Source organism: Labrenzia sp. C1B70, from assembly GCF_000475395.1.
Lineage (GTDB): Bacteria > Pseudomonadota > Alphaproteobacteria > Rhizobiales > Stappiaceae > Roseibium > Roseibium algicola.
In genome coordinates, this window is sequence record NZ_AXCE01000004.1 from 226156 (window position 1) to 281010 (window position 54855).

Below are 54855 nucleotides of genomic sequence, written 5' to 3' on the forward strand. Positions count from 1 at the left end.
TGGGACTGGCCCATGCCGTCACGGATAACCTTGCCGCCACCGAACTTCACCTCGTCGCCATAGGTGGTGAAATCCTTTTCCACCTCGATGATGAGATCGGTATCCGCAAGGCGCAGCCTGTCGCCGGTTGTCGGTCCGAACATGTCCGCATAAGCGGCGCGGGGCATCTTGTAGGCCATATCTAGTCTCCAATCGGCGATCAGAAATCGGTGTGTTTAATTCGCGTAGTCCTCAACCGTCGCATCCAGATCCTCTGTGCGTTTCATGGTGAGGACGATCAGGCAGTTCCGGTACAGTTCGTTGCCGCGTGTGCCGCCCCTGAAGGGGAAGCTGTAGGCGGTGCAATCCTTGTCGGCGTAGGTTTTCCAGGCGGCCTGGGCATCGTCGAGGCTGGCTGGGGCGCCCTTCAGCTCCTCCGGCAATTCCGCATCGATCTCGACCAGCCGTGCACGCAGCCGGTCGAAGGCCTCCTTCATGCGCGTGTCAGCGTCTTCAAGGGCCTTGTCGGCACAAAAGCTGCGTTCGGCTTCGGTCAGCGGATAGCCGCAGTCGATGTTGTCGTTGACCTTCTCTTCCTCAGCAACCGCCGTGCCGGCGGTGGCCAGAAACAGGGCTAAAGCAGGAAGGGTCACACCGCGCACAGGCATCAATTCCCCAGACCTTCGCCGAGCTGTCTCAACTCGTCGATGCGGTTGCGGGTCAGATCTGCGCGGCAGCCGTAGACCAGCATGGGTTCCATGGTTCCGCCGCGGGCCAGAAAGCCGTAGGCGTCGCAGGCCTTGTCACGATAGGGGATCCAGGCACGCTGGGCTTCGCGCAATGTTTCGACCGCCCCCTTCAGCCCTTCCGGCAAATAAGCGTCGGTCTCGGTCATCTTTTCCATTGCGGATCTGTAGACCGCGTTCAGCTCCGCATCCGCCTTCAGCCAGTCGATGTTGGCACACTGGGTCATCTCCGACTGCGTCATGGCATTTTCGCAGTTGGGTGTTTCCTGCGCGGCGACAGGTCCGGCGAGCAGAAGACCGAGCCCGATCAGCGAAAACGAAAGAGATGATGCGGATCTGATCACAATTCGCCCATGACCTTCTGGTTGAAGCCGTAGACCGTGCGGCTGCCGCGATAAGGCACCAGTGTCACGGATCTGGACTGGCCGGGTTCGAAGCGCACGGCTGTGCCTGCGGGAATATCCAGGCGCATGCCGCGGGTCTTTTCCCGGTCGAAAGACAGGCCTTCATTGGTTTCGAAGAAGTGATAGTGGCTGCCGACCTGGATCGGCCGATCACCCGTGTTGGCGACTTCCACCGTCACGGTCTCAAGGCCTGTGTTCAGTTCGATCTCGCCTTCGGCGGGAAACAGTTCTCCGGGGATCATGCTCGTCTCCTTGGAAATTGCGGTCAGCGGATCGGTTCGTGCACGGTCACGAGCTTGGTGCCGTCAGGAAAGGTGGCCTCGACCTGAACATCGTGAATCATCTCGGACACGCCTTCCATCACCTGGTCGCGTGTCAGTACCTTGGCGCCCGCGGACATCAGGTCGGCAACGGTGCGCCCGTCACGGGCCCCCTCGACAACAAAATCGGTGATCAGGGCGACGGCTTCCGGATGGTTCAGCTTCACACCCCGTTCCAGGCGGCGGCGGGCGACCATCGCGGCCATGGAAATGAGCAACTTGTCCTTTTCGCGGGGCGTCAGGTTCATGAAAGAAAGTCCTCCAAATCAGCAATACCAGACGCGCGGCAGCGCCGTCATTCGGTATCCGGTGAGAAACGACATCAGGGCCGTGCGCAAGCCGCGGCCATCATTGGACACAAACCGGGTTATCAGCAAGCCGTTCCAGGCGCTGGCGGCCGCCTGGGCGGTTCCATCCGGCAATGTTTCGATCAGCTCTCTTGCCCTGGCGAGCCGGTCTTCGGCATCGGCGGAGCAATCGACAAAGGTTGCCGCGGCCAGGGCGCCGGCGGCCGTAGCCGGGCCGGTCAGCGCGTCGGCCGGGTCGCCATCCAGCCGGATGTCGTCGGCAAACACCAGCTTCCCGTCCCGGCGGATGCGCCAGCTGTCGCGGTAGAATACGGACTTGACCTGCTCGCCCATCGCCTTTCGGCCAAGGACGAAGGATTCGACCATCATCAGCCTTGCGTCACCTTCCAGGTCCGCCTGCAGCGTGCGGCGAAGGCGCGAGGCGTTGAAAAGGATGGTTTCCTGGGGCAGCCATTCCAGGGTCGCACCGGGTCCGACCGTGAAATGGCCGCTCACCTGGGCGGTGCCGCCCGGGCTGCGGTAGGCACGTTCGGCCGTCTGGCTGGTCACAATTACGTGTACACCGGCGTCAGCCCCGACTTCATAGTCGAGCTGGTCACCTCCGGTGAGACCGCCGGCGGTGTTGATGAGAACGGCTGTGGCAGGGGTATCATAGACCTTCGGCAGGCGAACCTTGGCCGACCCGCTCTGATACAGATCGGTCAGACGGGTTTTGCCGTCCGGCGCCGAAAAACGCACCTTGCCGATGCCTTTCACGCGCTGAAGAACTACGGCTTTCCCGCCCGTTTCTGATGCCAGACCAGCATCATACATTGCTTGACCGCCCCCCCTGCGGGCTCATTCAGTCATTGTTATTTTTCACATCTGTTCAAATTGGTCCAGACCGTCGCCGGGCCGCAATGGGCAATATGCCCTCGGCAATCTTAGCAAGAGCCGGGCCAAGGCCGGCAAGTAGAAAGGCAAGACGACACCGGCGAAAAAAGTCCCTGTTTCCCGCAGCTTATCAATGCCTGCTCGCAAAAGTTGCTCAAAAATAAGGCAATTGCAAGAAAGATTGGCGTGGAGTGGATTTGAGGAAGGGGTTGCTCTCGCGCCGATGTTCCGGTTTTTTAAGAAGACAGCAGCTATTCATACTGCCATTGCCCAATTGCGACGTGTCATCCGCTGGATGACGAGCGAGGGAAACCGTGTTTTTGAGCCCGATTGGCCGCCTGACTTCCGTTTGTCTGACCGTAACCGCTCTTGTGATGAGTCTGGCCATGAGCCAGGCACGGGCGGATATAGGTGCCTATGTCCTGATCGACGCGAGTTCCGGCGCTGTGATCGAGCAGGAAAACGCCACGCGCAAATGGTACCCGGCCTCACTCACCAAGCTCATGACGGCCTATGTCACCTTCAAGGCGATCCGCGAAGGCCGCGCCTCGCTCGACAGCGCGGTCGTGCAATCCAAGAACTCCGCGGCCGAACCACCCAGCAAGATGGGGTTCAAGGTCGGGACGCGGTTCACTGTCGACACGGCGCTGAAAATCATTCTGATCAAGTCGGCCAACGATGTTGCGGTAGCGCTCGGCGAGTCGATCGCGGGATCTGAAGCCGGCTTCATCGCCATGATGAATGCGGAAGCTCAGCGCCTGGGAATGTCCAATACCCGGTTCTACAATCCGCACGGTCTGCCAGACAACCGGCAGGTGACCACGGCGCGGGACCTTGCCATTCTGGCCCTGGCGCTGCGCCGGGACTTTCCGGAATCCCGAAACTACTATGACCACCCGGGGATCCGCTTCGGCAAGAAGACCCTGCGGTCGGCCAATCGGGAATTCTTGCTGCGCGTGCCCGGCGCCAATGGCATGAAGACCGGCTACATCTGCAATTCCGGGTACAATGTTGCCGCCTCCGCGACGCGCGGCAACAAGACCCTGATCGCGATTATCCTTGGCGCGGGTTCCGGTCTGGAGCGCACCGCCTTTGCACGCCAGCTTTTTGACGAAGGGTTCCGCAAGCGCGGCGGCCGTAGCATCACGAGCCTTTCGGGCACCAGCGGCAATCCGCCGGCCGACGGTTACTGCCGGCGCAACAAGAGCCCGGGTCCCAAGGGTTACATGGCCCGGTTCGACATGGAAAAGGAAAAGCAGGGCGGGTTCCTGTTCTTCGCCAAGGCCAACAAATCCGATGAGGACAAGTTAGACGACAGCGGTTTCAAGCTGTCCAACGGCAAACCGGACTGGGCAAAGATCCTTGATCGTACGCTCGGCCCTCGCCGGATTGCCTACCGTCCGCTGGATGTCGGCCTCGGCAACCCGAAAGGGTCGCCTTCCGTCAGCCCGGGCACCGTTCCCGCCGGTGCCGCCAGCGAAGCGGTCGCAGCCATCGCGGGCGAGGATATTGCCGCGGAAGACGTACCGCTGCCGGTCGCCAATCCCGTGCGGCGGGCAGAAAACGAAATCCGGGCGAAGATGCAGCTGACGGCCAATGCCAAAACCGCAGGCGCAATTCCGCAGGGTGGCGATACCGTGTCACGCCCGGGAGCCGCGGTTGAACTTTCGAAATCTTCACCCGGATCGATCTTCCGCAAGGGTCTGGATTTCACCGTTCCGGTTCCTTCCCCAAGTCCTCGCAAGTAATTCGATTTCCAGATCTTTGACGGTGCCGATGATGTAGCGTTGCGGTTAACGGAGTTAACCTTTTATTTACGCTACTCCTTAACACTGCAGTAAGCATTTTTCTGGCAAAGGCGTGCTCCCTGCCGGACCTCGAAATGCCACTGCGGCACAGAATATGCCGGTACAACAGGTCGAGAGATCGCATGATGATTGAACCGAGATCCACCGCCACCATCAAGGCTCTGGCGAGCCTTGCGGAACTTTCCGCCAATCAACTGGAGGAAGGGGTTTCGGTCGACCATGTGATCGCCACCTTGCGAAAGGCGGCGGAGGCTGTCCGGCTCGTGGTTGATGTCGAGGCGGAAGAGGAACTCGACGACTTCGAGTTCGAAGCCGACAGCGACACAGACGTGGAAGCCGAACTGGAAGTGTCTGAAGCGGACATCGTCCAGGATCTGACCCCGATGGATCTGTCCGAGGACGAGGCCGACAGGAAAATTGTCGCCCTCGACAAGAAGGACGCCGAAGCGGCCTCCGAAGAAGAAGACATCATCCTCAACGCGGGGTGATTCGGCGTCAGCCGGACATTTTTCCAACTGAACAAGCCGACGTGGCGGGACCAGCATTTGCGCTGACCCGCCTTTCTGCCTATGTGTCTGCGGAAAGTCCGCCGGGTCCGATCAAGGACCGGCGAATGCATCTGGAGAGATACCATGGCCTCGCCGACACCGGTTGCCGAAGGACAAAAAACCAAGGGTCCGAAGCCCCCCATTCCCCTGTCAGTCCTGACCGGGTTTCTGGGGTCGGGCAAGACGACGCTCCTCAATCGGATCCTGAAGGATCCGTCGATGGCGGACACAGCGGTCATCATCAATGAATTCGGCGAGATCGGGCTCGATCATCTGTTTGTCGATCAGGCCGGCGACGGCATCGTGGAGCTTGCCTCCGGTTGCCTGTGCTGCACCATTCGCGGCGATCTTGTCACGACGCTCGAAAACCTGTTGCGCCGACTGGATAACGGCCGCATGGACAGGCTCAACCGGGTGATCATCGAGACGACGGGTCTGGCGGATCCGGCGCCCATCCTGCACACGGTCATGCTGCATCCCTATCTGGTGATGCGCTACCGGCTCGACAGCGTGATCACGCTTGTGGACGCGGTCAACGGTCTGTCGACCCTCGACAATCACGAAGAAGCGCGCAAGCAGGCCGCTGTTGCCGACCGGCTGGTCTTCACCAAGACCGATCTCGTTCAAGACGAAGAGGCGCGGGCCTCTTTCGACGCCCTCAAGCAGCGTTTGCAACAGCTCAATCCCGGCGCTCGCCGGCTGGACGCCCAGGCGGATGATGCAACTGTGGAAAATCTTTTCAACGCCGGTCTTTATGATCCCAAGAGCAAGATCCCGGACGTGGCTGCCTGGCTGAACGCGGAAGCCTACGAAGACCAGCAGCATGACCACCATCACGGTCACGGTCACGGTCATGGCCACGATCATGCACATGGCCATTCGCACGGGCATCACCACGATCATGCTCATGACGTGAACCGGCATAGCGATGCCATCCGGGCCTTTACCCTGTCGACAGATCGACCGGTGCCGGCGTCTGCGCTGGAAATGTTCCTCGATCTGCTGCGTTCGGCGCACGGACCGAAACTGCTTCGGGTCAAGGGCATCGTGCAACTGGCTGAAGATCCTGAACGGCCCGTGGTGATCCACGGTGTCCAGCACGTCTTCCATCCGCCAGCAACACTGGAAGCCTGGCCGGATCAGGACCGGCGAACCCGCATGGTGTTCATCACCAAGGACCTGCCGGAAGGGTTCGTCAGGCGCATGTTCGAAGCCTTTTCGGGCGCCTTGCTGCCCGATACGCCGGATCACCAGGCCCTGACCGACAATCCGTTGGCGGTGTCGGGCTTTACCAGTCCGGTGAGGTAGGCGGCAGGTCTGCAATACCCCGGCGCTCTCCAATGGGATCCCTCATCCTGAGGAGCCGCGAAGCGGCGTCTCGAAGGATGGGCGGCACCCACAGGAACAAGTGGCCCATCCTTCGAGACGGGCCTTAAGGCCCTCCTCAGGATGAGGCTCTGAGGTTTTGAGTAGCAGCCAGCGGTGACTGCACCATCGTCTCGGAAACTCAATCTTTCTTGCGCAGACGGATCAGTCCTTCCTGGGCGGTCGAGGCGATCAGGACCCCGTCCCTGGTGAACAGAGATCCGCGGTTTATCCCGCGTGAGCCGGAAGATGAGGTGCTGTCGGTGGCGTAAAGCAGCCAGTCGTCGGCGCGGAAAGGACGGTGAAACCACATGGCATGGTCCAGGCTGGCGGCCTGGATCTTCGGGCTGAAGACGGACGTGCCATGGGGAAACAGCGAGGTGTCCAGCAACGTCATGTCGGAAGCATAGGCGAGGACACACTGGTGCATGCGTTCGTCGTCCGGCAGTGGGCCCGTCGCCCGTACCCAGACATACTGCTGCGGTGGCAGGGGCTTCTTGCTGAAATAATGGGTCATGTCGACCGGGCGCATCTCGATCGGTCGCTCGCGCTCCCAGTAGCGGCGGATGTTTTCCGGGGCCATCGACAGGAATTTTTCCTTCAGTTCCTGTTCGCTGGGCAGATCTTCAGGCGTCGGAACGTCCGGCATGTCGATCTGGTGCTCCAGCCCCTCTTCATGCACCTGGAAGGAGGCGGACATGGAAAAGATCGCTTCGCCGTGCTGGATCGCGACAACGCGCCGGGTGGTGAAGCTGCCACCGTCGCGGATGCGGTCAACTTCGTAGATGATGGGGACTGACGGATCGCCGGGCCTCAGGAAGTAGCCATGCAGGGAATGGACGTGACGGTCTTCCACCACGGTGCGCGAGGCGGCAACCAGCGCCTGGCCGATCACCTGCCCGCCAAATACGCGTTGCCAGCCGACCTGCGGGCTGCGACCACGGAACAGGTTGCGTTCCAGTGGTTCCAGGTCGAGAATCTGGAGAAGATTATCAATGGCCGTGTTCATCGGCGCGATCCCTGTTAGATAGACGGCAGGTGATTTGGTTCGAGGCTTGGAGCCCCGGCACCGCACTCTTGGACGGCAGTTGACGTTAAAGTCAAGATGCCTTTAGGGAAACCGAAGGCAAGGAGAAGAAGACGATGGCGAGGAAAAAAAGCGTCCCGGACATGTTCGATGTCGTGATTGCAGGCGGCGGCTATGTCGGCCTGTCTCTGGCGGTGGCGTTGAAGCAGGGCGATGCCGGCCTCACCTGTGCCGTGGTCGATCCCAAGCCGATGGAAGACCTCCACAAGGATCCACGCGCCTCAGCCATCGCGGCAGCTGCCTCACGCATGCTGTCGCAACTCGGCATCTGGCAGAAGATTGCGGGCGAGGCCCAGCCGATCAACGAAATGATCGTCACCGACAGCAAGCTTCGCGATGCGGTTCGCCCGGTCTTCCTGACGTTCGGCGGCGAGGCGACGGAGGGTGAACCCTTCGCCCACATGATGCCGAACGGCGTGATGATGCCGGCGCTCTACAAGGCGGCCAAGGCGCTTGGCGTGAGTTTTTTCGCACCGGGCACCGCGGAAACCTTTCGCACTCATCCAGACCACGTCGAACTGGCGCTGGAAGACGGGGCCCTTCTGAAAAGCCGGCTGCTCGTTGCAGCCGACGGCGTGCGCTCCCGCCTGCGCGACCTTGCCGGTATCCGGACGGTCAACTGGGACTACGGCCAGTCCGGCATCGTCACAACAGTGAAGCATGAACGGCCTCACAACGGCCGGGCGGAAGAACATTTCCTGCCTGCCGGGCCATTTGCCATACTGCCCTTGCCGGGCAACCGGTCGTCGCTGGTCTGGACGGAAAAGACAGCAGACGCCGACCGGCTTGTGCGGTCTGACGACTTTACTTTCGAACTGGAACTGGAACGCCGTTTCGGACATCACCTCGGCACACTGGAGCTGGACGGTCCGCGCCGGGCCTATCCGCTCGGGCTGAAGCTGGCGCGTGATTTCGTCAAGCCGCGCTTCGCCCTGATCGGCGATGCCGCCCATGGCATTCATCCGATTGCGGGCCAGGGGCTCAATCTGGGCTTCAAGGATGTCGCGGCACTGGCCGAAGTGCTGGTGGATGCCCGCCGTCTGGGGCAGGATCTCGGCGGTTTCGACGTTCTGGAACGCTACCAGCGCTGGCGCCGGTTCGACACGTTCCAGATGGGCGTTGTCACCGACGTACTGAACCGCCTGTTTTCCAATGACAATGACGTGTTGCGCGCCATGCGCGATTTCGGACTTGGTATTGTGGACAGGATGCCGGGCCTGAAAACGCAGTTCATCAAGGAAGCTGCCGGTTTTGCGGGGCCGGTGCCGAAATTGCTTTCCGGCGAACCTATCTGATAGGAGTTGGATCGGACCGTCTTCCACTCCGCAGGATTTCCATTTGATGATTGCCAATCCGGAGAGTTTTTCCGCGCACCGGTCGATCCTGATTACGGGCTGTTCCTCCGGCATCGGCCTTTCGGCAGCCCACATCATGCGCGGGCGCAACTGGCGTGTTTTTCCGACTGCGCGGAGCCAGGCGGATGTTGACGGGTTGAGTGATCTTGGTTTCGAAGCCTTTCGCCTGGATTATGAGGATCCGGACAGCATCGAGGCGACGGCAAGCGAAGTTCTGCAGCGGACCGATGGTGCGTTGAGCGCGGTGTTCAACAACGGCGCCTATGCGGTTCCAGGTGCGCTGGAAGACCTGCCGACGGAAGCCCTGCGGTCGCTTTTCGAGGCGAACTTCATCGGCTGGCATGATCTTACCCGCCGGTTGGTGCCTGCAATGCGTGCCAACGGTTCCGGGCGGATCGTGCAGTGTTCGTCCGTACTGGGGTTTGTGGCACTCAAGTACCGCGGAGCCTACACCGCTTCCAAATTTGCGCTTGAAGCCTATTCGGACACCCTTCGCCAGGAACTGAAAGGCACCGGCATTCACGTCAGCCTGATCGAACCCGGTCCTATCGATACCCGGTTCACGCAAAACGCACTGGCGAATTTTCAGCGCTGGATCGGCGAGGATGGTCTGCAGGCGTCGCGGCATCGTAAGACCTACGAAAAGCGCCGCATCCGAATGGAGGCGGGAGAGCCCGGGCCGTTCAAGCTGCCGCCGGAGGCCGTGGTCAAACGGCTGGTGCATGCGGTGGAAGCAAATCGGCCGAAAGCGCGCTATCATGTAACAATTCCGACCACCGTCATGGCGGTGGCCAAACGGGTGCTGCCGACCAGTCTGCTCGACCGGTTCTGCATCTGGGCTGCCGACGGCGAGGAATAGCTGCCTGCCGACAGGTGGCTGCGCCGGACAGTGGTGAAACAAGGAAAACGAAATGGCAGATCTGATCAACTTTCTCATTCCCGTCGGCCTCGCCGCGGTTGCACTCGTGTTGCTGCTCGGTATCTGGAACATGTTCCGTCACGGGCCGGCTAACCGCTCGCAGCTCCTGATGCGCTGGCGTGTCGGCCTTCAGTTTCTGGTGATTGTCCTGGTCATGGGCGGTCTCTACTTTTTCGGAACCGGCCACTAAGACAAGATAACCGGACACTACTGGAGGAACTGGGGGCACAATGGTTGTTCTGAACAAGATCTACACGAAGACGGGTGACGACGGCACGACCGCGCTGGGTTCCGGAGAACGGCGCCGAAAGAGCGACCTCAGGATCGAGGCATACGGGACCGTCGACGAGACCAACTCCGTGGTTGGTCTGATTCGCCTTCAGACCGGGCAGTCTGCGCCGGAGGTCGACCAGTCGCTCGGCAGGATCCAGAACGACCTGTTCGACCTGGGGGCCGATCTTGCAACACCGGAAACGGGTGAGGACCTTGGGTACGAGCCGCTTCGGATCACCGATGCCCAGGTCACGGCGATCGAACAGGCGATTGACGTCCTCAATGCGGAGCTCAAGCCGCTGCGTTCCTTCGTGCTGCCGGGTGGCAGTCCTGCCGCTGCCTACCTGCATCTGGCCCGCACGGTCTCACGCCGGGCAGAACGTCTGATGGTGGAACTGGCAGCCCGCGAGCAGATCAATCCCGCTGCCGTGCGCTACATGAACCGCCTGTCGGACTATTTCTTCGTTGCCTCGCGGTACCTGAATGAAAAGGGTGAGCAGGACGTTCTTTGGGTGCCTGGACAGAACCGTTAGGTCAGTTCCCCTTGCCGGAGGCCTGGCGCTGAATGTTCATTCCCCTTCACGATCACAATCGGCTGGTCCATGTTCCCCGCCCCTTTGTGAACCTTTTCCTGATTGCCGCCAATATCCTGATCTTTCTTCTGTATCAGGGTGCAGGTTCCCAGCAGGCGGTGGCCGCGTCCTCCTATTCCTTCGGCCTTATCCCGGTTGTCCTGTTCGATATCCGGGATCTGTCGCCGGAGCTGCAGATGCTGCCCGACTGGATGTCAGTAGTCACCTATGCCTTCCTTCATGGCGGCTACATGCACCTCATCGGCAACATGCTGTTCCTGTGGGTGTTCGGTGATAATGTCGAGGATGCCATGGGGCACCTGCGATACCTGGTCTTCTATCTGCTGTGTGCGATAGCCGGCGGGTTGGCCTACGCCTCCATCGACGTCAATTCAGATGTGCCGTTGATCGGGGCGTCCGGCGCCGTTTCAGGTGTTGTTGCCGCCTATCTGATGCTGCACCCGCGGGTGAAGGTGTGGGTGCTGGCACTGGGCCGGATACCCTTGCGCCTTTCCGCCGGATGGTTGCTCGGCGGCTGGATCCTTTATCAGATCGTCAATGCCGTGATTGCGTCCGATAGCGATGTCGCCTGGATCGCGCATATCGGTGGCATGGCGGCGGGTGCCGTGTTGATCGTGTTTTTCCGGCGCAGAGGTGTGCCCCTGTTCGACCGAAACATCGCCTAGGCACAGTTTTCAAAAAGAATGCGGACCGGTCAGGAAACTAGGCTGCTTTCCAGACAGCATCGGCAGTGCGGCAGGCGACTCCACGGCGGCTGATCATTCGACCGTCAGCCAGCTTGATCCGTTCGCGGTAGGAGCGGCAGAAGTCGCCGGACGTATTTTTCCAGGTTTTCAGAGGCGTAATTGTGCCGCTCGCCCCACTCGACGGGTTTTTCCAGCTCCGGTCTTTGCCGGAAACAGACTTCTCCAGCGCAGCTTGAAGCGTGCTTTCAGCCCGGTATTTGTCTGATGCTTGCAGCTTTGAAGCCGGTTTGCGGGTTTCCGCCGCGGCGGGTTCCTGCAGGGAGACAAGCGTGTCCTGCACTGACACTACGGAACAGCCTGTGAGGATATTTGCCAAAAAAAACAGAAAAAACGTCCCTTTCGGAACGTGAAACCCACGAAAAATCAAGTCCGATCCCGCCTCTTGGATCTATTGCCAGCCGTTCGAGATAGCCTCCCGTTCTTCCCGCGCGCTGAGGGACCCACCAGAAGGCTCGCTGTCACCATTAAACTGACGCCCGCCAAAGATGCGATCTAAAAAACCGCCTGAACCGGACTTTTGTGTGGCAGAGCTAAAAGAAGTTCGTTCTGACGAACCGCCAGACGACGAACCGCCGGATGACGATCCACCCGACGAAGAGCGGGAGGAGGAAGGAGAAGAGGAGCCTCCGCTGCGACCGGAGTTGCCTTTGCTTTCCGAGCTTCTTCCGGCCGATTTGTTTCCTGCCGAACTGTTACTGGTGGAGCTTTTACCGCTCGAACTGTTACCAGTTGAGTCGCCGCCGCCCGAACGGCTGCCACCTGTGTCGCCGCCACCGGAACTGCTGCCACCGGTGCTGTCACCGCCAGAGCTCTTGCTGCCGCTGTCACCACCGGAACTCTTGCTTCCGCTGTCGCCGCCGCGGTCTCCACGGTCACCGCGTTCGCTGCGACTGCCGCGATCACCATGCGAATCTGCGGCCGCGGCAATGCTGTCCTTCATGTCGAACAAGGGGCTGAAGTAGACAAGAGAGAACATCATTGCCGCAGCTGCAACACCCGGCAGTATGCGAAACATCGCAGAGAGGCGGTCTTGCAATGTAATCTGGCGGGCGCGTTTCATCTGATGCGATTCAATTCGTAATAAGGGGTTTTTGGCAGTCGACGAGAGCGGTTTTACGACCTTCGCACGCATAACACCTGGGCAATCTTTGTTCTTCCCGAAGATAGTCTAAAAAAAGTCGGGATCAAAAGGTCTCCTTACGTGTTGTCTCGCTGAGAGCGGTTTTGCGGAGAACTCCTTGCCTGAAGATACGTTAAAGACGGAGATGATCCGTCTGCTCCCGAAGCTGAGGAGTTTTGCTTTAAGGCTGTGCCGGAATCCGGATCAGGCAGACGATCTGGTGCAGATGACATGCGAACGTGCAATCCGATCGCTCGACCAGTTCGATCCGGCCACCCGGCTCGACAGCTGGATGTTCCGGATTTTGCAGAATCTGTACTTCAATTCGGTTCGCGACACCGCAAACCGGGCTAGGCTTTTCGACCTTGCCATGCTGGATTTCGAGGAAAGCTACGACGGTGCGAAAGCCGCCGCCGACAGCCTGGAACTCCAGAAAGTGCAGGATTTCATTGGCGAGCTGGAAGAAGACAACCGCGAGGTGCTTCTGAAGATCGCCGTTGAGGGCAGAAGCTACAAGGATGTGGCGGATGAACTCGGCGTTCCGATTGGAACGGTAACCAGCCGGCTTGCCCGCGCAAGACTGAAACTGCGCGAGTGGCTGGACACGAACGATGCCCCGCAGGGCGTCAGGCTGCGCAGCATGCCAGGGGGTATGTGATGACATTTGACGAAAAGCGCGAACAGATCCTGCTTGCAAAGGATATCGGCAAGATCCTGGACGAGGAAGGTTCGGAAGAGGAGCGTGCAGCTCTGCTTCGCCGGATCGAGGCGACTGGTGGCGGACATGATCTGCTGGAGCAGATGTCCAAGGACAATACCATTCTGCAAAAAGCGGTTGCCGCGCCGGTGCCTGACGAATCAATGGCACGGTTCGAAGCACTCATCGAAAAGGAATTCGCCAAGCGCGAAGGTCCTGCGCCCCGTCATGCGCATGCGTCCTGGACAGGCGTGCTGATCCAGATCGCCGCCGCACTTGTGATGGTTGCCGGCACATTCGGCTTTACCACCTACTGGATGCAGACGCGGATGGACAGTGCCGTGTCTTCTCTTGCCGCACATATGGAAACTGAGCGGATGCTCCTGGCGCAGACCGTCCAGGAAGCGCTGGAAACGAAAGTCAGCGGCGAGCCCGTGTTCGTTGGGCAGGAAGGCGACTGGCGCGAGATCCTGACGCCGATAAAGACCTACCGCAGCAAGAGCGGGCACTGGTGCCGCGAGTACCTTCGCGAGACCACCTTCAGCAGGCTGGACCTTTCCATCCGTGGCACGGCCTGCCGGGACGAGAACGGCACCTGGGTGACCGTGTTCGCCGAACCGGTGTCCGACAAGTTCTCGCCGCAGACCCCCGGCATCTGACCGGGGACCGGCACCAGGAAAACAGAGAAGTCGCCGCGTGTTGCCGTAACAGGTGCGCGCGGTTTCTTTTTTGCGGTGAGCCCCGGTTTTCCACGCATTGTTGCGTTGCCGAACTATCATCATTGCGACGCATGTTTTTCCAAGCCCGGCAAATTGCCGCCTTAGACCTTTTACCGCAATTGACAGGTGCCGTGTCGGTCAGTACCGTCCCCCGCCATGCGCCACGATTGGCTCAATTCTGCCGTTTGTAACCTTGCGTCATGAGGGCAGAGAGCCGGAGAATGCGGTGCGGTGAAAGCCGGCCCAGCAAGAGGTTGAGACCAAATGAAGATCCTCGTACCCGTAAAACGGGTCATCGACTACAACGTGAAGGTCCGTGTGAAGGCGGATGGTTCTGGCGTCGATCTTGCCAACGTCAAGATGTCCATGAACCCGTTTGACGAAATCTCCGTCGAAGAAGCCCTTCGGCTGAAGGAAGCGGGCAAGGCGAGTGAAGTGATCGTCGTGTCCGTCGGGCCGCAACAGGCCACCGAAACGCTGCGCACCGGCCTTGCCATGGGCGCCGACCGCGGCATTCTGGTGAAGACCGACGACACCACCGAGCCGCTGGCAGTCGCGAAGATCCTGAAAGCGATCGTCGAAGCCGAAGAGCCGGGTCTCGTGATCCTCGGCAAGCAGGCGATTGACGACGACTGCAACCAGACCGGCCAGATGCTGGCAGCCCTCCTCGGTTGGAGCCAGGGTACATTTGCCTCCAAGGTCGATCTGGGCGACGGCACTGTCGATGTCACCCGTGAAGTGGATGGCGGCCTGCAGACCGTGAAGCTGAAGCTGCCGGCCATCGTGACCACGGACCTGCGCCTCAACGAGCCGCGCTATGCGTCCCTGCCGAACATCATGAAAGCGAAGAAGAAGCCGATCGACGAAAAGTCTCCGGCCGATTTTGGTGTCGACACCACGCCGCGCCTCACCGTTGTCACCACCACCGAGCCGGCATCGCGCCAGGCCGGTATCAAGGTCGGTTCCGTTTCCGAGCTGGTCGACAAACTCAAGAACGAAGCCGGCGTCCTTTAAGACCCGTCGCAGGAGGATAAAACATGACAACACTTCTTGTGGCCGAATACGCCGGTGGCGAACTGAGCGATGCCACGGCAAAGGCCCTGACGGCTGCCGTCGCTCTTGGTACCGATGTTCACGTCCTGGTCGCCGGCAAGGGCGTTCAGGGCGTTGCGGATGCCGCGTCCAAGCTTTCCGGCGTCGCCAAGGTTCTGCTTGCTGAAAGCGATGCGCTGGAGCACCAGCTGGCCGAGCCGACCGCCGATCTGATCGTCGGCCTCGCAGGCGATTATGACGCGATCGTTGCCCCGGCAACCGCCAACGGCAAGAACACCCTGCCGCGCGTCGCAGCCCTTCTGGACGTGATGCAGATCTCCGACGTGACGGCTGTTGTCGACGCGGATACTTTCGAGCGTCCGATCTACGCGGGCAACGCGATCCAGACCGTGAAATCCGGCGATCCCAAGAAGGTGATCACCGTGCGGACCTCCACATTCGCGGCAGCGGAAGCAGGCGGTTCTGCCGCTGTTGAAACCGTTGCGGGAACGGACGGTTCGGGTCTTTCGGAATTCGTCGGCGAGGAGCTTTCCAAGTCCGACCGCCCGGAACTGACGTCTGCCAAGATCATCATTTCCGGTGGCCGCGCGCTCGGTTCTTCCGAGAAGTTCCAGGAAGTCATCATGCCGGTGGCCGATGCTCTCGGCGCGGCGGTTGGCGCATCGCGCGCCGCCGTCGATGCGGGCTACGCCCCGAACGACTGGCAGGTCGGCCAGACCGGCAAGGTGGTTGCTCCGGATCTCTACATTGCCTGCGGCATTTCCGGTGCCATCCAGCACCTTGCCGGCATGAAGGATTCCAAGGTGATCGTCGCGATCAACAAGGACGAGGAAGCTCCGATCTTCCAGGTCGCGGACTATGGCCTCGTGGCGGATCTCTTCGACGTGCTGCCGGAATTGAAGGCTGCCGTCGAGTAACACCTGCGGCAAATTGATCACGGACCCCGGGGCGAATAACAGTTTTCGCTCCGGGGTTCTTGCTGTTCGGCGCAAGACTTGCCAAAAATAGCCGCAACCCGTCCAATCGGGATGTTTTCTAAAGATCGGATTTTCAGGATGGCAGTCGAAATCAAGAAAGTCGGCGTAATCGGCGCTGGTCAGATGGGCAGCGGCATTGCGCATGTGTGTGCACTTGCGGGCTTCGACGTGGGATTGAGCGATCTCTCCATGGAACGGATCGAATCCGGCCTGGCTTCGATCAACGGCAACCTGGCGCGCCAGGTGTCCAAGTCCATGATCACCGAGGAAGAGCGCAACGCGGCGCTGGATCGCATCAAGGCAGCCGAAGATCTCGATCTTCTGCGTGATGCAGATCTGGTGATTGAATCCGCCGTCGAGAACGAGCAGGTCAAACGCAAGATCTTTTCGCAGCTTTGCCCGATCCTGAAGCCCGAAGCGATCCTGGCGACCAACACTTCGTCGATCTCGATCACGCGTCTTGCCGCTTCGACCGATCGTCCGGAACGCTTCATCGGCATCCACTTCATGAACCCGGTTCCGGTCATGGAGCTGGTCGAGCTGGTGCGCGGAATAGCCACAGAAGACGAGACTTTCGAAGCCTCGAAAGGGTTCTGCGTCCGTCTCGGCAAGCAGATTGCCGTCGCAGAGGATTTCCCGGCCTTCATGGTCAACCGTATCCTTCTGCCGATGATCAACGAAGCAATCTACACGCTCTATGAAGGCGTCGGTTCTGTTGATTCCATCGACAAGGCCATGCGTCTCGGGGCCAACCATCCGATGGGGCCGCTGCAGCTTGCGGATTTCATCGGTCTCGATACCTGCCTGTCGATCATGCAGGTGCTTTACGAAGGTCTGGCGGACACCAAGTATCGTCCATGCCCGCTGCTCGTGAAATATGTTGAAGCAGGCTGGCTCGGCCGCAAGACCCAACGCGGGTTTTATGATTACCGCGGCGAACACCCGGTTCCGACCCGGTAATCGGTTCGCCAGCCACCGCAGAAGCCCCGGTAACGATGAACCTAGCCCGCTATTGCCTGACCAGCGCCGCCCCGGACCCGGGCAAGACGGCGCTGGAACTGGTCGGGGCCGGTGGCGCCCTTCTGGAAACATGGAGCTATGGCTCGCTGACGCGGGCCGTTCTTTCGGTTGCCGCGGGTTTGCGCGCCACGGATCTTTCGTCCGGTGACCGTATCCTTCTCAGGATCGGTCACTCCAGCGATTTTCCGCTGGCGTTCTTCGGGGCGATTGCGGGTGGTTTCGTGCCGATCCCGACGTCTTCCCAACTTACTGCATCCGAAGCTGACGCGATCCTGGCCGATAGCGGCGCGCGGATGGTGCTGCACGACGGACATACTGTGCTGCCGAACGCGGGCAGTGCGACGTTGCTGGGTCCAGAGGCCTTGGTCGAACTGAAGCAGGCAGAGCCGGGAGACTTTGCGGAGACCCACGCTGACGACCCGGCTTTTCTTGTCTATACGTCCGGTACCAGCGGCACGCCGAAGGGCGTCCTGCATGCGCAGCGCGCCGCCAGTGCGCGCCGGCCCATGTATTCCGGCTGGTATGGCATCGGCGCTTCCGACCGACTGCTTCATGCCGGAGCATTCAACTGGACCTATACGCTGGGTGCCGGCTTGATGGACCCTTGGGCCAATGGTGCGACCAGTGTTGTTTATGACGGGCCTCGAGACCCGGACCTCTGGCCGGACCTGATGACAGACACAAGGGCGACGCTGTTTGCGGCCGTGCCCAGTCTCTACCGGCGTATCCTGAAGTATGGCGCTGTTACGCCCGCCTCCTTTCCCGACCTTCGCCACGGCCTGACGGCCGGAGAAGCGCTTCCGGCAAGTCTTTATCGGGAGTGGAGGGAACGCACCGGCCGCGAACTTTATGAAGCGCTCGGCATGAGCGAGATCTCCACCTATCTCTCCAGCAGCCCCAGCGTTCCGGTAAAGCCGGGTTCTCCGGGCAAACCCCAGGAAGGCCGGAAGGTTTCCATTCTCAGCGAGTTGGATGACACGCCGGTGCCGGTGGCCGGAACGGAGACAGGGCTTCTGGCTGTTCACAGGGATGAACCGGGCCTGATGCTGGGATACTGGAACCGTGCCGAGGAAACGGCGGCCGCATTCAGGGGCGACTGGTTCCTGACCGGCGACAGGGCGCGTACGGATGAAGACGGCTATTTCTGGTACGAAGGCCGTGCTGACGATCTGATGAACGCTTTCGGCTACAGGGTCGCTCCGGAAGAAGTGGAGCGGGTGCTGGCAGCTGACCCGCAGGTGCAGGAAGTGGCCGTGACGGCGGTGCCTGCGCGCGAAGGTGTCAGCCTGATAACGGCCTTCGTGGTGCCGGCCCTCCCCGGACAGCTGGATGCCGACCGTCTTGCCGCTCATGCGGCAGAAAACCTGGCGGAATACAAGCGTCCCAAGGTTTACAAGGTGCTGGAACAGTTGCCACGCACACCGTCCGGCAAGGTCCGGCGCAGTGTCTTGCGGGAAGGGCACTGACATTCGTTAACGCCTGATTAAGGGTAGGGGGTTAGGGTGGCCACAACCTCAGGAGTTAATGATGGACAGCGTTGGCATCGCCACGACATTCGTTGCGCAGACCCAGGCACAGACAGCCCAGACGCTTCAGACAGAGATGATGAAGATGGCCGCCCAGCAGGACGCCAATCTGGTGGCGCTGCTGCAGCAAGGGGCTGACAATCTTCAGGCTCAACAGGCCACACCACCTCCCGGTCTCGGCGGACGGGTAGACGTCAGCGCCTGATCCCGTTCCTTTGCAGTTTTGTTAACGGCCCGTGCGGATTTACCCCGCACGGGCCGTTTTCGTTGCTCCACCGGGTGTCTTTTTTCGGGTGAAGCCTGAAAAGCGCCTCTCGAAAGATGCTTCTGAAAGTTCCTGTCTTTCAGATGCTTATCCATAATTACGTAAAGTTTTAAGAAAAATATTCTGATCAATTCAGTAATTGAGTCAGCAACTCTGAGAGTTTTTTTGGAAATTTACCTTTGAATTCAGGTATTTCATACAAGATGAAGTTTGAAATCGTATCCAAGGATTGGAACGACCATGCCTGAAGCAATAGGATATGGAGCATCCCAGGCGTATCAGCCGAACCAGGCCAACACGCGTGCGGGCCAGGTTGCAGAACAAGCCGAAGCGTTCAAGACCAAACGCTCCGAAGCTGCAGCCGTGATTGCGCAACGCCAGGCGAGTTTCAGCACGAACCGGGCAGAATTCCTGAGCCGGCAAGCTGAGCAACTGGAAAATCGCGCGGAAACGCGTCGGCTGGAAGATGGTGTCGGATTACAGGTCAACATCCTGGCCTGATGTGACGCATCTTCCGGATAAGCCGACTGGAAGCATAAGACGAACGAACAAAAAGCCGAGTTGCCCGATTGCAAGGATGACGGGTGACTAAAGGCTGCGGACAAGCCTCATCACCACGGCGAAGGAGTAACCCATCATGCCGAGTGCTATCGACAGTTCCTCTTCCTCGGCCGCCTACAGCGCTGCAAGTGTTCGCAGCGAACTTGCTGCCAATGCGGTAAAGGACCAGAACCAGCAGGAACGCCAGGTTGCCGAGCGGCTGGAGCAGGCCCAGGCAACCCAGGAAGAAGACCGGCGCGAGTCGCGCCGCATTCCAGGTCTGGGCAACGCGGTCGACATCAGCGTCTGATCCGGCGGAGGGTCACCTCCACCGGCTTCGAAAGGGCTGATGATCTTGATATTTCTGGCGGCAGCCGGACGTCAGGCGTCCGGGGCCGCCATTGCGTTTTTAATAAGCGCCTTGGCCTCGCCGGAGGCCCATTCAGCAGGGCCGTACATGGTGCCGATCTCGCAGCCCTTCGGGCTAACCAGAATGGTTGTCGGCAAACCGGTTGCCCGCGCAACCTTGCGAAGGTCCTTCAGAAGATCGTTCGAACTGTCCTGATAGAAGGCGAGATTGCCGACGCCGATCTCGTTCAAAAAGTCTTTCGGCTTTTCCGGTCCGCCCCGGTCGAGATTGACCGCAACCACCTCGAAATTGTCGTCTCCCATCTCCGCCTGCAGCTCGTCCAGGGCCGGCATTTCCTTGCGACACGGGGCACACCATGTTGCCCAGAGATTGAGGAGCACTGTCTTGCCGCCGAAGTCCGACAACGCCATCTGCTGGTCGTCAGGCCCCTTGAAGGTCAGGTGCTGAAGGTCCAGCGGAGCACTTGCCGGAAGGAAGGCGGCCACTTCTCCAGTGGCAAAAGGCTTGGCCGCCGCCGCAAAATCGAGCGCAGCCGAACAGCTTTGCGCACCGGCGATGTTGCCATTCGGTCCAGCGATCACGTATAGAGCCGCTACGGCGGCCACTGCACCCGCAAGCCCGGCGGCAACAATGCCGCGTCTGTTGGTTTTCGCTGGTTCGGTTGGCTTTGTCATTCGTTCACACCCCGCAAGGGGGCGCCTTCTAAGGGACAGGACATGAGCAATCGCATGTGGGGAGGCCGGTTCGCTGAGGGACCGGACGCCATCATGGAGGAGATCAACGCCTCCATCGACTTCGACCGGAAGCTATATAAGCAGGACATCGACGGCTCGAAAGCCCATGTGCGCATGCTCGCGGAAAAAGACATTGTGACGCGGGACGATGCCGACAAGATCGTTCAAGGTCTAGACACAATCCTGTCAGAGATCGAAAGCGGCAAATTCAAGTTTTCCCGCGCGCTTGAAGACATCCACATGAACATCGAGGCGCGCCTCGCTGAGCTGATCGGCCCGGCTGCCGGACGCCTGCACACGGCGCGCTCACGCAATGACCAGGTGGCGACCGATTTCCGCCTGTGGGTGCGCGACACGCTCGATACACTCGACGACCAGCTGGGTGAGCTGATGCAGGCCCTGGCGGAAAAGGCGGAAACCCATGCTGCCGACGTCATGCCCGGGTTCACGCACCTGCAGTCGGCCCAGCCGGTGACCTTCGGACACCACATGCTGGCCTACGTTGAAATGTTCGGCCGCGACCGGGGCCGTGTACGCGATGCGCGCAAGCGCATGAACGAATGCCCGCTTGGTGCCGCGGCGCTAGCCGGCACGTCCTTTCCGATCGACCGGCACATGACCGCCAAGGCGCTCGGTTTCGACCGTCCGTCTGCCAATTCGCTCGATGCCGTTTCCGACCGTGATTTCGTCATCGAGGCGCTGGCGACGGCATCTCTCACCGCCATGCATCTGTCGCGCCTTGCCGAGGAAATCGTCATCTGGTGCTCGGCGCAGTTCGGCTTCGTGAAACTGTCGGACAAGTTTTCGACCGGTTCGTCGATCATGCCGCAGAAGAAGAACCCGGATGCGGCGGAACTGGTGCGTGCCAAGTCGGGCCGCATCTACGGTTCCCTGCAAGCGCTTCTGGTGATGATGAAGGGCCTGCCGCTCGCCTATTCCAAGGATATGCAGGAAGACAAGGAGCAGGCTTTCGACGGCCTGGCCAGCGTTTCCCTGGCTCTTGCGGCCATGACCGGCATGATCCGCGATCTGGAGCCTGTCACCAAGGCGCTGAAGAAGGCCGCAGGCTCTGGCTATTCGACTGCAACGGACCTCGCCGACTGGCTGGTTCGTGTTCTCGGTCTGCCGTTCCGCGACGCCCACCACGTGACCGGGCGCATCGTGGCGATTGCCGTCGAGAAGGGCATCGAACTGCACAAGGTTTCGCTGGAAGAGATGCAGGCGGTGGAGCCGAAGATCACCAACGAGATCTTCCAGGTGCTGTCCGTCGACAAATCCGTACGCAGCCGAACCAGCTATGGCGGCACCTCGCCGGTAAACGTACGCAAGCAGGCACGCCGCTGGCTGAAAGAGCTGGCCAAGGCCTGATGGCCCATTGAAGGTCGGCTTTCCCCGCAACACACCGCGCGAACTGGTCTTGCCGAACGCGCCGTGTCATGCGAGGAGAAGGACCGGTATGTGACTTTGTAAGAACTCCCGTGTCCGCCCGGACGCGGGGCAGTCGATCCAAAAAGGCATGATGGTGATGACAATGCGGTTCAAAACCCTGGCTCTGGTCGGTCTTTGCCTGAGCGTGACCCTGGCAGGGTGTGGCCGCAAGGGCGGACTGGAAAACCCGGGAGCGCCTGTGCAGCAGGCGGACGCCGCGGTTGATCCCGCTGTGGCAGCACCGGTTCAGCCGGAAGCGCCGCAAAGCGACAAGCCCTTTTTCCTGGATTTCATGATCCGATAAACCATGCGCGCAGCGGCAGAGCCGGCTGCGCATCGGAGCAAGCCGGCTCTGCCGAGGCAACCGATACGCTCCATCGTTTCAATGCCGATCAGCTTCCGCACGGTCTGGTAACACCGACCGGCCCTGAACCTGATCCAGCCGCATGAGGGCCGTCCCTTGCATCACTTCGATTACAAGAATGGCGAGCTGTTTGCCGAAGACGTGGCGATCGAGACGATCGCGCGTGAAGTCGGCACGCCGTTCTACTGCTATTCCACGGCAACGCTCACCCGTCACTACCAGGTGTTTGCCGCCGCGTTCAGCGATATCCCGTCGCTGGTCTGCTATGCGATGAAGGCAAATTCCAACCAGGCGGTCCTGAAGACGCTTGCACAGCTAGGCGCCGGCATGGACGTTGTGTCGGAAGGCGAGTTGCGCCGTGCACGGGCTGCGGGCGTTCCCGCGTCGAAGATCGTCTTTTCCGGGGTCGGCAAGACCGAGGCCGAACAAGCCTACGCGCTTCAGGAAGACATCTTGTGCTTCAACGTGGAGTCCGAGCCCGAGTTGCGCCAGCTTTCACGGGTCGCCACTGCAATGGGCAAGACCGCACGGGTGTCCATGCGCATCAACCCGGACGTCGATGCCAAGACCCATGCCAAGATTGCGACCGGCAAGGCCGAGAACAAGTTTGGTATTCCCTGGCAGCGTGCACGTGACGTTTATGCCGAGGCAGCGGCTCTGCCCGGTATCAAGGTCACCGGCATCGACATGCACATCGGCTCGCAGATCACGGAGCTGGAGCCTTTCGACAACGCATTTGCGCGGCTGGGCGAGCTGATCACGGATCTGCGCTCGCAAGGCCACACGATCGACCATGTCGATCTCGGTGGCGGACTGGGCATCCCCTATATCACCGATAACAATCCGCCGCCGCATCCGGACGCTTATGCCCAGGTGGTCAAGAAGCATGTGCGCGAACTGGACTGCATGGTCATGTTCGAGCCGGGCCGCATGATTGCCGGCAACGCCGGCATCCTGGTCACCGAAGTCGTCTATGTGAAGGAAGGCGCCGACAAGAATTTTGTTATTGTCGATGCCGCCATGAACGACCTGATCCGTCCGACGCTTTACGAGGCCTATCACGAGGTTCGCCCGGTGCGCGAACCGGGGAAAGAAACAGACCGAATCAAGGCCGATATCGTCGGTCCGGTGTGCGAAACCGGTGATTTTCTGGCCCAGAACCGGGATATGCCCAAGGTAGAAGCCGGGGAAATGCTGGCGGTCTATTCGGCCGGCGCCTATGGCGCAGTCCAGTCCTGCACCTACAATTCGCGGCTTCTGGTGCCCGAAGTGCTCGTAAATGCAGACCAATTTGCCGTTATCCGGCCCCGGACCAGCTACGAAGACCTGCTCGGTCTGGACCGGATTCCGGACTGGCTCAAGGGTTCGTGAACAGATCGGCTGACAATTAGTTGAACCGACAGGTTGCCGGACAGCCCGCTATGCCTCACCTTGTTGTATGGTGGGCAGGTCCAGCGGGCTGCGTTTCCGGAGAAACGGGCAGTTCGGGGGGCAAAACCGGAGGTGCCATTGAGCCCGAGCGACAGCGATCCCGATCAAGAACGGCAGATTTCTTCCGAGACCTACGGCTGGCGGGCCTTGATCCGATCCCGGCTGGACAGCCTGGTGCGCCAAAGCCGCCGTGCCTTGTTCATCGAACGCCTGTGGCGTGCTTTGCTTCCGGTGCTGGTGGTACTCGGCCTGTTTGTCGGGGTTTCCTGGCTTGGTCTGTGGTTGGTTCTTCCTGCCTGGGCAGGCCCGCTCGGGCTTCTGGTATTCGCTGCCGCCACCTTTTGGGCGGCGCGGGATCTCTTCCACCTTGCCTGGCCGACGCGCGAGGATGCGCTCTCCCGGGTCGAGAAATCCTCAGGCCGTACCCACCGTCCACTGACAACGCTTGAAGACGAATTGTCGGTCGGTGCGAGCGATCGCGAAAGCCAGGCGATCTGGGCCCTGCATCAGCGCCGCACAGCCGAAGCAGTCGCCGCGATCCGTTCGAAAGCGCCGGATCCGCAGGCCTTCCGACGCGATCCCTGGGCGCTTCGTGTCCTGGCCGCCAGTGTGCTTCTGATCGGGTTTTCGACAGCCAGTGGCGATCACTTCGGCCGGCTGGTCTCGGCCTTTCAGAACCCGTTCAAGACAGTGGAACCGCCCAGCCGTCTCGATGCCTGGGTCACGCCGCCGCTTTATACCAGCGAGCCACCGATTTACCTGACGGGCGAAAGCGCCCAGTTGCGCGACCCGGGTGCGCCGATCTCCGTGCCGGAAGGGTCGATACTTGTGGTCCGCACGCAAGGCGCACGTGATCTCAAGATGACCTACGCCCGTGCGGAAGATACCGAGCCTCAGGTGATCGAACCTGAACTTGGGACAGAAACGGAAGATCCGGATCTGAAAACGCTTTTGCCGGTTGAACGCCGGCTCGAGCTGGAAACCACCGGTATCGTCGAACTGCTCAACGGCGAAGAGCCGATGCTGAGCTACGTCTTCGCGGTGAAGCCGGACGATGCACCGGACATCCGGTTGACGGACGATCCTGAAGAACAGCTCAGCGGTGCGCTCAAGTTTTCCTATCTTGTGAATGACGACTATGGCGTTGTGGCCGCTGAAGCTCGCATCGCGCCCCTGCCTGATCCGGACAACAACAACCGGGCTCCGCGCCCGCTTGTGGAGGCACCCCAGTTCCCGCTTTCACTGCCGCCGCGCGCCGGCACAGCCAAGACGGCGGAAACCATCCGGGACCTGACGTCGCATCCCTGGGCCGGTTCTGAAGTCAATCTGTCGCTGCTGGCACGTGACCAGGCCGGTCAGGAAGGGCAATCGCCCGCGTACCGCATTACCCTGCCCCAGAGACGCTTCGGCAAGCCTCTGGCCCGCGCTGTTGTCGAACAGCGCCGTAATCTTGCGCTTGATGCCGAAAGCCAGAGCGAGGTCATCATCGCGTTCGACGCCCTGATGCTGGCGCCGGAAATGTTCGACTTCAAGCCGCGCAACTATCTGGGCATGCGCTTTGCCTACGGCTCTCTGGTGAACGCGAGGACCGACGAAGACCTGAAGGCCCTGTTGCCGCTTTTGTGGGACCTGGCCCTGTCGATCGAGGACGGTGACCTTTCCGCAGCAGAACGCAAGCTGCGTGATGCCCAGGAGGCCCTGCGCAAGGCGCTGGAAGAAGGGGCGAGCGACGAGGAAATCGCCAAGCTGACCCAGCAACTGCGGGAAGCCCTGAACGAATACATGCAGGCACTGGCCGAGCAGATGCGCCAGAACCCGCAGGCCATGCAGCCTTTCGACGGCAACCAGCAGACGCTCAGCGAACAGGACCTGACCGAAATGCTGGACCGGATCGAGGAACTGGCGCGTACCGGCTCCCGTGATGCTGCGCGCGAGTTGCTGGCACAGATGCAGCAGATGCTGGAAAACCTGCAAGCAGGCCGGCCGCAGATGATGCCCAACAGCATGTCCAGCGAAATGATGGAGATGCTCAACCAGCTGGGTGAAATGATCCAGCGGCAACAGCAGCTGATGGATGAAACCCACAAGTTCAACCAGGATCAGCAGCAGCAGCGTCGCGGTCAACAGCAGCAACCCGGTCAGCAACAAGAGGGCCAGGGACAACAGCTGACCCAGGAGCAACTGGAACAGATGCTTCAGCAGCTTCAGGAGGGCCAGGGGGACCTGGCGCAGCGGCTGCAGGAACTCATGGACCAGCTGAGCCAGAACGGCATGGGCCAGAACCAGGCGCTGGGTGAAGCCGGCGAGTCCATGGGCGAAGCTCAGCAGTCCCTGGGGGATGGACAGGGTCAGCAGGCGCTCGGCGAGCAGGGCGACGCCCTGGATGCCCTTCGGCGCGGCGCGCAGGGCCTGACGGAGCAGATGATGGGTCAGGGCGAAGGCCCGGGATCGCCCAACGGCGCGTCGCCGATGGACGAAGACCCTCTTGGCCGTCCGCGGCGCACCGAGGGCCCGGACTTCAACAACCGGGTGCGCATCCCTGACGAGATCGATGTTCAGCGGGCGCGCCGGATCCTGGAAGAGCTCCGCCGCCGCTTCTCCGATCCTTCCCGGCCGCAGCTGGAGCTCGATTATCTGGAACGGCTCCTGAAGCGGTACTAGGCCCGTTTCTGACAAAGGTTTCATGACCCCGCTTCGGCGGGGTCAGTTGTTTTTGACGGTGATGTTTGTGTTTGTGGCCCATCCTTCGAGACGCGCGCACGTGCGCTCCTCAGGATGAGATTGTGAGGCCCTTTGTAAGCCCCGCGGAGAGCCCAGCCACATTCGGATATTTCTTTGCCGCAAGATCACCCTCATCCTGAGGAAGCGCGAAGCGCTGTCTCGAAGGATGGCCGTTTGCTCAATTCTCTGTGTTCTGAAGGAATACGGTGACTACCGGCGTGATCAGCCCAAACAAAAACCCCGCCGAAGCGGGGTCTTGGGTTTCGGAATTGCGGCGGCAGGCCTTACGCGTAGCGGCGGGTCTCGCTCGGCAGATCGCCGGAAATGGCGTTGCGCACGGCCTTGCGGATATCGGCCAGCGAAAACGGCTTGGTGACCACGTCATGGACCAGGGATTCCAGGCCATTGGCCCGTTCTCGCTGGTCGGCAAAGCCGGTCATGAGGAGGATCGGCAGCCGTGGATAGTCGCGCGCCGTATGCAGAGCCAGGGCGATGCCGTCCATGACGGGCATCTTGATGTCGGACAGCAGCAGGTCGAAGCTGCCCTTCTCGCGGGTCAGAACCTCGACGGCTTCGCCGCCATCCTCGGCCGCTTCAACGGAATGACCGTCAAGCTCCAGGGCACGCTTTACGAAGCTGCGGACAGCTTCATCGTCTTCAGTAAGAAGAATGCGAGCCATGCTCACTCTCCTGTGTTGCCGTCAGCCGCTCCGTCGTCCGGGGCGACAACGTATCCAATATAGGGCAACTGCCGCCAAGCGTGGCCCATATCCATACCATATCCGACGACAAACTTATCAGGACAGGCAAAACCGACATAATCGGCAGATATGGCAGCTTTACGGCGCTCGGGTTTATCCAGCAGAGCTGCGATCTTCACCGAGTGCGCGCCCCTGTTCAGCAGCCGCTCCCGCGCGAAGGCGAGCGTGCGACCGGATTCCAGGATATCATCCACTAAAATAATATCGCGCTCGTTAACGTCACTTTCAACATCGCGCAAAATCCGGATGGTGTCGGAGCCTTCAGTCCCGGCGCCATAAGAGGACAGGTGCATGAACTCCATTTCCGGCTGCAGCCCTGCCCGGTGCATGGCCCGCACAAGATCGGCCGCAAAAATGAAGCTGCCTTTCAGAACCGCGACAACCAAAAGATTTTGCGGTTTGCCTTCGGCGATTTCCTCTGCGAGCGCGCCAACACGTTGGGCAATGGCGTCTTCATCGAACAGAGTATGGATATCTGATGTCATGGTCACTCTAGAACTACCTGGCGTTGGCCGCGTTCAACAAACCGGACCTGGATATCGGACGCGGTTTTCGGAGGGTCGGCTAATATCGTCCTGAACCGGGTTTCGTCCAGTGCGTTTAGCGATTTTGTTCTGGGCTCGACAGTCCAGGCATAAACTTCCTGCATGTCCGCACCGCGGATCGAGAGGCGCACGGCGGGCACCGAGTTCAGTTCATCAAGCAGGTTGCGGATCGACCCCTCGACCACGAGAACTTTCTTTCCGTCCTCGACCTCGGTGAAGGTGCGCAGGTTTCGGAATTCAAGTCCGCGCAGATTGACTTCAAACCCGATCATCCGGAACAGGCTTGCCAGGTCAGGAGATTGTTTGACGAGCGAGTCTCGCATGAGGACAAACAAAACACAGGCCGCAACCGCGACGCCGAACAGGGCAACGCCGCCAATGCGCCGATAATTTCGCCGCAGGATCCAGTTGAGGATCGCACCAATCTGGTCCCGCCGGAACTTGTTCGGATTGACGATGATCTTCGGCCGCTTGGCCATGGATTCGATGTCGGCCTTGTTTTCGGGCTCACCGGTCCTGGCGTCTTCCTTCAGATCCGCAGCGAATTTTGCCTCGTCGCTGGCCGTACGGGCGGCTGCGGGTTCGGGAGCGACGGCGGCTTCGGGTTCGTCGTCCTCGTCATCCGCTTCCGCGTCGAACGTTTCTTCTTCCGCGTCGGCTGCCCAATCGGCTTCGTCCTGTGCGGGATCTTCTTCAACGGAAGGAGGTGCAATTTCGTCGACGTCGTTCTTTGCGCTGAACGCAACATCGCCTTCTTCGTCATCGTCGGGCGAAACGAACCAGCGGTTGCCGCACTTGGCGCATTTGACGCTACGCCCTTCCGGGCCAAGCGCCTCTACCTTAATCTCGTAGGACGTACTGCAGTCCGGACATTTGATCTTCATGTGCGAAGACCTTTCGCCATGGCATGCTCTAGCGGTTCACTTTGGAACCGGGGGGTCGAAATCCGGCACGAAATATTGGACAAGGGCCAAGCAAATCCTATGACGGGCTTTCAGGTCCTTAATGGACCTTTATATGATTAATGCACCGTTAACGGCCACGCTATAGCGTTCGGGCCATCAACAGGAGTAATTTTGTGATCCGCTTCGAAAATGTCGGATTGAGATACGGAATGGGATCGGAAATCCTGCGCGACCTGACTTTTCAGATCGAACCGCAGTCGTTTCAGTTCCTGACCGGTCCCTCGGGGGCAGGCAAGACCAGCCTGATCCGGCTCCTGTTCATGTCCCTGCGCCCGACCCGAGGCCTGATAAAGGTTTTCAACCGCGACCTGAGCGTGATCGACAAGCAGGAATTGCCAAAGCTCCGGCGCAAGATCGGCGTGGTGTTTCAGGATTTTCGCCTGCTGGACCATCTGACAACCTATGAAAACGTGGCCCTGCCACTGCGCGTGGTGGGAAAGGACGAATCCGAATACCGCTCCGATGTGATTGATCTGTTGAAATGGGTCGGACTTGGAGATCGCATGCATGTGCTGCCGCCGGTGCTGTCGGGTGGGGAAAAGCAGCGTGCGGCCATTGCGCGGGCGCTGATCACCCGGCCGGAGGTGCTGCTCGCGGACGAGCCGACCGGTAACGTGGATCCGCCACTTGCTCGTCGTCTGTTGCGCCTTTTCATCGAATTGAACAAACTCGGCACTTCTGTCGTCATCGCGACCCACGATATCGCGCTGCTGGAACAGGTGGACGCCCGGCGCATGGTGCTTGCCGACGGGCGCCTCTCAATTTTCGATTAGGCGGCATGATGGCTCAGTCCGACGACACAGACAAAAAACAGGCAAGCGCCGCCAGTGTTCGCCCGCCCAAGCGAGCCGAACGACCGAAGCGTGGCCGAAAGCCGGCGCGCAAGGCCGCCCCCAGGCCGAAGAACGAAGCACCCCAGGGGGATGATGCCAAGTTGCGCCCCTCCGCGGCAATCGTTCCGCCACAGGCAGTCGCCGGGCGGGCTCTCACGCTGGTGGTGGCCATCATGAGCTTTCTGGCCTGTCTGACGGTCGGTGCAGTGTCGGTGGTGTGGGATGCAGCCGATGCGTGGCAGAACGATCTGGTGCGTGAGATTACCATTCAGATCCGCCCGGCTGAAGGCGTCGACATGCTGCGGGAGATCGACAAGGCCGTTGCGCTTGCGCAGGAGTTTCCGGGCATCGATTCCGTACGGGCCCTGTCAGATGCCGAAACCAAGTCATTGCTGGAGCCCTGGCTGGGCGAAGGCCTTCAGCTTGACGGCCTGCCGGTGCCGCGGCTCATTCAGATCACGGTCGGGGATCCGGAACTTCTGAACCTGTCGCAGTTGCGCTCGATGGTCTCGCAGAACGTGACGGGCGCGAGCGTCGACGATCATTCCGTCTGGACGTCTCGTCTGTCGGCCATGGCAGGCGCGGTGGTGCTGGGCGGCTTTGCTATCATGGTGCTTGTGCTCGGCTCGATGGTCTTGAGCGTCGTCTTTGCGACCCAGGCAGCCATGGCCGGCAACAAGGACGTCGTCTCCGTTCTGCATTTCGTTGGAGCGGAAGACGGTTTCATCGCTCGTGAATTCCAGCGCCACTTCCTGATGCTGGGCCTGAAGGGCGGTGTTTCCGGCGGTGTTGCGGCCATCCTGGCCTTTCTGACGGTTGACATGCTGACCCGGCAGAGCTCCGGCCAGGCGGGGTCGGACCAGATGTCGGCTCTCTTCGGCGGCATCTCCGTCAGCCTGCCCGGCTACCTCGGTGTATTCGGTGTGGTGTTCCTCGTCGCGATCCTGACAGCCCTGACTTCTGGCCTTGCCGTCAAGGCCCATTTGGCAAAAGTGGATTGATTTTATCGCACAATGCCGTGAAATTGGCCGAATCACTTATCATAGTCGCGCCATGACCCATGCTGACACAGTGTTAGACCCCGTTCTGGACGACGGTTCTTCCGTCGTCGGCGATCGACGTGTGTCCGTTTCAAAGGACAAGGGCACAGCGCGCAGGAACGCCACAAGCGGTGATGCGCGCAAGAAACGCTTCGGTCTCAGGATCCTTTTCGTTGCCGTCATCACGGCTCTTGTTGCGGGAACCGTCGGGCAGTTTGCCATGTTCGCGCAGAAGGTTGCCAATGCCAGAGTGCCGGCTTCCGCAAATGCGGATGCCATTGTCGTGCTGACGGGCGGGCATGCCCGCGTCAACGAGGCAATCCGTCTTCTGGAAGAAGGCCGTGCCAACCGGTTGCTGATTTCAGGCGTTCATCCCGGCACCACGCGTGAACAGCTTGCCGCCGTTACTGCGTCCAGCATGCCGCTGGAAAAAAACAGTGTCGATCTTGACCGGGTCGCGCTCAATACAGCGGGCAATGCGGTAGAAACAGCCAACTGGGTCAAGAAGAACGGGTTCTCGTCCCTCCTGGTCGTCACCAGTGCCTACCACCTGCCGCGTGCCAAGGTGGAACTTGCCGGTGCCCTGCCGAATGTCGCCCTGATTGCCTATCCGGTCTTTTCCAAGGACCTGAAGCTGGACAGCTGGTACAGGGAACCGGCAACGATGCGGCTTCTCATGCGCGAATATGTGAAGTATATCCTCGCCCGACTTCGGATTACCGTGCAGGGTGTGCGCTGACAGCTGTCGGACCACGGCCGAGCGGTGGCTTCACCCACGACCAGTCTTTATGGTGCCATGGTTTTTCTGCGCTCTACCCTTTTCCAGATCCTGTTCTATCTCGTCACGTTCGTGCTGATGATCCTGTTCGCGCCGGTCATGCTGCTGCCGCGGCGCTGGGGCTGGTGGGTGGTGCCGACCTGGTCACGGGTGTTGCAGCTGCTGATGCGTGTCTTTGCGGGCATCAAGGTGGAAGTCCGGGGACGGGAAAACCTGCCTGACGGCGGTTTCATCGCCGCCATGAAGCACCAGTCCGCCTGGGAGACAGTGGCGCTGATCCCCCTCTTCAGAAGCCCGACCTTCATCCTGAAGCGCGAACTGCGCTGGATACCGATTTTCGGCTGGTACACAGCCAAGTTCAAGCAGATCCCGATCAACCGGGGCAAGCGGTCCGAAGCGCTGGCGGCAATGATGCTGGCCGCAAAGGAGGCGATTGCCGAGAAGCGCCAGATCCTGATCTTTCCGGAAGGCACCCGCCGGCCGGCCGGGGCAGAGCCGAAATACAAGTTCGGTATCGCGCATCTCTATCGCGACCTGAAATGTCCGGTTGTCCCGATAGCTCACAACGCCGGCCTCTATTGGCCTCGCGCCTCGTGGAAGGTCTATCCGGGCACGGTGATTGTCGAGATTCTGCCGCCGATCGAGCCGGGCCTGGCGCCCAATGCCTTTTACGAAAGAATGGTCACGGATATCGAGACGGCCAGCGATCGGCTGATCGAGGAAGCCCGCACGGCCCGCAAGCCCTCGCCGGTGCTTGCAGAAGTCGACACGCGCCGCAAGGCACAGCCGGTCTGAAAAAAAGACCGCCCCAATGCGTTGAGACGGTCTTTCAGTTTGAACGGGTCCAGGCGATATCATCGCCTGGACCTGTCTTCAGGCTGCCTTATTGTGCTGTCTTGCCGGCTTCGGTCGTCTGCAGGCGCATCAGGCCCAGATGCAGCACACCACCCAGAACCGCGCCGATGACCCAGCCGTAGCCGGAGAGTTCCGACAGGGCCGGAACCCAAACGGTTGCCACCGAGAACAGTGCGGCGATGGCAAAGGCAAAGATCGCCTTCATGTTCCAGCCGTTGTTGTAGTGGTAGCGGGCGTCCGGATCGGAGGAAAACAGCGCCTCGACATCGATGTTCTGCTTGCGAACCAGGTAGTAGTCCGCGACCAGAATGCCGTAGAGCGGTGCCAGGAAGGCGTCAAGCGTATCGACGAATGCGGCAATGCCAATGTTCGAGATGACCGACACCCATAGCGCGCCGATGAAGAAGGCAATGACAGCGGTGATGATGCCGCCGGTCCTGGCCGAGATCTTTTCCGGGTTGAGGTTGGCAATGTCATAGGCCGGCGGAATGAAGTTTGCCACCAGGTTGATGCCGACCGTTGCCGCAAAGAAGGTGACGGCAGCGATCAGCGTCAGCAGGACGTTGTCGACACGGTCGACAATATCAGCCGGGTTCACCAGTTTTTCTCCGAACAGCACCACGGTGCCTGCCGTCACGAACAGGGCGATGAAGGAGAAGAAGGCCATGGAAACCGGCAGGCCCCAGAAGTTGCCGCGCTTCATGGCGCGTTCATCCGACACGAAGCGGGAAAAGTCGCCGAAGTTGATCACGACGGCGGCGAAATAGGCGATCATCGTGCCGACCACCGCGACAAAGGCCGCAACAGGACCGCGCGGGTCGGTTGCTTCGCTGCCTTCGAAGATGGTGCCGAGAGCCGAGAAGATGCCGTTGCCGGCCTTCCACCAGATCACCAGGCACAGGGCGATCATGACGATGTAGACGAACGGACCTGCCCAGTTCAGGAATTTGCCGACCCAGTCGATGCCTTTCATGAACAGGGCAACCTGGAAGACGCAGACGATGAGATAGGAAATCCAGCCGACCGTTGTCATGCCGAGGAATTCCGCGCCACCCTCAGTGCCGAGCAGCGTGTTGAACAGCAAGGCAACTGCCGTGGAGGCGAAGTAGGTCTGCACGCCATACCAGAAAATGGCGACGATACCTCGCACGAGCGCCGGGAAACGGGCGCCGTAGACGCCCATCGAGGCGCGTGCGATCACCGGATAGGGCACGCCGTGCTTTACCGACGGGCGGCCGGTGAGATTGACCAGCACCATGACGAAGAAACCGGCCAGCACGATTGCCGCGAAAACCATCCAACCGTTGAGGCCATAGGTGATGAATAGCGATGCGGCCAGCGTGTAGCCGAACAGGCTCTGGATATCGTTGTTCCAGACGTTGAAGATTTCGAAGGCGCCCCACTTGCGCTCCGAAGCCGGGATCGGCGCCAGGTCCTCGTTGTAGAGGCCTCCGTCTCGCGGACCCGATTTGCCAGATAAATTCGCCATAGTCTCCTCCATGTGGCCGCATCCCCGGCGGCTTCGGTGTTTTTCCGGACATTCGCAGGTCTTCTTGCGTTCTCCCGGACGCAGGAAGCTCTTGGCTGTGCATTGCAAAAAGTTTGTGCTTGCATCTAACATTTTACAAAGCATGTTAGGTAACAGACTATACGGAATTTCAAGCAGGTCCTTTCGGCTTTGCTTGGAAATGCCAGTGGCGACAACCTGCGATCATCCGGACCGGATCGACGGAGCTGCAATGAAGGACGCAAACAAGGGTGAATTGCTGAACGACAAGGCTTTTCAGGCGCTTGTCGAAGCCTTGCGCAGCGGTTCGCTGCGCAATGGCCAGTTCCTGTCGATGTCCCAGCTTGTCGACCAGTTGGACTATCCGATCGCGCCCGTGCGCGAAGCCGTCAAATACGCCAGCTCGCAGGGGTTCCTGACGACGGTGCCCAAACGCGGCTTGCAGGTGATGGAAGCTAGCCCGGACAACATTCGCGAATGTCTGGACGTGCGTCTGGTGCTGGACCAGGAAGGTGCGCGCCGGCGTATATCACAGGGAAATCTGGAGGGTCTGGATGCCTTGCGCCGGCGTCACGAGATCATGCGTGACGAGGTGCGGACGGGGCCTGCGGCCAGCCTGCCGCCCAAGGCGATCGAGGTGGACCTGTCCCTGCACACATACCTTGGCGAGGGACTTGGAAATTCGCTGCTGTCGGCTGCCTATGCCGCAAACCGTATCCGGATCGCCGTCATCCAGCATGCGCGGCCGTTTCTTGCGGATCGGATCGCCTCGGCGATGGACGAGCATCTTGCGGTCATCGAGGCGCTGGAAACCCGGAACGAGGCCGCTGCGGTGCAAGCCTTGAAATATCATTGCGAGCAGACATTGCGCTGGTGGGGTGTTCCCTGAGCGTTAGCATCCTGCAAGACCTGTACTGCCGTCCCTGAGCCTGGCTCAGGCTTTCAGGCGCTCGGCCAGCCAGGCAAGACCCGTATCGGGAATGCCCATTTCCTGGAGGTGGGCGGCGGTGTTGATGACATAGTCCGGATTGGCGCCGGACTTGCCGACAGCGCCTCTTACGATTTCCAGCTGCTCTTCAAGCGGCAAGGAACCCGCATATTGGGCATGGCCGTGATCGACCATGTAGACCAGCGCTTCCACCTTCTCGCCGCTGTCGAGCTCGACGTGATGATGGTGCTCCTTGTAGACCATCGTCGTCTGTTCCCGGGCGCGCAGATATTCCAGCACCTGCGGCCAGATATCCCCGGAGACCTGATAGGCGATGCCCCGGCATGCGCCGCCGTTGTCGAGGCCGAAGACGAGACCTGGTCTCTGCTGCGTACCCCGATGTACCCAGGAATAGACGCAAAGCGAGCGATGTGCACCGCGCAGCAGCGCCGGTTCGGCGCGCTGGTGATCAAATCCTGGGTTCCACATCAAAGAACCGTAGCCAAAGACCCAAAAATCGCTCATATCGACCTGTCTTGTGTTACCGCAGCTGCGGAGATAGCAAGCTGCACCGGTCGTTTCAATGGCACTCCGGCAGCGCCTGTCTTGCAGGTGGCCCTTGTCGGCAGTGTGACCGGTCCGGAAATCGCCCGAACCAGAAGAGAGTGTCTCCCAGTGTCCGATATCAAGACCAAGCCGCCGAAACCAACCAGACGCGGGTATATCCTGCTGGCAGGAACTGTCGTTCTGGTAATTGCTGGCTGGTCGGCCGCCTGGTTTTATGGGCAGTCCGTGCTGCGGGAACAACTCGACCGGCAAATTGTCCGCATGGCGGACCAGGGCCTGGATGTGAGCTGCGCGGATCTTGCCATTGCCGGCTATCCGTTCCGCTATGAGGTCTCCTGCGCGGACATGCGTTCGGCCGACCGTCGGGGAACAGCCGCATCGCTCGGCGGGCTGAATGCCGTCGCCTTGATCTATAATCCGTGGCACGTGATCTTAGAGGCAAAGTCGCCTGCGGCCATGTCGGTGCCGGTGAACGGCCTCGAGGGTGGCCTGACGTGGCAGACGGCCCGCGCCAGCGTGAAGTTCAGCGACAATGCGCTCGGATCGTTCGATGCGGTGATCGACAAACCGGAAGCAGCGTTCGACACCGCCCTCGCCCGTGGGCTGTTTGCGGCTGAAAAGTCCGAAGTGCATCTGCGCAAGCAACCCGAGAGCGCGGCGACGCTGGAAAGTTTCGTCACGGTTCAGGACCTCAGCCTCAAATCTCTGCCGGAACTTCAGCAGACGATTTCCCTGCGCAGCCATGCCCGTATCGAAGGCGGCACAGCCCTGCTTGCAGGGGCAGACCTCGTTTCGCTTGTGCGGGCGCAGGGCGGAGAATTGCCGGTCGAACTGGTGCTTACCGAGATACTGCTCGGGGCTGGCAAGGCCACGGCAAGCGGCAGTCTTGTGCTTTCGGGTGACGGCACCTTGAGCGGATCACTGGAGTTGAACCTCGGTAATCCGGACGCGCTTCTGGACAGCGTGAAGCCGTTGTTCCCGCCTGAAGACCAGACTTTCTCACTGCTGCAGAATGTGGTGAAGAGCCTGGAGCCTGCCGCCAAGGAAGTCGACGGTGTGCGGACCATCACGCTGCCGGTCTCGGTCGACCGCGGCGTGGTTCGCATCGGTTTTCTGCCGCTTGGCCAGATCCCGCCGTTGTTTCCCGCGGGATCCTGATCACTTGATGGCCTCAGTCCGCACCCAGAAAAGTGGTATGCGGCCTGAAACCTGCCTGAAGGCGAAGCCCGGTCAGTCGCCGGCGATGCGGTCGATCGGGATCAGGTAGCTCTTGCGATGATCGGGTTCAGCGATCTTTTCGTAGAGCGCAACCGCCGGGGTGTTCTTGCCCGGTACGAGCCAGCGCAAATGCAGCCATCCGCGGTTCTGGCCTTCGCTGACCAGGGTTTCGATCATCTTGCGGCCGGTGCCCTTGTTGCGGTGATCGGGATGGACATAGATGTCATCCATCTGACCGATCCTGAGACCCGTAATGAGTTCCGGCAGGTCGAAGAAAACTGCGAAGCCGACCAGCTTGTCGCCTTCGAAAGCTCCCAGAACCTCGGCCGTCTTGTCCGACAGAATGCGTTCGGCGTAATAGGCGTCGGGACGACGCGGTGCACCGCGCCGCAGCGCCTGAGCATTTTCGGCAATAAGCGGCGCAAGCTTATGAGCATCATCCAGCCGAAGGGCCCTGATTTGCGTTGTCGTCATGATTTCCCCGGAAAGCAAATCGATTAAGAGTGAGACTTTGGCCCACCATGTCCCGAAACGGGTTCGCTGATCAAGGACTTCGATCAATTAATGGCTGCGGCATTGCTGACGGTCGGCTACGCAGGCCCTGTCCGGGATCTGCGGCCTTTCGCTTGCGGCGATTTCGTGCCATGAGCGATGCACGGAAAAGACGGGAACAGGAAATGGCGGACAAGCAAAAGTTGAGGGCGACGCTGATCGGACTTACAGCTGTGCTGATGTGGGCGACCCTCGGCCTGTTTGGTGCCGGTTCCGGAAATGTGCCTCCGTTCCTGTTGAACACGCTCTGTTTCGGCTTCTCCGGCATCATGGCGCTGATCTGGCTGATCGCGACTGGCAGAACCCGGTTGCTCAGGCAGCCGCTTGGCGTTTGGGCATTCGGCACGTTCGGCCTGTTCGGCTTTCATTTTTTCTATTTCACTGCCATCCGCAACGCGCCGCCTGTGGAAGCAAATCTGATCAACTACACTTGGCCGCTCCTGATCGTGCTGTTTTCCGCCCTGTTACCGGGGGAACGGCTGCGTCTGCATCATGTCATTGGAACGGTTCTGGGCTTGGCCGGCGCGGTGCTTCTGATCACCGGCGGGGAAGGTGTCGGTTTTTCCTCCGGCTCGATGCTCGGTTATGGGGCGGCGGTGGCCTCGTGTCTGTTCTGGTCCAGCTATTCCGTGCTGTCGCGCAGACTGGGTGCGGTGCCGACCGAAGCCGTTGCAGGGTTCTGTGTGATGACCGCAATCCTTTCGGGTATCTGTCATCTGGCGCTGGAGGAAACGATCCTGCCTGCATCGTCGCTGGAATGGGCATCGGTGCTGGCGCTTGCCGCCTTTCCGGTGGGACTTGCGTTTTTCACCTGGGATGTCGGCGTCAAGCATGGCGACATCCAGGTGCTGGGCGCAGCGGCCTATTCGGCGCCGCTCCTGTCCACCCTGTTGCTGATTGCCTTTGGCTTCGGGGCGCTGACACCTGCCGTTGGCATCGCCTGTGTGGCGATTACGCTGGGGGCGGTGATTGCCGCAAAGGACATGATCTTCAAACGCCGACAGAAAGCGTCGGTGAGCATGCAGGCAGACGAACTCCCGTGATCGGCGGCAGCGCCTGCGTTTGGCGGTACCCTGGTGCACGAACGCGGCCGTTCCCCCTTCGGCGAATTCCCCTGGCCGCCGCGATCCACTAGGGTGTGGACTCAAAAATGAAGATGAAATGGTTTGAGGCGGATTGGTCTTCCTCAAGGCGCGGAGGCGCAGGAAATGTGGTTCATTTTCAAGCTTTCGCAACGCTGAGGAGGACCAATCCGGTCAAATCCGAAGGACATGAAAATGGCTTCACCGCGTGTCGTCAGCGTGCTTGACCGGGCAGAAAGCCCGCTCCGCGCACCCTTCCTAACGCGGTTTCGCCATTTCTCATGCCATTTCGTCTTCATTTTTGAGTCCACACCCTAGGTTAACCGGAAATCCGTTTTCCCGACTTGCAGGATCGACCCATGACAACACAGCCAAGACCCCGCCGTTCCGCTCTCTATATGCCCGGCTCCAACGCCCGGGCGCTGGAAAAGGCGGCAACGCTGGATGTGGACTGCCTGCTGCTGGACCTTGAAGACGCGGTCGCTCCCGATGCCAAGGACATGGCGCGCACCCAGATCGCCGAGGCCGTTTCGGCCCGTCCCTATGGCAATCGCGAGGTGGTGATCCGCATCAACGGGCTGGAGACGCCCTGGGGCGAAGACGATCTGGCGGCAGCGGTGAAGGCCAATCCGGATGCCATTCTGGTGCCCAAGGTCAACGGCCCGGTCGACCTGCAGATGGTTGCGCACAAACTATCGCTTCTGGGGGCGTCCGCGGACCTGACACTCTGGGCCATGATGGAAACGCCGCTCGCCATGCTGAATGCCGCCGCCATCGGCGCCTGTGGTCAGGATCCGGCTGTGCGACTGTCCTGTTTCGTGATGGGCACCAATGATCTGGCCAAGGAAACAAGGGCACGCCTCACGCCCGGCCGCGCCGCCATGACGCCCTGGCTGATGACCTGCGTTGCGGCAGCGCGCGCCGGCGGCATCGACATTCTGGACGGTGTCTACAATGCGTTTCAGGACGAGGAAGGTTTCGCTGCCGAATGTGCCCAGGGTGTCGACATGGGCATGGACGGCAAGACGCTGATCCACCCGAAACAGATCGCCCCCTGCCACGCGGCCTTCAGTCCGTCGGAAGAGGAAGTTGCCTGGGCACGCAAGATCAATTCTCTGTTCGATGAGCCGGAAAATGCGGGCAAGGGCGCAATCCAGGTGGACGGCAAGATGGTTGAAAGGCTACATGCGGACATGGGCAAGCGGGTGATCGCCATCGCCGACGCCATCGCTGCCCGGACCTGACACACAAGAGAGCTCTCATGAAACTCTACCGCTTCATCACCGGCATCGACGACAGCGAATTCTGCCACCGGGTTACCCAGGCTCTCAACAAGGGCTGGCAGCTGTCCGGTTCTCCTTCGCTTACCTACGACGCAACGCGTGGCGCGACCATTTGCGGCCAGGCAGTGACAAAGGAAGTCGAAGGCGTCGAATACTCCCGGGACATCAAGCTCGGCGACTACTGATCGCAGTCGGTTCCATTAATCAGGTGGCTCTGAGCGAGCGCTGAAAATTCAACGGCCCCGGAAAGTTCCGGGGCCGTTTCGCTTTGTCGGGTCAAGAAGTTCGGTTCGCTACTGCATCCCCTTCGACAGGAAGTCCTCGACGATGTTCGACATGTTGAACGACGCCCCGCCCTGGACCGGGGGATAGTCTGCAAGGCTCTGCAGATGCTGACCCATGAGCACACCCATCGGCTGGATAAGCCACGATACCTTCTGCATCAGATGCCCGTAGCCATCGGTTGAATCGTAGCTCTCGAATGGATCCGCACGGATGTTGAACACCAGTGGGACGGTCCGCGGAACCAGGTTGGCGTAATAGTCTTCCTTGGTCGAGAAGTGGAATTTCCAGGGTCCCATCCTGATCGCCGTCAGCACGCTTTCGTAATAGTGAAAGATGTGAGTGCGATTGGAATTGGCCTGTTCGCCCTTCCAGTAGGCCAGATTGTTGACCCCGTCGATGAACTGCTGCTTCTCGGCCATCACTTCGGCGTTCACGTCGTCAATGCCGGCAGCTGCGGCAAGGGTGGTGAACATGTCCTGGTGCGCCTGAATTCCGTTCATGACCTGGCCGGGTTCCAGCACATTCGGCCAGCGCACCATGGAAATGACACGCACACCGCCCTCATAGGTGGTCATCTTTTCGCCCCGGAACGGGGTGGTAGCGCCATGAGGCCAGGAGGCATGCTCCGGGCCGTTGTCGGTCGAATACCAGACAATGGTGTTTTCCGTCAGGCCCTGTTGGTCGAGCCAGTCCAGCACCAGGCCGATATCATGATCGTGCTGCAGCATGCCCGAGCCGTGGTAGTCGGCTTCGGTCGTATAGGCTTCTGCGGCGTAGCGCCACTCGTCGTTCAGCCGCGTATAGAGATGCATGCGGCTGGTGTTCAGCCAGACAAAGAACGGTTCGCCTGCTTCCTGGGCGTTTTTCATGAAGTCCTTGGCCAGAGGGATGACTTCTCCCTCGTCGAAGTTCTTCATCCGCTCCTGGGTGAGCGGACCGGTGTCCTCGACCGTCTGCTTGCCTATGACACCAAACCTGGGCTGTTCGGTATCGTCGAAGGTTTCCGATGCAAAGCTGTGTATGACGCCCCGTGTTCCGAACTGCTTCTCGTATTCCTCAAGGCTGCCGGAAAAGGCTTCGCCGAAACGCTGGTAGTCGCGCTGTTCGGCTTCTTCCTGCGTATTGAGATGATAGAGATTTCCGAAGAATTCGTCGAAGCCATGGACGGTGGGCAGGTGCTCGTTCCGGTCACCCAGATGGTTCTTGCCGAAATGTCCCGTGCGGTAGCCGATCTGTTTCAGCTCTTCCGCAAGCGTTGGCGACTCTGCTTTCAGACCGAGCGACGACCCGGGCTGACCCACGGTGGTCATGCCGGACCTGATCGGGTACTGACCGGTCAGGAAGGCCGCACGGCCTGCGGTGCAGCTCGGCTGGGCATAGTGATCGGTGAAGCGGAGGCCTTCATTCGCCAGGCGGTCGATGTTGGGTGTGGTGTAACCCATGGTGCCCATGCCGTAGGCGGAAACATTCTGCCAACCGACATCGTCGCCCCAGATGACCAATATGTTTGGTGGTTTTGACTCTTGCGCCATGGACGTTGTGCACGTCATGAAAAGTGCGATTGGCAAGCCTGCAAGCAGATGTCGAAAAGACATGATCCTCGTCTCCCTTGAACACGCTCGGTGAGTTCCTCTGGCAGAGTAGGCGCAACACGGCAATAAGCCAAGCTGTGATAGTGCTTGCGTTTAATGCACGGAATGGTCGCATCCGGGAATCGCCCAGGATTTGCCCGGGATATGTTCGGGTTCTGGTGTCGCCATACAGATTCAGGCCTCAGCGGATACCGTGGTCCTGTCCGCAATGCCGTCCTGAAGCAGGTCCTCAACGAACCAGGCTGCGAACTGGTGACGGCCCGAAACACCGGCCTTTGCGTAGATCCTGGTCAATTGGGCGCGCACGGTTCCCTGTGCCGCGCCCCGCAGCTGAGCGATTTCGGAAAGATCCAGGCCTTTCAAGGCCAGGAGGCCGACATCGCTTTCGGCAGGCGTCAGGCCCCATTCGGCAAACTGGGTGTCAATGATCCGGGCAAGGTCGCCACGGGCGGCTCCAAGGGCGCGCTCCTGATTGCGCAGTCTTTCCAGGGTGAGCCGCAACTGCCAGCCGGCCAGAAAAATGCCGACGATCAACACGAAGGCGACAAAGAATTCGAAAATGGAATGCGGGCTGCTGACGTCGGTCACAAGATCGGTAAAGGCATCGCCGACAAAAAAGATCGCGGCAACGGACTGCAACAGCATGAACGCGGCAAGGGCGGTCGTCTCCCGCCGCCCCTGTCGAAGGTTGATCCCTGTAAATGTCATTTGTCCTTGATCCGGCCAACCAGCATGGGTCGGACCAGATTACGCCTCGTCGCGCGACTTTCAACTGCGACACCTGCGACATGGATCAGGGCCAGCATCAGCATCAGGTTGGCTGCGATTTCATGAACTTCCTTTGCAGCTTCCCCCAGCACCTTGCTGTCTTCGCCCTTTTCATCATCGTCGTCCTTGACGAGCACCGACCAGTCTCCGGCGGCAACCGCCACCTTTTCCTCGGCAATCGTGATGGGGCTCTTGGCGCCGGTCATGTAAAGGCCGGTTCCGGTTACCACCACAAGGCAGGCCCAGAGCGCATAGACCATGATCGCTCCGGCGGGATTATGGGAGCGGTAGTGGCGCGGGCTACCGCGAACGAGATCGATCAGGTGAGACACCGCAGCGCGCGGATCAGGTGGAAAGGCGGAGAACCTGGCTTCCGCTGGTCCGAGAAATCCCCAGACAAAACGGAGCGCAAGCAGGGCGAGAACTCCCCAGCCAATCCAGATGTGAATGGTGCCACCCGGCTTGTTGAGGAGACCGTTGGCTATCACCGCGACTGCGATCAGCCAGTGACTGATACGCACCAGCGGATCCCACAATTCGGGGGGGCTTTGCGCCCCCTCGTTCGATTGCGGGGTGTTTGAGGCACCCATGATCAGTCTTCGTTCTTGACGTTGGTGACCTTGCCGGATTTCGGGTCGATGTAGACTTCCCAAAGCTTGTTTTGCGCATCGGTGCATTTCGCTTCGATCTTGCCGTCCTCGGCTTCGAATTCCTTGACGGTGCAACCGGCCTTGGCCAGTGCCGCGGTGGCCTCCTCGGGATTGGTGCCGACCATGTCTCCAACGACGGGCATGGCCTGCGCGGCGACCGGAGCAAGGCAGAGGCAGAGTACGGCGAGAGATTTCTTCAGCATGATTGTGTCCTTCATCAGGTTTCTGCGACCGTTGCGGTCTTCGTCCTGATTGGCCGCAAACTCGGCTTCGGTCGATTGACGGACTGCTGACGCCGGGCATCATAAGCAGATGCTTACGCGCGGATTTCGATCCTTCGGCAGCCGTCCAGAAGGTCAAACCAGGCAAATGGTCTTGCCAGGGTTGAAACGGCTGAAATGAATTGCGAAGTCAGGGGAACAGGAATTGCTCCGGCACATTTTCGAGCCGGTATTTTCAATTTGCATCAAGGAAACAGGCCGTTGCGCATCTTTTCCCTACTGGCGCACCCCAGGGACAACAGCTTCTGCCATGCGCTGTCGAAACAGGCGCGTGAAACTCTGGAGGCCGAGGGGCACCAGATAGATCACCACGATCTTTACGCCGAAGAGTTCGATCCCTGTCTGACAGCAGAGGAAGCCTACTCGATCGGCGACACTCTGGAAGAAGTGCTGTCCCGTTCAGAGGATGCCGTTGTTGCACGGCACAGGGAGGGTATTTCGAACGCCGATGGTCTGCTGGTCGTCCATCCGAACTGGTGGGGCAAACCACCGGCGATCCTTGCAGGCTGGATGGACCGTGTGCTGGTGCCGGGCGTTGCCTACCGGCTGCAGACTGCCGACGGTCTGCCGGAAGGACTGCTGTCGATCCGCAAGGCCGTCGTCTTCAACACGTCCGACACCGAGGCGGAGCGAGAGCGGCTAGATCTTGGAGACCCGCTGGAGCTGATCTGGGGCCGTTGCGTGCTGCCGTATTGTGGCGCTCTGGATTATGAGCGCCACGTCTTCAGGCCCGTTGTGGGCAGCTCCTATCCCCAGCGGCAAGACTGGCTGGAAGAAACCGCCCATATTTGTCGAAGCGCCTTTGATGGTTGACTAAGCTGTCACGAGATCCTTCAGGACGTCGGCCGCGAGCTGGAAGGATTTCACGCGGGCGCCGTGATCATGGATCATGCCGGTGATCATCAGTTCGTCGGGCTGGTAGCGGGTGATGATTGCCGACAGTTGGTCGCGGATCGTCGCCGGAGATCCCGTTGCCGAGCAGGACAGGGCGTGTTCGACCTGCGCCAGAACGGCGGGCGGAATTTCGGCGGGGACATTTTCCACCGGCAGGGGCAGTTTACCGGGGTTGCCCATGCGCAACCGGGCGAAAGCGAGCAACTGGGAAGAGCGCAGGTAATCTGCCTCTTCGTCGGTCTCGGCAGCAAAGACGCCAGCTGCCACCATAACATGCGGTCTGGCGAGCTGCGGTGACGGCTGGAAGGTTGCCCGGTAGATCTCCAGCGCTTCTTCCAGCATGTCCGGTGCGAAATGGGAGGCAAAGGCATAGGGCAGCCCGAAGGCCGCCGCGAGTTGCGCCCCGTAAAGGCTCGAGCCAAGGATCCAGATCGGTACCTGCGTGCCTTCGCCCGGGATCGCGCGCACCCTGCTGGTTTCAGAAGCGGGTCTGAAATAGCCCATCAGCTCCTGGACATCCTGCGGAAAACTGTCCTCACCGGCCATGTGGCGACGCAGGGCCCTGGCCGTCGCCATGTCCGTGCCCGGGGCGCGGCCCAGGCCCAGGTCGATCCGGCCCGGGTACAGCGTTGCCAGCGTGCCGAATTGCTCGGCGATGATCAGCGGCGAGTGGTTGGGCAGCATGATACCGCCCGCGCCGACGCGCATGGTGGAGGTTGCTGCCGCCACCTGGCCGATGACAAGCGATGTAGCGGCGCTGGCGATGCCCGGCATGTTGTGATGCTCGGCCAGCCAGTAGCGATGGTAGCCTGCCAGTTCCGCGGACCGCGCCAGATCGACCGTGTTTGCTAGAGCCGCGGCCGCTGTCTGGCCTTCCGGCACAGGGGACAGATCGAGAAGGGAAAAATGCTGCATGGATATCTCCGTTGGAGCTCCATGTAGGATCTGAAAACCCACCCGCCAAGGTCAAGTTTTGTCGGCAGCCCGCTTTGGCGCAGCCTTCCCAGGCGCTTAAACGGGCATGGCTCCCGGGGTCAGCGGGATCTATTCGGCGAATGTCGCTTCGAACACACGCTCGTAGATATGCTTCACCGCTTCGGTCTCTTCAGACCCCTGCCGGGCAAGGTTGCCAAGACCTGGCGCGGCGTTGACCTCCAGGACAACAGGTTCTGCGTTGGCCGCAGTCGGCAAGATCAGGTCAACGGCGGCATAACGCAGAGACAGGGCCTGTGCGGCCTCGCGGGCAAGGGCTGCAAGGTCCGGGGCGAGCGAGCCGGTGATAATTCTGGCCGTGCCGCCCGCGGACAGATTGACCACGGGCAGAAGCGTGACCGTCTGGCCTGGCGCGGGAACCGTTTCCAGCATCAGCCCTTGTTGCTGCAGTTCGAGAACGAGGCGGGGGTCGGCAGCGTCGAAGCGCGGATCGGCGCCGATGATCTCGGCAATGCTGCGATGACCGTCGCCCGTGATCTGAGGCGGATGGCGTTCGATGGCGCACAGCACATCGTCGTCCAGAACGATAATTCTCAGTTCCTGTCCGCGGATTTCCGGTTGCACCAGCAGCTGGTCGTTGCTCTTGGCGAGGGTTTGCAGGGCCGTTTGAAGGGTGTGACTGGTGTCGACCCGCACTACGTCCCGCCCTTCCCGGCCACAGTTCGGTTTGACGTAAAGCGGGAACCCCTGGTTCCCGGCAAAATCCAGAAGGTCTTGCGGCGCAGTTCGGCTCGTGCGGATGTCGTGTGCGAAAACCAGAAGTCCGTCCGGCACTGTCAGGTCCGCGGCCTTCAGAAAGGACGCGGCATAGGCCTTGTCGGTGGCGATTTCCGCTGCGCCGAGCGTGTTGAGGTCGAACCTTGTGCCCTTGAAGAACCAGCGCTTGCCGGACGGGCTTTCGACCATGCCGGCATGGCCATGGCCGTCGCCCGCCGTCAGGCGGTAGCCTTTGCGGGCGCAATAGGCCTCAAGCAGGTCAAAGACGAGTGCGCGCCGGCCGGCCGTTTCCGTCATGCTGGGGCCAGCCGGGCTGTCAGTTGTTTTTCTGGCGGGCGTTGGCCAGATAATCGATCTTGAAAAGGTCCGGATTGGTCGGGCCGTTGGACACAACATTATAGACCGCAACGGAGGTGTCGTAGCCCTGCTGGTCGGTAACGGTCCACTGCTTCAACGCGTAGTCCTTGGCATCGAAGATCAGCGTCAGGGTACCGGAGTTGAACTTGGTCTTGTCCAGGATGGTGACGGTGATCAGGTCTTCTTCCACCAGAACGTTGGTGACGTTGGTGTCCTTCTGCAGGTCGATGTCGTCGGACAGCAGGAAGCGCAGCGGCGTCTGGCCAAGAGGCCAGATGTCCTGGGTGTTCAGCTTGCGGTCGCGCACGGACACCGACTTGCCGTCGGCCACAATGTCGAGCACGGAAGGCTTGTTGTAGTAGAAGCGCACCTTGCCCGGGCGGGCCATGTAGAACTTGCCGTCGGACTGGTTTCCGTCAGGACCGAACTGGATGAAGTCGCCATGCATGGTCTTCACCGAGTTGAAATAGGAGTTGAGATCCCTGAGGGCATTTTGTTCCTGCTCGGTCAGCGCCGCGGCGGGCAGCAGTGCCGACAGGGACAGAGCCGCAGCAATGCCAGCTGCCAGCATAGGTTTGATCAGGCGGGAAGCGAAGCGTTTCAGCATGATGCAATGTCCTAAATCGTTCTCTGTGTGACACGTTTCCCCCTAGCTAGGGAGCGTGTGTGGCAAAGCTTTGGCAGTTTACCATCAAAAATCTTCTTCCACGCCGTTCTGCACGAGAATTTCGCGTTTTCCGGCATGGTTGGCGGCGCTGATCAGGCCTTCGTTTTCCATCCGCTCAATCAGCGAAGCAGCACGGTTGTAGCCGATCGAAAGGCGCCGCTGCACATAGGAGGTCGACGCCTTCTTGTCGCGCAGCACGATGGCAACCGCCTTGTCGTACAGATCGTTGCCCTCGTCGCCGCCGGCAAGTCCGCCGCCACCGTCGTAGGGGCTTTCGGCCTCGTCATCTTCCTCGGTCACGGCTTCCAGATATTGCGGCGTGCCCTGAACCTTCAGGTGCTTGACGATATCCTCGACCTCGTCGTCGGAGACGAACGGCCCGTGCACACGCTGGATGCGTCCGCCGCCGGCCATGTAGAGCATGTCACCCATGCCCAGAAGCTGTTCGGCGCCCATTTCACCCAGGATGGTGCGGCTGTCGATCTTCGACGTCACCTGGAAGGAGATACGGGTCGGGAAGTTGGCCTTGATGGTGCCGGTAATGACATCCACCGACGGCCGCTGCGTCGCCATGATCAGGTGAATACCGGCGGCACGGGCCATCTGAGCCAGCCGCTGGATAGCACCTTCGATGTCCTTGCCGGCCACCATCATCAGGTCGGCCATCTCGTCGACGATGACGACGATATACGGCATCGCCTCAAGCGGCAGCTGCTCTTCTTCGTAGATCGGCTGGCCGGTGTCGCGGTCGAAGCCGGTTTGAACGGTGCGGGTGAATGTTTCGTTCTTTTCCAGCGCCTGCTTGATGCGGGTGTTGTAGCCGTCGATGTTGCGGACGCCCATCTTGGACATCTTCTTGTAGCGGTCTTCCATCTCGCGAACGGTCCACTTCAAGGCGACGACGGCTTTCTTCGGATCGGTCACAACCGGTGTCAGCAGATGCGGAATGCCGTCGTAGATCGACAGTTCCAGCATCTTGGGGTCGATCATGATCATCTTGCACTGCTCGGGCGTCAGCCGGTAGAGCAGCGACAGGATCATGGTGTTGATCGAGACCGACTTGCCCGAGCCGGTGGTACCGGCCACAAGCAGGTGAGGCATGCGGGCCAGATCCGCGACAACGCTTTCGCCGTTGATGGTCTTGCCCAGGGCCAGCGCCAGCTTGGCCTTGGACTTTTCGAAGTCCTGGGCGGCCAGCAGTTCACGCAGGTAAACCGTCTCACGACGGGCATTCGGCAGTTCGATACCAATGGCGTTCTTGCCCGGGATCACCGCCACACGGGCGGAAATCGCGCTCATGGAGCGGGCGATGTCGTCCGCAAGACCGATGACACGCGAGGACTTGATGCCCGGTGCCGGTTCCAGTTCGTACAGGGTCACAACCGGACCGGGGCGAACCTCGATGATTTCGCCGCGCACACCGAAATCCTCAAGCACGCCTTCCAGGATGCGGGCATTCTGCTCCAGCGCATCGGCGGACAGACCCGGCACCTTGCCGGCCACCTTTGGCTCGGCCAGCAGCCGCAGCGGAGGCAATTCGTACTCTTCCGGGGCTCCGAGGAAGGATGGCTGGGCTTCCTCTATCGCACGCTTGCTCTGCTTCGGACGCGGTGCCTGCGGAATGACGCGGCCATTTGCTGCCGGTTGCGCAGGCGCCTGCTGAGCCTCCGGCGCGGCAATGCCGACCGGGACCGCGGGACGACCGTTGACGGGGCCCTTGTCGATCATCAGATCGTCCGGCTCGAAGGTATCGCCTTCCTCGTCGTAGTATTCTTCCGCGTAAGGTTCGTCTCCGTCGTCCGCATGACGGCCACGCTGGTAGAAATCGTCCAGGCCGTCGTCATCTTGCGGCATCAGCCGGCCGGCAAGGGCCTTGCGGAATGCCTTCAGACGGCTGCCCTGGCGGGTGTCTTCCGGCTCGTAGTCGGTGTCGTCCTCATCCTCGTCCCAGTATTCTTCTTCCTCCTGGGCCTGGCTGCGCTTCAGGCCGGTCAACCGGCGCACCTGTGCAGCAGCCTGAAGACCGAAATGCTCCATCTGGCCGACGAAGGCACTCATGAAGATACCGATGCGGGACTCGCCATCGTCGTCGTCAAAGTCGAGTTCATGCTCGGCGGCCTTGCCGTGACCGACAGGGCCGGCCACAGGCTCGATCCGTTCGGACGGAGCGCCGATGCTGCCCAGCCAACCGGCAGCTGCCAGCAGGCACAGGATAGCCGGTACGCCAAGACCAAGCACGCCGACGATCGTGGCAGCGCCGCTTGTCATGTTGTCGGTAACGAGTGCAGGCAAATGGTGAACGGTGTCGCCGAAAAAGCCGCCGAGACCGGTTGGCAGCGGCCAGCTTTCGGGAACCGGCAGCGACGCCAGGGCACCTGCGGCAAGGCTTGTGCCGATCAGCCAGTAGACCAGGCGCTTGCGGCCGATGCCAAGCGCGTGGCCGGTCAGAAGCCGCCAGCCCCACAGAACCAGAGGAATCAGGAACACGGCCGTTGCCAGGCCGATGGTCTGCATCAGAATGTCTGCAAGGACAGCGCCCGGTGTTCCCAGGGCGTTGCGCACCTGGCCACCGGTGGCATGATTGAAGCTCGGGTCGCTGACGGACCAGGTGGCAAGGCTTGCGGCGAGCATTGCCGCCAGCGCAATGATACCGAGACCCGCGGCCCCGACAAGATTGCGCCGGATGAACCGCTTCAGTGGGCTCTCGGTGTCCAGAAGGTCAACCGAAGATCTGCGGCCGTTGCCGCGAACTGCGCTGGCCCGCCTCATGCCTTGTCCCCCAACCATTTTGCCAGACGCTCCAGAGCGATCTCTGTCTGCTCAAGAGGAGCCGTCAGGCTGATGCGAATATAGTTCCGCCCCGGATTGCTGCCGTCCGACTGGTCCGAGGCAAGGTAGCTGCCCGGCAGCACCTTGAGCCCGATTTCGGTCCAGAGTGCTTTCGTGACCGCAACGGCGTCGCCCCAGCGGCTGATATCCAGCCACAGGAAGAACCCGGCGTCAGGCGTGACCGGCCCAAGGATCGGGCCGAGGTGTTTTTCGGCAGCTTCGAATTTTTCGTTGTAGAGCCTGCGGTTTTCAATGACGTGGGATTCGTCCTGATAGGCCCGGACGGCAACTGCCTGTGCCGGCAGCGGCACCTGCGGTGCGGCAAGGCCTCTGAACTTCGCCCACTTTTTCAGGAACTCGGGATCTCCTGCCGCAAAGCCGCAGCGCAGACCCGCCAGGTTGGAGCGTTTGGACAGAGAATTGAGGACGATGATGTTGGCAAAGCCGCCGCCCTGCTCTTCATTCAGATCCCTGGCCGCTTCCAGAATGCCGATTGGCGGCGTCTCGCGATAGATTTCCGAATAGCATTCGTCTGCAAAGATATAGAAGCGATGCTTGCGGGCGAGACCGATCAGGCGCTGCCAATAGGCGGTATCGGCCACAAACCCTTCCGGATTTGTGGGCGAGGCGACATAAAAGGCGACGGTCCTTTCCAGCAGCTCCGCATCGAGGCTGTCGAGATCCGGCAGAAAATTGTTTCCCGCAATCGCGTCGAGCAGCACGGCCTCCGCATCGGCGACATGCGCTGCGGCAGCATAGGTCTGGTAGAACGGGTTGGGCAGAATCACCACAGGGTGGTCCAGGCCCTTGTTCAGCTGATCACGCGCGGCAATGGCGCCGAAGGAAAGTCCTTCGCGGGAGCCGTTCAGCGGCAGCACACCATGGTCGGCGTCGATCAACCCACCCAGATTGTATCGGCGATCCAGCCAGGATGCGACGGCCGAACGGAATTCAGGCGAGCCGTCGATCGGCGGATAACGGCGGAACCCGGCCATATTTTCAGCCAGAACTTCCGCGGTGAAATCAGGAATGGCGTGTTGCGGTTCGCCAATCGTCATGACAATCGGGTCAAGCCCCGGCGTCTCGCCGCTCAGGAGTTCGGCAAGTCGTTGAAACGGATTGGAGCTCGGCAGGGACACACCGCGCTGATAGGCTTTTTTGCTGGCAAGCATGAATGATCCGGCACTCGTTACGCATAACTTTGCTCAGACCCTATAGCCGGTGTGGTAAATCCCTTATTAACCAAGCGGGGCAGCGCACAGGAAATGCTGCAAATGGTTGCGGATTTTCCCGCACTGCCTGCCCGGGCGTCTGACCTGTCCAAAGGGATAATTTCACCCCTCCGTCCTTGGTTGGCGGGAATTGCCCGGAAGTCCTTGATCGTCAACGAAGACTCTGTAGAAATTGAAGGCATCGGCGCGGTCGGCAAAAATGAAATATGCCTGACCTTTTTCAAAGTGCGCCCACCTGGACAGGTTCTACGATGTCGAAAACAACAAAAAATCCGATAAGCGTCGTTTGCTTTGGCGACTCTCTCACCTGGGGATTCAATCCGGTCGACAAATCCAGGTACGGCCACGACATCCGCTGGACCCGGCTTCTGCAGAAAGAACTGGGTGACGGGTTTTATGTGGCCGAAGAAGGCGTCAACGGCCGAACAACCGTTTTCGAGGATCCGGTCAAGGGCGACAAGAACGGTCTTGCGCATCTGGCCACCGTTCGCAAGACGCATATGCCGATCGACATTCTGATCATCATGCTCGGCACCAACGACCTTCAGGCCCGGTTCTGCATGAACGCGGAAACAATCGCGATTGCCATGGGACGCCTTCTGGATTTTGCCCGCAGGCCAACCGACGATGTCGAAGGCCGGGCGCCAAAGGTGCTGCTGATGTCACCGCCGCCGCTGGCACCACTGGCAGGCACACCCTTCGTGGCACAGTTCAGCGAACAGAGCGTCACGGAATCCCATCGCCTGGCCGCCTGCTACCGGGAGAAAGCTGCTGAATATGGTGCAGCTTTCTTCGATGCAGGAACGGTGATTTCCGCCAGCCCGGTTGATGCCGTCCATTTCGATGCGGAGCCGCAGGCCGATCTCGCCAGGGCAGTGGCAGCGGAAGTGCGCAAGCTGGCAAACTGAATTGGCAGACTGGATTGCCTGCTGCGGTTAGAGCTGTCTCCGACAGGCAGACCGGCTGAACATTCCCTCAGAAATCTGAGGTCAGTCCCTTGATCTCCCAATCGTCGTAGCGGGTGGGCTCCAGGCCGCCGCGTCCGTTGACTTCTTCGGCCATGTTCTGCTGTCTTGCGTCGATTTCCTTGCGCCGTTCTTCGGCTTCCTTGAGGGCGCGCTGGGCTGCCGGTGGCAGGTCCTCGAATTTCCGCTTCGGAGCTTCCTCGACATTGGTCTTCAGGGAGGGAGCCTCGTTCTGGCTGTAGCGGCTCGTCGGGTTGTCCGGTGTTTCTGTCATGGCTCTTCGGGTCGTTCAGTTTGCAGTCTTGTCTGGCGTATATAGGGTAATCTTGCCAAGAATGGCAGCACTCCCCATCTGTTGGACGGATACAAAGGCCATTATGCGCCTTCTTGCAAGCAGTCGAAAACAGGACAGAAACGGAAACAAGCGGCGATGAACTACATTCGCACGGCAATGCTTCTGGCGGGGATGACCGCCTTGTTCATGGGGATCGGTTTCATGATCGGCGGTCAGTCGGGCATGCTGATCGCGCTGCTTATTGCAGCCGCCATGAACCTGTTCAGTTACTGGAACGCGGACAAGATGGTCCTGCGCATGCATCATGCCAGGGAAGTGGGTGAGCGCGAAGCGCCGGAGTTCTACCGGATGATACGGCAGCTGGCGCAGAATGCCGAGTTGCCGATGCCCAAGGTCTACATCATCGACAATCCGCAGCCGAATGCCTTTGCGACCGGCCGCAACCCGCAAAACGCTGCCGTCGCGGCAACGACGGGCCTGCTCGACATGCTGACGCCCGAGGAGATTGCCGGTGTGATGGCTCATGAGCTGGCCCATGTGAAGAACCACGACACGCTGATCATGACGATCACGGCGACAATCGCCGGTGCGATTTCCATGCTGGCCAACTTTGCCTTCTTCTTCGGCGGCAACCGCAACAATCCGCTGGGCATCGTCGGGGTTATCCTGATGATGGTCGTGGCGCCGCTGGCGGCAATGGTCGTGCAGATGGCGATCTCCCGGACGCGCGAATATGCGGCCGACCGGATGGGCGCCCAGATCTGCGGCGAACCCATGTGGCTGGCTTCAGCACTTGCGAAGATCTCGCGCGGGGTGGAGCACATCCATAACCCGGACGCGGAAGCGAACCCGGCAACCGCACATATGTTCATCATGAACCCGCTGTCAGGCGAGCGGATGGACAATCTGTTCTCCACCCACCCGAACACCCAGAACCGGATCGACGAACTGCGCAAGCTGTCGGATGCAGGTCTGGGCACCGGTGGCAGAAGCGGTCCCATGTCGTTTACCCGCCAGGCTCCACAGCAGGCCGGCCCGTGGAGCGGCGCCGGTCCGACGGGGCCGTCCTCCGCGCCGCGCCGTCCAAAAGGGCCGTGGGGATAGGCCACAGTCCCCCGGAACGTCAGCTTCTTTGACAAAAACAACTTTGCCGGATGACCACCCGGCTTTACTATGACCAGATGCGCCGCGACCGGCAGACCGGTCTGCGGCGCTTGATTTTGATACCGGCCGTAACAGCAGGGCCGGGCGCGTGAATGGATTGAGCCTTGACCAAACGGCCGAACAACAAACAGAAACCTTCAGGCAAACCGGCACCCGAACAGGCCGAAAAGCCGGGGTTTGCCGCACGCAAGGTGGCTGCCGATATTCTTGGCAACGTCGTTCACAAGAAACGGCCTCTCGATGGCGAGCTGGATATCACGTCCGGCCACTCCGGATTTCGCGCGCTGGCCGGCAACGATCGTTCGCTGGTTCGCGCAATCATTGGCGCAGCCTTGCGCCATCGGGGTGAAATCGCTGAAATCCTGGATCGGTTGCTTGATCGGCCGATCCCGGAAAAAACGGGCCGGATCCTGGATATCCTGCATGTGGCCATTGCCCAGATGCTGTTTCTCGACATTCCGGACCGTGCTGCCGTCTCTCTTGCTGTTGATCATGCCGGTCTCGACCGCCGGGCCCGCCCATACAAGGGTCTGGTCAACGGTGTGTTGCGCCGGCTCGGGCGCGAGCGGGACGAAGTGACCGGTGATCTCGATCCGGCGGTGCTGAACACACCGGACTGGCTGATGGAAAGCTGGCAGGCAGCCTATGGAGTGGAGACAGCGCGCGAGATCGCGCGGGCTCACGAAAGCGAAGCGGCGCTGGATCTGTCGGTGAAAGCGGATCCGGAAGAATGGGCCCGGAAACTGGACGGCCAGATTGTGGGTGCGGGCAGCATCCGCCTCGTGCGCAAGGGCGCTGTCGATGCACTTGAAGGCTATGGCGACGGTCAGTGGTGGGTGCAGGACGCCGCTGCGGCACTTCCCGCCCGGCTTCTTGGTGACGTGAAGGGTCTGCGTGTTGCCGATCTTTGCGCTGCACCGGGCGGCAAGACCGCACAATTGGCGGCCGCGGGTGCAAGCGTAACCGCGGTCGATATTTCAAAGGCGCGCCTGAAACGTCTTGAAGAAAACATGACGCGGCTCGGCCTGAGTGTTGAAACGGTTGCGGCGGATTTGCGGGCCTTTGAGCCGGAGGATCTCTTTGATGCAATCCTGCTCGATGCGCCCTGCAGCGCGACAGGCACGATCCGCCGGCACCCCGATGTGCCCTGGATCAAGAAGCCATACGACATTGAAAAGCTGACGGAAATCCAGAGCGAATTGCTGGACAGGGTGATGGGCTGGGTCAAGCCGGGTGGGCTGGTCGTCTATTGTACCTGTTCGCTGGAGGCGGCCGAAGGCGAAGCCCAGGCGACCGGTTTTCTGGAGCGGCAGGCCGGAAAAATCGAACTGGTTCCGATCGAGGCCTCAGAGGTGGGCGGCCTTGCCGAATGTGTCACAAATGAAGGTTATCTTCGCTGTCTGCCCTGCAATAGCGCCGCCTTGGATCCGGTGAGCAAGGGCATGGACGGCTTTTTTGCCGCAAGGTTCCGCCGGTTTTAACGCGGAATAAACTGTTCACTTGCAATGATTCTTTAAATGAAATGCTAACCTTAATGGTTCGTTTCCTGAATTAGACACCGGAGATTCCCCATAAACGCGCAGAAACCATCAGTTTTGGAGATGGTTTGGTGAATACTGCAAGCCTGAGTGAAAGAAGCCGCATCTGGCGGCTTGTGGCCCTGCATATTTGGCAACGCTCCTTGAAATGGATGCATGGCGGGCCTTTGTTCCGCATGCAGCCGTTTTCGGCTGTGCCTGCGCGCCTGCTCATCGCGCCGCAGGATCTGCGCACTGCCGACGCGACCAATGCTGCCGATATCTATGGCGGCCGCTTCCTGTTCTCCGGCCATCTGGTGGAGACGCAAGGCAGATCTCCGTTCGAGCTTCAGGCCGTTCACGAAGACTGGCAGCGTGAGCTTCACAGCTTCGGCTGGATGCGGGACCTTCGCGCCGCCGACAGCCAGATTTCCCGGCAAAATGCC

Annotated in this window: 61 protein-coding genes (2 of these 61 cut by a window edge); 35 read left to right on the top strand and 26 right to left on the bottom strand. The window is 60.4% G+C overall.

Translation table 11 applies throughout. The features are described 5' to 3' along the window. The 6 genes in view from ureC to Q666_RS39335 are tightly spaced (at most 36 nt apart) and all read right to left on the bottom strand, a layout consistent with a single transcriptional unit that may run on beyond the window. On the bottom strand, positions 1-179 hold the start of the coding sequence (ureC, locus tag Q666_RS39310) for an urease subunit alpha (RefSeq protein ID WP_023002501.1). 1534 nt of this gene lie to the left of the window's left edge; 179 of the gene's 1713 nt are visible here — the first part of the coding sequence; the start codon lies at positions 177-179; the stop codon falls past the left edge of the window. A gap of 36 nt (positions 180-215) precedes the next feature. Further along, the gene (locus Q666_RS39315) at positions 216-647 is read right to left on the bottom strand and encodes a lysozyme inhibitor LprI family protein (RefSeq protein ID WP_023002502.1); all 432 of its coding nucleotides are present in this window, start codon (positions 645-647) and stop codon (positions 216-218) included. Beyond that, positions 647-1069 (bottom strand): lysozyme inhibitor LprI family protein, encoded by a 423-nt coding sequence (locus Q666_RS39320; protein ID WP_023002503.1) that lies wholly within the window; start codon positions 1067-1069, stop codon positions 647-649. The genes Q666_RS39315 and Q666_RS39320 overlap by 1 nt, the downstream gene beginning before the upstream one ends. After that, a complete protein-coding gene (locus tag Q666_RS39325; RefSeq protein WP_023002504.1) occupies positions 1066-1371 on the bottom strand; it encodes an urease subunit beta in 306 nt (101 codons plus the stop codon). Before Q666_RS39325 ends, Q666_RS39320 begins: the two co-directional genes overlap by 4 nt. A gap of 23 nt (positions 1372-1394) precedes the next feature. Then, positions 1395-1697: an urease subunit gamma gene (locus tag Q666_RS39330; protein ID WP_006936842.1), complete on the bottom strand. Its 303-nt coding sequence runs from the start codon at positions 1695-1697 to the stop codon at positions 1395-1397. Between the two features lie 18 nt (positions 1698-1715). After that, the gene (locus tag Q666_RS39335; protein WP_023002505.1) at positions 1716-2570 is read right to left on the bottom strand and encodes an urease accessory protein UreD; all 855 of its coding nucleotides are present in this window, start codon (positions 2568-2570) and stop codon (positions 1716-1718) included. Between the two features lie 446 nt (positions 2571-3016). Between Q666_RS39335 and Q666_RS39340 the strand changes: the two genes are divergently transcribed. From Q666_RS39340 to Q666_RS39350, 3 genes are all read left to right on the top strand, one after another. Next, complete coding sequence (locus Q666_RS39340; protein WP_208984651.1) at positions 3017-4378, top strand: D-alanyl-D-alanine carboxypeptidase family protein; 1362 nt, start codon at positions 3017-3019, stop codon at positions 4376-4378. A gap of 182 nt (positions 4379-4560) precedes the next feature. Continuing rightward, entirely contained in the window at positions 4561-4926 is a 366-nt protein-coding gene (locus Q666_RS39345; RefSeq protein WP_023002507.1) for a hypothetical protein, read from the top strand. Positions 4927-5070: 144 nt separating this feature from the next. Beyond that, positions 5071-6294 carry a GTP-binding protein gene (locus tag Q666_RS39350; RefSeq protein ID WP_023014461.1) on the top strand — a complete coding sequence of 408 codons (1224 nt, stop codon included), beginning with the start codon at positions 5071-5073 and terminating at the stop codon, positions 6292-6294. A gap of 199 nt (positions 6295-6493) precedes the next feature. Here the strand turns inward: Q666_RS39350 and tesB are convergent, their stop codons facing one another. Beyond that, complete coding sequence (gene tesB, locus Q666_RS39355) at positions 6494-7360, bottom strand: acyl-CoA thioesterase II (RefSeq protein ID WP_023002509.1); 867 nt, start codon at positions 7358-7360, stop codon at positions 6494-6496. A gap of 134 nt (positions 7361-7494) precedes the next feature. Between tesB and Q666_RS39360 the strand changes: the two genes are divergently transcribed. From Q666_RS39360 to Q666_RS39380, 5 genes are read left to right on the top strand one after another with little or no spacing between them, the layout of a single operon-like run. Continuing rightward, entirely contained in the window at positions 7495-8733 is a 1239-nt protein-coding gene (locus Q666_RS39360; RefSeq protein WP_023002510.1) for a ubiquinone biosynthesis hydroxylase, read from the top strand. Between the two features lie 46 nt (positions 8734-8779). After that, positions 8780-9652, top strand: coding sequence for an SDR family oxidoreductase (locus Q666_RS39365; RefSeq protein ID WP_023002511.1), 873 nt, complete (start codon positions 8780-8782; stop codon positions 9650-9652). Between the two features lie 52 nt (positions 9653-9704). After that, a complete protein-coding gene (locus tag Q666_RS39370) occupies positions 9705-9902 on the top strand; it encodes a twin transmembrane helix small protein (protein ID WP_023002512.1) in 198 nt (65 codons plus the stop codon). A 40-nt stretch (positions 9903-9942) separates the two neighbouring features. Next, positions 9943-10518: a cob(I)yrinic acid a,c-diamide adenosyltransferase gene (locus Q666_RS39375; protein ID WP_023002513.1), complete on the top strand. Its 576-nt coding sequence runs from the start codon at positions 9943-9945 to the stop codon at positions 10516-10518. A 32-nt stretch (positions 10519-10550) separates the two neighbouring features. Further along, positions 10551-11243 carry a rhomboid family intramembrane serine protease gene (locus Q666_RS39380; RefSeq protein ID WP_023002514.1) on the top strand — a complete coding sequence of 231 codons (693 nt, stop codon included), beginning with the start codon at positions 10551-10553 and terminating at the stop codon, positions 11241-11243. A gap of 37 nt (positions 11244-11280) precedes the next feature. On the opposite strand, the gene Q666_RS39385 is transcribed toward Q666_RS39380, so the two are convergent. Together Q666_RS39385 and Q666_RS65855 are read right to left on the bottom strand one after the other, a co-directional pair. Next, complete coding sequence (locus tag Q666_RS39385; RefSeq protein WP_208993975.1) at positions 11281-11610, bottom strand: RT0821/Lpp0805 family surface protein; 330 nt, start codon at positions 11608-11610, stop codon at positions 11281-11283. Between the two features lie 102 nt (positions 11611-11712). Further along, positions 11713-12384 (bottom strand): hypothetical protein, encoded by a 672-nt coding sequence (locus Q666_RS65855; RefSeq protein ID WP_152533277.1) that lies wholly within the window; start codon positions 12382-12384, stop codon positions 11713-11715. A gap of 205 nt (positions 12385-12589) precedes the next feature. Between Q666_RS65855 and Q666_RS39395 the strand changes: the two genes are divergently transcribed. From Q666_RS39395 to Q666_RS39435, 9 genes are all read left to right on the top strand, one after another. Next, positions 12590-13102, top strand: coding sequence for an RNA polymerase sigma factor (locus tag Q666_RS39395; protein WP_023002517.1), 513 nt, complete (start codon positions 12590-12592; stop codon positions 13100-13102). After that, a complete protein-coding gene (locus Q666_RS39400) occupies positions 13102-13800 on the top strand; it encodes a hypothetical protein (RefSeq protein WP_023002518.1) in 699 nt (232 codons plus the stop codon). The genes Q666_RS39395 and Q666_RS39400 overlap by 1 nt, the downstream gene beginning before the upstream one ends. A gap of 324 nt (positions 13801-14124) precedes the next feature. Next, positions 14125-14874: an electron transfer flavoprotein subunit beta/FixA family protein gene (locus Q666_RS39405; RefSeq protein ID WP_023002519.1), complete on the top strand. Its 750-nt coding sequence runs from the start codon at positions 14125-14127 to the stop codon at positions 14872-14874. A gap of 23 nt (positions 14875-14897) precedes the next feature. Then, a complete protein-coding gene (locus tag Q666_RS39410) occupies positions 14898-15830 on the top strand; it encodes an FAD-binding protein (RefSeq protein ID WP_023002520.1) in 933 nt (310 codons plus the stop codon). Between the two features lie 138 nt (positions 15831-15968). Beyond that, on the top strand, positions 15969-16850 hold the full coding sequence (locus Q666_RS39415; protein WP_023002521.1) for a 3-hydroxybutyryl-CoA dehydrogenase: 882 nt from the start codon (positions 15969-15971) through the stop codon (positions 16848-16850). A gap of 35 nt (positions 16851-16885) precedes the next feature. Next, positions 16886-18376, top strand: coding sequence for an AMP-binding protein (locus Q666_RS39420; protein WP_023002522.1), 1491 nt, complete (start codon positions 16886-16888; stop codon positions 18374-18376). A 58-nt stretch (positions 18377-18434) separates the two neighbouring features. Further along, complete coding sequence (locus Q666_RS39425) at positions 18435-18641, top strand: hypothetical protein (protein ID WP_023002523.1); 207 nt, start codon at positions 18435-18437, stop codon at positions 18639-18641. A 300-nt stretch (positions 18642-18941) separates the two neighbouring features. Continuing rightward, positions 18942-19202 (top strand): hypothetical protein, encoded by a 261-nt coding sequence (locus Q666_RS39430; RefSeq protein WP_023002524.1) that lies wholly within the window; start codon positions 18942-18944, stop codon positions 19200-19202. Between the two features lie 136 nt (positions 19203-19338). Continuing rightward, on the top strand, positions 19339-19551 hold the full coding sequence (locus Q666_RS39435; protein WP_023002525.1) for a hypothetical protein: 213 nt from the start codon (positions 19339-19341) through the stop codon (positions 19549-19551). A gap of 71 nt (positions 19552-19622) precedes the next feature. On the opposite strand, the gene Q666_RS39440 is transcribed toward Q666_RS39435, so the two are convergent. Continuing rightward, the gene (locus Q666_RS39440) at positions 19623-20285 is read right to left on the bottom strand and encodes a TlpA disulfide reductase family protein (protein WP_023002526.1); all 663 of its coding nucleotides are present in this window, start codon (positions 20283-20285) and stop codon (positions 19623-19625) included. 42 nt (positions 20286-20327) lie between these two features. On the opposite strand from Q666_RS39440, the gene argH reads away from it, so the two are divergent. The 4 genes from argH to Q666_RS39460 all read left to right on the top strand — a co-directional run bounded on the left by argH (position 20328) and on the right by Q666_RS39460 (position 26229). Beyond that, a complete protein-coding gene (gene argH / locus Q666_RS39445) occupies positions 20328-21713 on the top strand; it encodes an argininosuccinate lyase (RefSeq protein WP_023002527.1) in 1386 nt (461 codons plus the stop codon). 163 nt (positions 21714-21876) lie between these two features. Continuing rightward, positions 21877-22077, top strand: a complete 201-nt coding sequence (locus Q666_RS39450; RefSeq protein ID WP_145903830.1) for a lipoprotein — start codon at positions 21877-21879, stop codon at positions 22075-22077. Positions 22078-22233: 156 nt separating this feature from the next. Beyond that, positions 22234-23508 (top strand): diaminopimelate decarboxylase, encoded by a 1275-nt coding sequence (gene lysA / locus Q666_RS39455; protein WP_023002529.1) that lies wholly within the window; start codon positions 22234-22236, stop codon positions 23506-23508. Positions 23509-23646: 138 nt separating this feature from the next. Then, the gene (locus tag Q666_RS39460; RefSeq protein ID WP_023002530.1) at positions 23647-26229 is read left to right on the top strand and encodes a TIGR02302 family protein; all 2583 of its coding nucleotides are present in this window, start codon (positions 23647-23649) and stop codon (positions 26227-26229) included. 344 nt (positions 26230-26573) lie between these two features. Here Q666_RS39460 and Q666_RS39465 read toward each other — a convergent pair whose 3' ends face one another. From Q666_RS39465 to Q666_RS39475, 3 genes are read right to left on the bottom strand one after another with little or no spacing between them, the layout of a single operon-like run. Continuing rightward, positions 26574-26969, bottom strand: coding sequence for a response regulator (locus Q666_RS39465; protein ID WP_023002531.1), 396 nt, complete (start codon positions 26967-26969; stop codon positions 26574-26576). A 2-nt stretch (positions 26970-26971) separates the two neighbouring features. Continuing rightward, a complete protein-coding gene (gene hpt / locus Q666_RS39470; protein ID WP_035907880.1) occupies positions 26972-27535 on the bottom strand; it encodes a hypoxanthine phosphoribosyltransferase in 564 nt (187 codons plus the stop codon). Between the two features lie 2 nt (positions 27536-27537). Then, positions 27538-28479, bottom strand: coding sequence for a zinc-ribbon domain-containing protein (locus Q666_RS39475; protein ID WP_023002533.1), 942 nt, complete (start codon positions 28477-28479; stop codon positions 27538-27540). A 194-nt stretch (positions 28480-28673) separates the two neighbouring features. On the opposite strand from Q666_RS39475, the gene ftsE reads away from it, so the two are divergent. Genes ftsE through Q666_RS39495 form a run of 4 tightly spaced genes read left to right on the top strand, consistent with a single transcriptional unit; the run spans position 28674 to position 32006 of the window. Then, positions 28674-29333 carry a cell division ATP-binding protein FtsE gene (ftsE, locus tag Q666_RS39480; RefSeq protein ID WP_031270017.1) on the top strand — a complete coding sequence of 220 codons (660 nt, stop codon included), beginning with the start codon at positions 28674-28676 and terminating at the stop codon, positions 29331-29333. Positions 29334-29341: 8 nt separating this feature from the next. Then, positions 29342-30394 (top strand): ABC transporter permease, encoded by a 1053-nt coding sequence (locus Q666_RS39485; RefSeq protein ID WP_031270020.1) that lies wholly within the window; start codon positions 29342-29344, stop codon positions 30392-30394. A 52-nt stretch (positions 30395-30446) separates the two neighbouring features. Then, entirely contained in the window at positions 30447-31172 is a 726-nt protein-coding gene (locus tag Q666_RS39490; protein WP_023002536.1) for a YdcF family protein, read from the top strand. 24 nt (positions 31173-31196) lie between these two features. Next, a complete protein-coding gene (locus Q666_RS39495; RefSeq protein ID WP_228148088.1) occupies positions 31197-32006 on the top strand; it encodes a 1-acyl-sn-glycerol-3-phosphate acyltransferase in 810 nt (269 codons plus the stop codon). Between the two features lie 88 nt (positions 32007-32094). Here Q666_RS39495 and Q666_RS39500 read toward each other — a convergent pair whose 3' ends face one another. Continuing rightward, a complete protein-coding gene (locus Q666_RS39500) occupies positions 32095-33555 on the bottom strand; it encodes an NCS1 family nucleobase:cation symporter-1 (protein ID WP_031270023.1) in 1461 nt (486 codons plus the stop codon). Between the two features lie 199 nt (positions 33556-33754). On the opposite strand from Q666_RS39500, the gene Q666_RS39505 reads away from it, so the two are divergent. Next, positions 33755-34462, top strand: coding sequence for a GntR family transcriptional regulator (locus Q666_RS39505; protein WP_023002539.1), 708 nt, complete (start codon positions 33755-33757; stop codon positions 34460-34462). A gap of 45 nt (positions 34463-34507) precedes the next feature. On the opposite strand, the gene Q666_RS65860 is transcribed toward Q666_RS39505, so the two are convergent. Continuing rightward, positions 34508-35026 carry a gamma-glutamylcyclotransferase gene (locus tag Q666_RS65860; RefSeq protein WP_023002540.1) on the bottom strand — a complete coding sequence of 173 codons (519 nt, stop codon included), beginning with the start codon at positions 35024-35026 and terminating at the stop codon, positions 34508-34510. A 150-nt stretch (positions 35027-35176) separates the two neighbouring features. Here Q666_RS65860 and Q666_RS65440 point away from each other — a divergent pair, with 150 nt between their 5' ends. Continuing rightward, entirely contained in the window at positions 35177-36226 is a 1050-nt protein-coding gene (locus Q666_RS65440) for a DUF2125 domain-containing protein (protein ID WP_031284968.1), read from the top strand. 72 nt (positions 36227-36298) lie between these two features. On the opposite strand, the gene Q666_RS39520 is transcribed toward Q666_RS65440, so the two are convergent. After that, positions 36299-36760, bottom strand: a complete 462-nt coding sequence (locus tag Q666_RS39520) for a GNAT family N-acetyltransferase (protein ID WP_023002542.1) — start codon at positions 36758-36760, stop codon at positions 36299-36301. 203 nt (positions 36761-36963) lie between these two features. On the opposite strand from Q666_RS39520, the gene Q666_RS39525 reads away from it, so the two are divergent. The 3 genes from Q666_RS39525 to Q666_RS39535 all read left to right on the top strand — a co-directional run bounded on the left by Q666_RS39525 (position 36964) and on the right by Q666_RS39535 (position 39388). After that, positions 36964-37881: an EamA family transporter gene (locus Q666_RS39525; protein ID WP_031270029.1), complete on the top strand. Its 918-nt coding sequence runs from the start codon at positions 36964-36966 to the stop codon at positions 37879-37881. Positions 37882-38279: 398 nt separating this feature from the next. Then, positions 38280-39164, top strand: coding sequence for a CoA ester lyase (locus Q666_RS39530; RefSeq protein ID WP_031270031.1), 885 nt, complete (start codon positions 38280-38282; stop codon positions 39162-39164). Positions 39165-39181: 17 nt separating this feature from the next. Continuing rightward, positions 39182-39388: a DUF1737 domain-containing protein gene (locus Q666_RS39535; protein WP_023002545.1), complete on the top strand. Its 207-nt coding sequence runs from the start codon at positions 39182-39184 to the stop codon at positions 39386-39388. A gap of 108 nt (positions 39389-39496) precedes the next feature. Here Q666_RS39535 and Q666_RS39540 read toward each other — a convergent pair whose 3' ends face one another. The 4 genes from Q666_RS39540 to Q666_RS39555 all read right to left on the bottom strand — a co-directional run bounded on the left by Q666_RS39540 (position 39497) and on the right by Q666_RS39555 (position 42701). After that, complete coding sequence (locus tag Q666_RS39540) at positions 39497-41083, bottom strand: arylsulfatase (RefSeq protein WP_031270032.1); 1587 nt, start codon at positions 41081-41083, stop codon at positions 39497-39499. 171 nt (positions 41084-41254) lie between these two features. Next, positions 41255-41788, bottom strand: coding sequence for a helix-turn-helix transcriptional regulator (locus tag Q666_RS39545; protein ID WP_023002547.1), 534 nt, complete (start codon positions 41786-41788; stop codon positions 41255-41257). After that, positions 41785-42438, bottom strand: coding sequence for a cytochrome b/b6 domain-containing protein (locus Q666_RS39550; RefSeq protein WP_031270034.1), 654 nt, complete (start codon positions 42436-42438; stop codon positions 41785-41787). Before Q666_RS39550 ends, Q666_RS39545 begins: the two co-directional genes overlap by 4 nt. 2 nt (positions 42439-42440) lie before the next feature. Further along, positions 42441-42701 carry a PepSY domain-containing protein gene (locus tag Q666_RS39555; protein WP_031270036.1) on the bottom strand — a complete coding sequence of 87 codons (261 nt, stop codon included), beginning with the start codon at positions 42699-42701 and terminating at the stop codon, positions 42441-42443. A 279-nt stretch (positions 42702-42980) separates the two neighbouring features. Here Q666_RS39555 and Q666_RS39560 point away from each other — a divergent pair, with 279 nt between their 5' ends. Further along, positions 42981-43592, top strand: coding sequence for an NAD(P)H-dependent oxidoreductase (locus tag Q666_RS39560; protein WP_023002550.1), 612 nt, complete (start codon positions 42981-42983; stop codon positions 43590-43592). Here Q666_RS39560 and Q666_RS39565 read toward each other — a convergent pair whose 3' ends face one another. From Q666_RS39565 to Q666_RS39585, 5 genes are all read right to left on the bottom strand, one after another. Continuing rightward, positions 43593-44588, bottom strand: coding sequence for an LLM class flavin-dependent oxidoreductase (locus Q666_RS39565; protein WP_023002551.1), 996 nt, complete (start codon positions 44586-44588; stop codon positions 43593-43595). It lies immediately after the preceding gene. 129 nt (positions 44589-44717) lie between these two features. Then, a complete protein-coding gene (locus Q666_RS39570) occupies positions 44718-45680 on the bottom strand; it encodes a hypothetical protein (protein ID WP_023002552.1) in 963 nt (320 codons plus the stop codon). A gap of 19 nt (positions 45681-45699) precedes the next feature. After that, entirely contained in the window at positions 45700-46347 is a 648-nt protein-coding gene (locus Q666_RS39575; protein WP_023002553.1) for an outer membrane lipoprotein carrier protein LolA, read from the bottom strand. A gap of 84 nt (positions 46348-46431) precedes the next feature. Then, positions 46432-49176 (bottom strand): DNA translocase FtsK, encoded by a 2745-nt coding sequence (locus tag Q666_RS39580; protein WP_023002554.1) that lies wholly within the window; start codon positions 49174-49176, stop codon positions 46432-46434. Beyond that, the gene (locus Q666_RS39585; protein ID WP_023002555.1) at positions 49173-50408 is read right to left on the bottom strand and encodes an aminotransferase class I/II-fold pyridoxal phosphate-dependent enzyme; all 1236 of its coding nucleotides are present in this window, start codon (positions 50406-50408) and stop codon (positions 49173-49175) included. Before Q666_RS39585 ends, Q666_RS39580 begins: the two co-directional genes overlap by 4 nt. Positions 50409-50719: 311 nt before the next feature. Between Q666_RS39585 and Q666_RS39590 the strand changes: the two genes are divergently transcribed. After that, positions 50720-51376, top strand: a complete 657-nt coding sequence (locus Q666_RS39590) for an SGNH/GDSL hydrolase family protein (protein ID WP_023002556.1) — start codon at positions 50720-50722, stop codon at positions 51374-51376. A gap of 67 nt (positions 51377-51443) precedes the next feature. On the opposite strand, the gene Q666_RS0132870 is transcribed toward Q666_RS39590, so the two are convergent. Further along, positions 51444-51707 carry a DUF1674 domain-containing protein gene (locus tag Q666_RS0132870; RefSeq protein ID WP_023002557.1) on the bottom strand — a complete coding sequence of 88 codons (264 nt, stop codon included), beginning with the start codon at positions 51705-51707 and terminating at the stop codon, positions 51444-51446. A gap of 156 nt (positions 51708-51863) precedes the next feature. On the opposite strand from Q666_RS0132870, the gene htpX reads away from it, so the two are divergent. The 3 genes from htpX to Q666_RS39605 form a co-directional block, all read left to right on the top strand. After that, entirely contained in the window at positions 51864-52832 is a 969-nt protein-coding gene (gene htpX, locus Q666_RS39595) for a zinc metalloprotease HtpX (RefSeq protein ID WP_031270042.1), read from the top strand. 164 nt (positions 52833-52996) lie between these two features. Then, entirely contained in the window at positions 52997-54373 is a 1377-nt protein-coding gene (locus Q666_RS39600; protein ID WP_023002560.1) for a transcription antitermination factor NusB, read from the top strand. Between the two features lie 128 nt (positions 54374-54501). After that, positions 54502-54855 carry the beginning of a heparinase II/III family protein gene (locus tag Q666_RS39605; protein ID WP_031270044.1) on the top strand. Its footprint extends 1404 nt past the window's final position, so 354 of the gene's 1758 nt are visible here — the first part of the coding sequence; its start codon is at positions 54502-54504; the stop codon falls past the right edge of the window.

Excerpts from the sequence above, each read along its gene's own strand:
- Q666_RS39315 (WP_023002502.1), bottom strand. The coding sequence starts at position 647 with ATGCCTGTGCGCGGTGTGACCCTTCCTGCTTTAGCCCTGTTTCTGGCC.
- Q666_RS39325 (WP_023002504.1), bottom strand. The coding sequence starts at position 1,371 with ATGATCCCCGGAGAACTGTTTCCCGCCGAAGGCGAGATCGAACTGAAC.
- Q666_RS39330 (WP_006936842.1), bottom strand. The coding sequence starts at position 1,697 with ATGAACCTGACGCCCCGCGAAAAGGACAAGTTGCTCATTTCCATGGCC.
- Q666_RS39335 (WP_023002505.1), bottom strand. The coding sequence starts at position 2,570 with ATGTATGATGCTGGTCTGGCATCAGAAACGGGCGGGAAAGCCGTAGTT.
- Q666_RS39340 (WP_208984651.1), top strand. The coding sequence starts at position 3,017 with ATGAGCCAGGCACGGGCGGATATAGGTGCCTATGTCCTGATCGACGCG.
- Q666_RS39345 (WP_023002507.1), top strand. The coding sequence starts at position 4,561 with ATGATGATTGAACCGAGATCCACCGCCACCATCAAGGCTCTGGCGAGC.
- Q666_RS39350 (WP_023014461.1), top strand. The coding sequence starts at position 5,071 with ATGGCCTCGCCGACACCGGTTGCCGAAGGACAAAAAACCAAGGGTCCG.
- tesB (WP_023002509.1), bottom strand. The coding sequence starts at position 7,360 with ATGAACACGGCCATTGATAATCTTCTCCAGATTCTCGACCTGGAACCA.
- Q666_RS39360 (WP_023002510.1), top strand. The coding sequence starts at position 7,495 with ATGGCGAGGAAAAAAAGCGTCCCGGACATGTTCGATGTCGTGATTGCA.
- Q666_RS39365 (WP_023002511.1), top strand. The coding sequence starts at position 8,780 with ATGATTGCCAATCCGGAGAGTTTTTCCGCGCACCGGTCGATCCTGATT.
- Q666_RS39370 (WP_023002512.1), top strand. The coding sequence starts at position 9,705 with ATGGCAGATCTGATCAACTTTCTCATTCCCGTCGGCCTCGCCGCGGTT.
- Q666_RS39375 (WP_023002513.1), top strand. The coding sequence starts at position 9,943 with ATGGTTGTTCTGAACAAGATCTACACGAAGACGGGTGACGACGGCACG.
- Q666_RS39380 (WP_023002514.1), top strand. The coding sequence starts at position 10,551 with ATGTTCATTCCCCTTCACGATCACAATCGGCTGGTCCATGTTCCCCGC.
- Q666_RS65855 (WP_152533277.1), bottom strand. The coding sequence starts at position 12,384 with ATGAAACGCGCCCGCCAGATTACATTGCAAGACCGCCTCTCTGCGATG.
- Q666_RS39395 (WP_023002517.1), top strand. The coding sequence starts at position 12,590 with ATGATCCGTCTGCTCCCGAAGCTGAGGAGTTTTGCTTTAAGGCTGTGC.
- Q666_RS39400 (WP_023002518.1), top strand. The coding sequence starts at position 13,102 with ATGACATTTGACGAAAAGCGCGAACAGATCCTGCTTGCAAAGGATATC.
- Q666_RS39405 (WP_023002519.1), top strand. The coding sequence starts at position 14,125 with ATGAAGATCCTCGTACCCGTAAAACGGGTCATCGACTACAACGTGAAG.
- Q666_RS39410 (WP_023002520.1), top strand. The coding sequence starts at position 14,898 with ATGACAACACTTCTTGTGGCCGAATACGCCGGTGGCGAACTGAGCGAT.
- Q666_RS39415 (WP_023002521.1), top strand. The coding sequence starts at position 15,969 with ATGGCAGTCGAAATCAAGAAAGTCGGCGTAATCGGCGCTGGTCAGATG.
- Q666_RS39420 (WP_023002522.1), top strand. The coding sequence starts at position 16,886 with ATGAACCTAGCCCGCTATTGCCTGACCAGCGCCGCCCCGGACCCGGGC.
- Q666_RS39425 (WP_023002523.1), top strand. The coding sequence starts at position 18,435 with ATGATGGACAGCGTTGGCATCGCCACGACATTCGTTGCGCAGACCCAG.
- Q666_RS39430 (WP_023002524.1), top strand. The coding sequence starts at position 18,942 with ATGCCTGAAGCAATAGGATATGGAGCATCCCAGGCGTATCAGCCGAAC.
- Q666_RS39435 (WP_023002525.1), top strand. The coding sequence starts at position 19,339 with ATGCCGAGTGCTATCGACAGTTCCTCTTCCTCGGCCGCCTACAGCGCT.
- Q666_RS39440 (WP_023002526.1), bottom strand. The coding sequence starts at position 20,285 with ATGACAAAGCCAACCGAACCAGCGAAAACCAACAGACGCGGCATTGTT.
- argH (WP_023002527.1), top strand. The coding sequence starts at position 20,328 with ATGAGCAATCGCATGTGGGGAGGCCGGTTCGCTGAGGGACCGGACGCC.
- Q666_RS39450 (WP_145903830.1), top strand. The coding sequence starts at position 21,877 with ATGCGGTTCAAAACCCTGGCTCTGGTCGGTCTTTGCCTGAGCGTGACC.
- Q666_RS39465 (WP_023002531.1), bottom strand. The coding sequence starts at position 26,969 with ATGGCTCGCATTCTTCTTACTGAAGACGATGAAGCTGTCCGCAGCTTC.
- hpt (WP_035907880.1), bottom strand. The coding sequence starts at position 27,535 with ATGACATCAGATATCCATACTCTGTTCGATGAAGACGCCATTGCCCAA.
- Q666_RS39475 (WP_023002533.1), bottom strand. The coding sequence starts at position 28,479 with ATGAAGATCAAATGTCCGGACTGCAGTACGTCCTACGAGATTAAGGTA.
- Q666_RS39485 (WP_031270020.1), top strand. The coding sequence starts at position 29,342 with ATGGCTCAGTCCGACGACACAGACAAAAAACAGGCAAGCGCCGCCAGT.
- Q666_RS39490 (WP_023002536.1), top strand. The coding sequence starts at position 30,447 with ATGACCCATGCTGACACAGTGTTAGACCCCGTTCTGGACGACGGTTCT.
- Q666_RS39500 (WP_031270023.1), bottom strand. The coding sequence starts at position 33,555 with ATGGCGAATTTATCTGGCAAATCGGGTCCGCGAGACGGAGGCCTCTAC.
- Q666_RS39505 (WP_023002539.1), top strand. The coding sequence starts at position 33,755 with ATGCCAGTGGCGACAACCTGCGATCATCCGGACCGGATCGACGGAGCT.
- Q666_RS65860 (WP_023002540.1), bottom strand. The coding sequence starts at position 35,026 with ATGAGCGATTTTTGGGTCTTTGGCTACGGTTCTTTGATGTGGAACCCA.
- Q666_RS39520 (WP_023002542.1), bottom strand. The coding sequence starts at position 36,760 with ATGACGACAACGCAAATCAGGGCCCTTCGGCTGGATGATGCTCATAAG.
- Q666_RS39525 (WP_031270029.1), top strand. The coding sequence starts at position 36,964 with ATGGCGGACAAGCAAAAGTTGAGGGCGACGCTGATCGGACTTACAGCT.
- Q666_RS39530 (WP_031270031.1), top strand. The coding sequence starts at position 38,280 with ATGACAACACAGCCAAGACCCCGCCGTTCCGCTCTCTATATGCCCGGC.
- Q666_RS39535 (WP_023002545.1), top strand. The coding sequence starts at position 39,182 with ATGAAACTCTACCGCTTCATCACCGGCATCGACGACAGCGAATTCTGC.
- Q666_RS39540 (WP_031270032.1), bottom strand. The coding sequence starts at position 41,083 with ATGTCTTTTCGACATCTGCTTGCAGGCTTGCCAATCGCACTTTTCATG.
- Q666_RS39545 (WP_023002547.1), bottom strand. The coding sequence starts at position 41,788 with ATGACATTTACAGGGATCAACCTTCGACAGGGGCGGCGGGAGACGACC.
- Q666_RS39550 (WP_031270034.1), bottom strand. The coding sequence starts at position 42,438 with ATGGGTGCCTCAAACACCCCGCAATCGAACGAGGGGGCGCAAAGCCCC.
- Q666_RS39555 (WP_031270036.1), bottom strand. The coding sequence starts at position 42,701 with ATGCTGAAGAAATCTCTCGCCGTACTCTGCCTCTGCCTTGCTCCGGTC.
- Q666_RS39565 (WP_023002551.1), bottom strand. The coding sequence starts at position 44,588 with ATGCAGCATTTTTCCCTTCTCGATCTGTCCCCTGTGCCGGAAGGCCAG.
- Q666_RS39570 (WP_023002552.1), bottom strand. The coding sequence starts at position 45,680 with ATGACGGAAACGGCCGGCCGGCGCGCACTCGTCTTTGACCTGCTTGAG.
- Q666_RS39575 (WP_023002553.1), bottom strand. The coding sequence starts at position 46,347 with ATGCTGAAACGCTTCGCTTCCCGCCTGATCAAACCTATGCTGGCAGCT.
- Q666_RS39580 (WP_023002554.1), bottom strand. The coding sequence starts at position 49,176 with ATGAGGCGGGCCAGCGCAGTTCGCGGCAACGGCCGCAGATCTTCGGTT.
- Q666_RS39585 (WP_023002555.1), bottom strand. The coding sequence starts at position 50,408 with ATGCTTGCCAGCAAAAAAGCCTATCAGCGCGGTGTGTCCCTGCCGAGC.
- Q666_RS39590 (WP_023002556.1), top strand. The coding sequence starts at position 50,720 with ATGTCGAAAACAACAAAAAATCCGATAAGCGTCGTTTGCTTTGGCGAC.
- Q666_RS0132870 (WP_023002557.1), bottom strand. The coding sequence starts at position 51,707 with ATGACAGAAACACCGGACAACCCGACGAGCCGCTACAGCCAGAACGAG.
- htpX (WP_031270042.1), top strand. The coding sequence starts at position 51,864 with ATGAACTACATTCGCACGGCAATGCTTCTGGCGGGGATGACCGCCTTG.